The sequence below is a fragment of the Bradyrhizobium sp. 142 genome, from assembly GCF_023074015.1.
GTDB lineage: Bacteria > Pseudomonadota > Alphaproteobacteria > Rhizobiales > Xanthobacteraceae > Bradyrhizobium.
In genome coordinates, this window is record NZ_JADPKQ010000299.1 from 1 (window position 1) to 53544 (window position 53544).

Sequence of the window (53544 nt, forward strand, 5' to 3'; positions counted from 1 at the left end):
GGCTCACCTGATCCCGGCTAACCCCGGTCTTGAACATGCGATTCGCCATGCCGAATCGTACACTGCTTCGAGCTAACGGCCAGATTCTTGCCCAGTCTCAGTAGCGCAATCCGGGCTACGGGCGCCGCCGTCACACCTCCAGCGTAACCGTCACCGGCACGTGGTCCGACGGCCGCTCCCAGCTCCGCGCGTCGCGCAGAATCCTGAAATCGCTGACCGCGTCTTTCAGCGCGCGCGAGACCCAGATGTGGTCGAGCCTGCGGCCGCGGTCGCCGACGGTCCAGTCGGCGGAGCGATAGCTCCACCACGTGTAGATCTTTTCCGACATCGGAATGCGCTCGCGCGCGACGTCGATCCATTCGCCGGCCTTCAGCGCCGCCTGCAGCTTCTCGGTTTCGATCGGGGTGTGCGACACCACATTCAGCAGCTGCTTGTGCGACCACACGTCGTTCTCGTGCGGGGCGACGTTGAGATCGCCGACCAGGATGTGGCGGTCGTCTTCGCGCGGATGCAGCGGCTCGCAGGCCTTCATCTCGTCGAGGAAGCGAAGCTTGTGGTCGAACTTCTCGTTCAGCGCGGGGTCAGGAACGTCGCCGCCGGCGGGGACGTAGAAATTATGCAGCACCAGCGGCTTTGGGATATTGGCCTTTTCGCCGAACGACACCGAAACGTGGCGCGAATCGACCTTGTCGCAGAAGGTGCGGATGTCCTTCGATTCGAACGGAATCTTCGAGACGATGGCGACGCCGTGATAACCCTTCTGCCCGTTCAGCGCGACATGCTCATAGCCGAGCCGCTTGAAGCGCTTCAGCGGAAAGGCATCGTCGATGCACTTGGTTTCCTGAAGGCACAGCACGTCGGGCCGCGCGCTCTTGAGAAATTTCGCGACGAGCTCGATGCGCAGCCGCACCGAGTTGATGTTCCAGGTTGTCAGGGAAAAACGCATGAGAATTGCGTCTTAGCAAGCTCTCGTAGGGTGGGCAAAGGCGCAAAGCACCGTGCCCACGTCTTTTCGAGCTCAGGATGCGAATGGTGGGCACGCTGCTGCTTTGCCCGCCCTACGGCGTCTCGGCCTAACCCGGTGACGGGCCGTAATTGGTGAAGTCGATCTTGAACATGCCGGGATCGAGCTTCTTGCCCGCATCGAGATTGTAGACCGCAATCGTGGTGTCATAGCCCTGCGGGTCGGTGACGGTCCATTGCTTGAGTTGGCCGTCCTTGGCGCCGAACATCAGCATCAGGCGGCTGGTGCCGACCAGCGCCTGCTTCTCCTCGATGGTGACGCTGACGAAGACGTCGTCCGCGGTGACGTTGACGACGTTGGTGTCCTTCATCAGGTCTATCCGGTCCGACAGCAGGAAGCGCAGCGGCGTCTGCGACAGCGGATAGACGTCTTGCGTCGCCAGCTTGCGGTCGCGGACCACGAGCGACGATCCGTCGGCGACGATGTCGATCGGGCTCGGCGGATCATATTCGAAGCGCACCTTGCCCGGCTTCTGGATGTAGAAGTCGCCTTGCGTCTTGCTGCCGTCGGGGCCGACCTGGACGAAATTCCCGACCAGCGTCGAGAGCGACGACAGATAGGCGCTGACTTTGGCCGCCTGCGCCTTCTGGTTGGCATCGAAGGTCTGGAAGATGCTGCTCGGCACGTTGCGGCGCGGATCCGGAATCACCGGATTCGGTGGCGCTTGGGTCGCGCCGGTGATCGACGGCCCACCCGAAGGCGGAACACCGTCACGGGCCTTTGGCGCCGGCTTTGGCACGGGTACGTTCTGTGCAAAAGACGCGGCGGTCACCATCGCGGCGGTGACGAGAAGCACGCCCGCCACGCGCGCGCTTCGCGCAGCGATGGAGGCAGCGAATCGAATGTCCGGATGTCTGATCAACGCGTCGTCCTGTGTGGCTGGGCGTCGTTTTAGCGTGATTTCAGGCAAAAGCAGATATCGTTTTTGCGTGAGAATGCATTTTGAGGGGGGCCGCCTCACATATGGCTGTCTTCTTCCTCGACCAGGATCTCGCGCTTGCCGGCGTGATTGGCGGGTCCGACAATGCCTTCCAGTTCCATGCGCTCCATCAGCGAGGCGGCGCGGTTGTAGCCGATTTGCAGGCGGCGCTGGATGTAGCTGGTCGAAGCCTTGCGGTCGCGCTTGACGATTGCCACGGCTTGCGAAAACAGGTCGCCGCCGCCGTCCGCACCCATGCCGGTGGCGTCGAACACTGCGCCGTCCTCGTCCTCGGTGGGCTCCTCGGCGGTGACCGCTTCGAGATATTCGGGCTGTCCCTGCGTCTTGAGGTGGCGCACCACCTTCTCGACTTCCTCGTCCGATGCAAAAGGTCCGTGCACGCGGCTGATGCGGCCGCCGCCGGCCATGTAGAGCATGTCGCCCTGACCGAGCAGTTGCTCGGCGCCCATTTCACCCAGAATGGTGCGGCTGTCGATCTTTGAGGTGACCTGGAAGGCGATGCGGGTCGGGAAGTTCGCCTTGATCGTGCCGGTGATGACATCGACCGATGGACGCTGCGTGGCGAGGATCACGTGCAGGCCCGCGGCGCGCGCCATCTGTGCGAGGCGCTGCACAGCACCTTCGATATCCTTGCCGGCGACCATCATCAGGTCGGCCATTTCGTCGACGATGATGACGATGTAGGGCAGCGGCTCCAGCGAAAGCTTCTCTTCCTCGTAGATCGCCTTGCCGGTCTCCTTGTCGAAGCCGGTATGCACCGTGCGCGTCGGCTCCTCTCCCTTTGCCTTCACTTCGAGCAGGCGCGCATTGTAACCGTCGATGTTGCGCACGCCGAGCTTGGCCATGTTCTTGTAGCGCTCTTCCATCTCGCGCACGGCCCATTTCAGCGCGACCACCGCCTTCTTCGGATCGGTCACGACCGGCGTCAGTAGATGGGGAATGCCGTCATAGACAGAGAGTTCGAGCATCTTGGGATCGACCATGATCAGCCGGCACTGGTCCGGGCGCAGCCGGTAGACCAGGCTGAGGATCATGGTGTTGATGGCGACCGACTTGCCCGAGCCGGTGGTGCCGGCGATCAGCATGTGAGGCGTGCGCGCAAGATCGATGATGACGGGATCGCCGCCGATGGTCTTGCCGAGGCAGAGCGGCAGCTTTGCAACCGTCTCTGTCGTCTCCTTGGCGACCAGCAGCTCGCGCAGATAGACCTTCTCGCGATGCGCGTTCGGCAGCTCGATGCCGATGGCGTTGCGGCCGGGCACGACGGCGACGCGCGCCGAGAGCGCGCTCATCGAACGGGCGATGTCGTCGGCAAGTCCAATCACGCGCGACGACTTGATACCGGGCGCCGGCTCCAGTTCGTACAGCGTGACCACCGGACCGGGATTGGACTTCACGATCTCGCCGCGCACACCAAAGTCCTGCAGCACGCCTTCGAGCGCGCGCGAATTGGCTTCCAGCTCGGCCTTGCTGAGCGGCTGGCGATCGCCGGCCTTGGGTGCGGCCAGCACGGACACGGACGGAAGCTCGAACTTGTCGGAGGATTTCTTGGGCGCAGCCTTCGGCGCGCTCTTCTTGCGCGGCGCGCGCGCGGCCGGCGCTTCCTCTTCCTCCTCGTCGTCTTCCCCGTCCTGCGCGTCCTCGTAATCCTCATCCTCGGACCGCGGCGAGATCGGCGGGGCGGCACGGCCGCCGCCGAGATTCGGCTCCTGGCGATCGAAGGCAATCGCGCGGGGCTTCGGCGTGCTCGAGACCAGCGAGCGATAAGCGGTGCCGAGCAGCCAGATCAGCCGCGCCTTCGTGCTCATCAGTGCATGGAACAGCCAACCCAGCGACACCGAGCCGCGATCGCTGCCTTCGTCTTCGACGAGCGGCGTATCGTCATCCTCGATCTCCGAAAGCTCGTTGTCGTGCTCGCGCGCGCCAAAACCGCAGGCGATCAGGAAGGTCGCGGACATCGCGACGAACAGAATCAATCCGAGTACGATGCGATAGATCGTGCCGGCCGGTCCGAAAATCACCGCGGGCGCGCGCACCAACGCGTCGCCGACCACGCCGCCAATTCCGGTCGGCAGCGGCCAGGCGCCGCCATGCGGCCAGCAGCTCGCAAATCCTGCTGAGATCACCGTGCAGAGAATCCAGCAGCCAAGCCGCAGCGCCTCGCGGTCGAACGGGCGATGGGTCAGCATGCGCCAGCCCCAGACCGCGACGGTCAGGATCAGCATGATCGCGCCGAGCCCGAGGATCTGCATCGCAAGGTCGGCGCCGATCGCGCCGGCATAGCCGAGAATGTTGCGGATCGGCCGCGAGGTCGCGTGGCTGAGACTGGGATCCTGCACCGACCAGGTCATCAGTGCGGCCGAAGCCACGCCCGAGAACGCGATCAGCCCGAGACCGGCGAGCTCGCGCACGCGCTTCGTCAGCGCCTCGCGGATCGAAGGCGGCAGATGGCCGACCAGAGGAATGACACGTTCGATTGTCGACATGCTCATGGGCCCCGCCTAACCCAGAGTCTCGACCAGGCGGTGCAGCGCTGCCGCCGTGGTCTCACCATCCTGCACCAGGGCGAGGCGAATGTAGCCGGCACCGGGATTGAAACCGTCGGGCTGGAGCCGCGCCAGATAGCTGCCGGGCACCACGCGCACGCCTGCTTCCGTGAAGAGTTTCAGACACACAGACACGTCGTCTCCGAGCTCGGACGTATTGAGCCAGACGCAGAAGCCGCCATCGGGCCGGCGATAGCCGTAACGATTGCCAATGATCTGGTCGGCGAGATCGAACTTGATCCGGTAGAGCCTGCGGTTCTCCTCGACATGCGCCTCGTCGCCGTAGGCGACGGTCGCGACATGCTGGAGCGGCACCGGCACCTGCGGCGCCGCGACGTTGCGCAGTTCGAGAAACATGCTGATGAATTTCTTGTCCCCGGCGGCGAAGCCGACGCGCATGCCCGGCAGGTTCGAGCGCTTCGAGAGCGACTGGAACGCAACCACGCGGGTGAAGTCGGGGCCGGCGCATTCCAGCGCGCTGCCCGGTGCTTCGCGGGTGTAGATCTCCGAATAGCACTCGTCGCTCAGGATCACGAAGCCGTAGCGATCGGCGAGCTGCTTGAGGCGAAGAAAATAGTCGCGCGAGGCGACCGAGCCCTGCGGGTTGGCGGGCGAGGCCAGATAGAACGCCACCGTGCGCGCCAGCGTCGCCTCGTCGATGGCATCGAGATCGGGCAGGAAACCGTTCTCGACCGTGGTCGGCAGATAGACCGGCTCGCAAGCGGCTGCGCGGGCCCCGGCGCCATAGACCGGATAGAACGGATTCGGCATCAGGATCGCGGGCTTGCCGGGACGCGGCCCGACATAGCGCGCCGCCGTGATCGCGGCAAAGAACAGTCCCTCGCGGCTGCCATTGAGAACGAGAACCTCGCTCTCGGGATCGAGCGGTCGCGGCAGCTTGAAGCGCGATGACAGCCAGGCGCCCGCTGCTTTGCGGAACGGGTCGGTGCCCTTATTCGCCGGGTAACGGCCGAATTCGGCGATGTGCTTGGCCAGCACAGGGCCGACGAAGTCAGGCACAGGATGCTGGGGCTCGCCGACTGCAAGCGTAATCAAGGGCTTGCCTGGCTGTTGGGGTGCCAGCAGCTCGTTCAGCCGGGCGAAGGGCGAGCGTTCGCTGTCGGAGCTTCCACCGCCCTGCGGCGCACGGGATGAAGCGGTCATAGCCATTCGTTGGGCGCCAGCACTCTTGGAACTGCCGTCGCATGGATTGCGCCGGCGGGAAGTGGTTCATTTCACCATAGATAGGGCGAGGTTAAGACGCGATTAACCATCGGTGGGCGCACCCGTCCAGGCAGGAATAGTCGGGCCTGATAACAACGATGCAAGGCTACCGGGCGGGACTGCTTCTTCCACCTCTCTCGTTTACGGGAGAGGTCGCGCCGAAGGCGCGGGTGCGGGTTCTCTCCTCTGGGCGAGTCTTCGTCGTCGAGACACCCTCTCCCCTGCCCTCCCCCGCAGGCGGGGGAGGGAGCGCACAGTCATGGCGGCCTAGTGCGCCGGCAGCTTCTCGAATGTCGGCATGCCCGCGGGAATCGCGTGGAATTCCTGCTTGTCGCAGGTGTAGATCGCCATCTGTGGGTGGAATTGCGTCGGCTCGTCCAGCGTGCCCACTTTCAGGATCGCGGCGGGAAGACCGGGAACCTTGGTCACCAGATGCGTGCCGCACTCGGCGCAGAATTCGCGCGTGACGGCTCGTTCGAGATCCTTGCGCGTGAACTGCTTGGGCTGCCCGGTGATGTAGCTGAAGCCCGCCGCCGGCATCGCGATAAAAGTGTTGGGGGCGCCGCCCGAGATGTACTGGCACTCGCGGCAATGACACTGCGCCTGCATCATCGGGTCGCCCTCGGCCATGTAACGCACTTCGCCGCAATAGCATCCGCCTTCCAAACGCATGACGACCTCCCGATTGTTATTCGTTGTGGTCGATATTTCTGCGCTGGCGATGCCGAATGGCAATCTTTTTCTTTGGCCCGCGTGATCAAAAAGAAAGGGGCTCCAACTTGCGCTGGAGCCCCTCAACGGTCGGGGCATTGCCGGGTATGTGCCCAAACCGTAGTTCTGGACGCGATCCCCGAGAGGATCGCGCCCGGGGAGAACACTTACATGTTGTAGGCGCGCTCGGTGTGCTCGGTGATGTCGAGGCCTTCACGCTCGGTCTCGACATTGGCGCGCAGGCCAACGATCACATCGACGACCTTGTAGAGGATCGCCGAACCGATGCCCGACCACACCAGCGTGGTGCAGACGCCCCAGAGCTGGGAGATCATCTGCGCCGCGAAGTCGTAATCGGCAACCTTCGGCGGGATCGCGGTGTAGTCGATGATGCCGGCGCCGCCGAGGGCCGGGTTGACCAGGATGCCGGTGCCGAGGGCGCCGATGATGCCGCCGACACAGTGCACGCCGAACACATCGAGGGAATCATCGTAGCCGAGCGCGTTCTTCACGACGGTGCAGAAGAACAGGCAGACGACGCCGACGACGAGGCCGAGCACGATCGCACCCATCACGCCGGCGAAGCCAGCCGCAGGTGTGACCGCCACGAGGCCCGCGACAGCGCCGGAGATGATGCCGAGCACGGAGGGATGACCCTTCACGATCCACTCCGCGAACATCCACGACAGCGCGGCGGCTGCGGTGGCGACGAAGGAGTTGGTCATGGCGAGGGCTGCGCCGCCGTTGGCCTCTAAGTTGGAGCCGGCATTGAAGCCGAACCAGCCGACCCAGAGCAGCGAGGCGCCGATCATCGACATCGTCAGCGAGTGCGGGGCCATCAGCTCCTTGCCGTAGCCGACGCGCTTGCCGATCAGCAAAGCGCCGACCAGACCTGCAATGCCGGCGTTGATGTGCACCACGGTGCCGCCCGCAAAGTCGATCGCGCCCTTCTTGAAGATCCAGCCGGCGTCGGCGTTGATCTCGTCGAGCTTGGCCTGCGCCGCGGTCTTCGCCGCGCCATCAGCCGCTGCAGCAAGCGCCTTGGCCGCATCCTGAATCGCATCCGGGCCGGGCCAGTACCAGACCATGTGTGCGATCGGGAAGTAGATCAGGGTGACCCAGAGCGGAATGAACAGCGCGATGGCCGCGAACTTCATGCGCTCGGCAAAGGCACCGACGATGAGCGCGGGCGTGATCGCCGCGAAGGTCATCTGGAAGCAGATATAGATGAGCTCCGAGATGTTGGCGTCGACGCTGAACGTCGCTGCCTTCGAGTCGGTGGTGACGCCCATCATGAAGGCCTTGGAGAAGCCACCGATGAAGTCGGAGCCGCCGGTGAAGGCGAGGCTGTAGCCGTATACGGCCCAGATCACGGTGACGACGCAGACAGTGTAGAACACCTGCATCAGGACCGAGAGCATGTTCTTGGAGCGGACGAGGCCGCCGTAGAACAGCGCAAGACCCGGGATCGTCATCAACAGCACGAGCACTGTCGATGTCAGCATCCAGGCGTTGTCTCCCTTGTTGACCGTTGGCTCGGCATAGGCTGCGGTCGCAGCGAACAGGCCGACTGCGAGAGCCGCCAATCCCGCGCCATAGGGACGCTTAAACGTCATTTCATTTACTCCTGATTGAATTTTTGATTGAGCGCGAAATCAAAGCGCCGCGGCGTCGGCCTCGCCGGTGCGGATGCGAACCGCATGGTCGAGGTTGATGACGAAGATCTTGCCGTCGCCGATCTGTCCGGTTTTCGCAGCCGACGTGATGGCCTCGATGGTCTTGTCGACCTGGTCGGAAGCGACAGCGACCTCGATCTTGATCTTGGGCAGGAAGCTCACGGCATATTCGGCGCCGCGATAGATTTCCGTATGGCCCTTCTGACGGCCATATCCCTTGACTTCCGTCACCGTAAGCCCGTGAACGCCGATGGCGGTCAGGGCGTCACGGACTTCTTCCAGCTTGAATGGCTTGATAATCGCCATAACAATTTTCATGGGTCCTATCCCCGCTTGGGCCCGGTCCGGACGTGGCCGGGCGTTTCTCGACTGGTTCGCCACGAGGGAGAAAGTTCACTACGCGGGCACAGCCAGGACCCCTAGAATCAAATGCCGTGCCAGATCGAGCGTCTTGCCTAACGGACTATGAAAACGGGTGTTTTCGCGTTTGGCGCGTGGTTCGCTGCAGTGCGCTATTACGTCGCGCTTAAAACGTGATCAAGCCTGCTCAAAATACGAGCAAGACAGGCTGCCGACACAATGTTGCTCATGCGCCGGGCAGTGCGAAGGTATTTTGGTAGAGCAGTCGCCTGCTGCAGGGCTTCACCGTGCTGCGAAATATCCAGCCCCTCCAACTCGTGCTCACGAGATACGCGCAAGGGCACGACCGGGCCGACCGGCTTCGGACCGTCAGGCGACCTCGCGTTCCGCAAGAACCCTGTCGATCAGCCCCCATTCGACCGCTTGGTTCGCGGTCATGAAGTGATCGCGGTCCAGAGTTCGTTCCACCTCCTGCTCGGGGCGCCCGCAATGCCTTGCGTAGAGACGGATGATGCGCCGCTTGGTTTCCTGCATTTCGGTTGCATGGATCAGGATGTCGGACGCCTGGCCTTGGAAGCCGCCGAGCGGTTGATGCACGTGGAGGCTCGCATTGGGCAGGGCAGCGCGGTGACCGGGCGCGCCGGCCATCAGCAGGAACGAGCCCATGGAGCGCGCGGTGCCCATACACAGCGTATGGACCGGCGCCTTGATGAATTGCATGGTGTCGTACATCGCGAGCCCACTGGTGATCACGCCGCCATAGGAATTGATGTAGAGATTGATCGGCTTGTTCGGATTCTCCGCCTCCAGGAACAGGAGCTGCGCGCAGACCAGTCCGGACATCGCATCATTGACCTCGCCGTTCAGGAAGATGATGCGCTCGCGCAGGAGCCGCGAATAGATGTCGAAGGATCGCTCGCCGCGGGTGGACTGTTCGACGACCATAGGGACGAGTTGCAGCATGTCGCGCATCGGCGACCTCCATTTCTGCGGGTGATGAAGTCTGCTCGCCGTTAGGCCGCGCGCATCAGGGAGCAATTGGTGTTGGCCGCCTGCGGCAGCTTTGCTCGATCGTCGCATGCTTGCTGGATGATGCGAACGCGGGTGCCGCCAACTCCGTTCGGCTCGATCCGGAAGGTGACGTGGCTTTCACGAAACGGCGGTTCGGGCTCGCGGAGACGGTAGCGCACCTCTTCGCCCGCGATCGATGATTCAGGTTCGGCGCCTGCAAGGTCGGAGCCCGGCAACCAGCGCTCGCGCAGGGCCGGAACGGTCACGGCGCGCCAGACCGTCGCCGGCGGTGCATCGAGGTCATATTGGAGCACCAAGGCTGGGGCGGAGTGATCAGGCTTCATTGCATCGCTCATTGATCCATCTCCTTCAAGAGACCGGCGAGCGCCTCCATGCGCTTCGGCCAATAGGCGCGGTAGCGCGCAAGCCACGTCCCGATGGTGGCGATCCCGTCCGGGTCGACCTCATAATTCACAAAGCGGCCCTGCCGCTCTTCGCGCACCAGACCCGCTGCACGTAGCACCGCGAGATGCTGCGACATCGCCGGTTGGCTGATCTCCAACCCGTCGCGCAAAGCGCTGGCATTCAGGCTTCCGCCAGCGAGCTTTTCAAAGACCTTTCGGCGCGTCGGGTCGGCTAGCGCCTTGAAGATGTCGGCTTCGATCATAACGAGACATAAGCATATACTTATGTGTTGTGCAAGCCCGAAGCGACCTGCGGCCGTCCAGCGCTTCGAGCAAGCCGCTGCGCTACTGCAACGCCTCTCCGTGCTGCGAAATATCCAGCCCCTCCAGTTCGTGCTCACGGGATACGCGCAGCGGCACGAACAGACCGACCAGCTTGAGTAGGACGAAACTCACCCCTGCCGACCAGACGAAGGTGACGGCGACTCCGTAGAGCTGGAGCAGCAACTGCTGCGGGTGGCCCTCGATCAGGCCGGCAGTGCCGCCGATGGCGCTGGTTGCGAACACACCGGCGAGCAGCGTGCCGGTCAGTCCGCCGATGCCGTGAACCCCGAACACGTCGAGCGAATCGTCATAGTCGAAGCGGTGCTTCAGCCAGGTGCAGGCCCAGTAGCAGACGAGGCCCGCGATCATGCCGATGACGATGCCGTGCCACGGTGCCACGAAGCCTGAGGCCGGCGTGATGGTGCCGAGCCCGGCCACCGCGCCGGAGATCATGCCGAGCACGGACGGCTTGCGCCGCGTCGACCATTCGATCGCGCCCCAGGTCAGCGCGCCGGAGCAGGCAGCAAGATGGGTCGCGATGATCGCCATCACCGCGCGCGAATTGGCCGCGCCCGCCGAGCCGCCGTTGAAGCCGAACCAGCCGACCCACAACAAGCCAGTGCCCATCACCGCGAGCGAAAGATCGAACGGCGAGAGATTTTCGGTGCCGTAGCCATGGCGGCGTCCCATCACCTTGGCGGCGACAAGGCCGCCGGTGCCGGCCGACAGATGCACCACGAGGCCGCCGGCGAAATCCAGCACGCCCATGCTGGCGAGGAAGCCGCCGCCCCACACCCAATGCGCCAGCGGAATGTAGACGAAGATGAACCAGGCGACCGAGAACACGAGATAGGCGGAGAACCGCATGCGATCGGCGACGGAGCCCGCGACCAGCGCCACCGTGATGATGGCGAAAGTCATCTGGTACAGCATGAACAGCGATTCCGGGATCGTCTTTGCGGCCGGGTTGACGCTGTCCATGGTCATGCCGGCGAGGAACCAGCGGTCGAGCGTGCCGATCCAGGGGCCATCGCCGACGAAGCACAGCGAATAGCCGAACGCGACCCAGAGAATGGAGATCATCGTCACTGCGGCAAGGCTCTGTGCCATGGTCGCGAGCACGTTCTTCTTGCGCACCATGCCGGAATAGAACAGCGCCAGCCCCGGGATCGTCATCATCAGCACCAGCGCGGTGGCGACGATCATCCAGGCGGTGTCGGCGGTGTTGATCTCGGAGCCCGCGGCCTGCGCCGGCGATGCAAAGATGAACGCAAGTCCGATCGGCGCAGCCATAGCGGCCGCGCGGCGCAACAATCCCGCCATGTCATTTCCCCCAGCCTATTGATTGCGTCGCACGCTGCGGCGTCGGTACGCGGTGCGATCGAAGAAGGTGTATCAGAGCGTTTTCGAGCGAAGTGATACCGGTTCGCGTAAAGAAAACGCGTCAAAACTAAATCTAGAGCGCGTCGCTGTCGGTTTCGCCGGTGCGGATGCGCAGTGCGTGGTCGATCGGCGTGACGAAGATCTTGCCGTCGCCGATCTGCCCGGTGCGCGCGGTCGCGGTGATGACGCTGACGGCCTTCTCGGCCACATCGGAGGCGACCGCGATCTCGATCCGCAGCTTGGGGAGAAAGTTCACGACGTATTCGGCGCCGCGATAGATCTCGGTGTGGCCCTTCTGGCGGCCATAGCCCTTCACTTCGGTCACGGTCATGCCGTGGACGCCGATCGCCGTCAGCGCCTGACGGACCTCATCCAGCTTGAAGGGTTTGATGATCGCGACGACGAGCTTCATGGTCAGGCCTATTCTTGGGATGCGCCGCGCCGGATGTCCCCGGCGCTGCGTCAATCTGGCATCTTTCTGGGCAAATGGCATAAGAAACTTGCAGATTGAAGCAGAAAAACGCTTGGGCCTTATCGCTGGCCGCCTCTGTACAGGGCAGCCGTTCATCCTCCACAATGCGTTTTTGGCATGGATGCGGTGAACCCGCGCCCGCCGAGCGGTACATAAGTATTTTGGGGGCGTTCATGGCGAGTTGGTTCTACGCATCCGAGGGCAAGCAGCAGGGGCCCTATCCGGACGGGCAATTCCGCGACCTCGTCGCCCAAGGTATCGTGCGCCCGGATACGCTGGTGTGGTCCGAAGGCATGGCGGGCTGGCAGAAAGCCGCCGAAATCCCCGGCCTGATCGGCGGCGGTCCGCCGATGGTCCCGGCTGGCGGTCCGCCGACGATGGGCGCGGGTGGCTATGGCGGCGGCGGTTCGCTGTCGATCAACTTCGGCATCCTCGAATTCACCTGGCGCAGCATCGTGATGATGATCGGCATAGCCTTCATCATCCCGGCGCCGTGGGTGTTTGTCTGGTACACGAAATGGATCGTGTCCTGCGTCAAGGTTCCGGGACGGCCCAACCTCAGCTTCACCGGCAACGCTATGGCGCTGGTACCCTGGTTTTTCGGCTTCATCGTTCTGATGATTGTCGTCGGCTTCACCGGCAGCCAGTTGCTCGGCAACCTGCTGTTGATCGCCCAGATCGTTCTCTACTGGCTCCTGATCAAATGGATGGTTGCAAACCTGGCCTCCAACGGGCAGCCGCTCGGCCTCAGCTTCACCGGCTCGGTCTGGGCCTATATTGGCTGGAATCTGCTGTTCGCGATTTCCATCATCACCATCATCGGTTGGGCCTGGGTCGCCGCGGCACAGCTTCGCTGGTTCTACCGCAACATCGAGGGCACCCGGCGCGAGATCGTCTTCCAGGGCAGCGGCCTTGGGATTCTCTGGCGCGGAATCGTCGCCGCAATCCTATTCAGCCTCATCATCCCGATCCCGTGGGTGTATCGCTGGATCATGAACTGGTTCGCGTCGCAAACCGAGCTCGCCCCGCGCGGCTCGCTCTGAGCGGGATGAATATTGGTTAATCGATGCGGGCGCGGCATTCGGTTCACCTCTCCCCGCTGGGGAGAGGTGAACCGCGGACAATCGAACGAACCTAATTTCATCATGTATTAGGCGATCAGCTCTTCCGCTCGCGCACGGAGCCTTCCTGCGCGACGGAGGCCACCAGCGTGCCGTCTGGCTTGAAGATCAGGCCGCGGGTCAATCCGCGGCCGCCCTGCGCGCTCGGTGAATCCTGCACGTAGAGCAGCCATTCGTCGGCGCGGAACGGGCGGTGAAACCACATCGCGTGGTCGAGGCTCGCCGGCATCATGCGCTTGTCGAACAGGGTGCGGCCGTAGCGCGCCATCACCGCATCCAGCAGCGAGAAGTCCGACGCATAGGCCAGCGCGCACATGTGCAGCGCCGGATCGTCCGGCAGCGTGGCTGCGGTCTTGATCCAGACGTGAATGCGGCCGTCGTCGATCTTCTGACCGAAATAGCGGCCGAGCTCGACCGGGCGCAGCTCGATCGGCCGGTCGGATTCATAATAGCGGCGGATGAACTCGGGCATCTCGCGGAACATCGGCTGCTTCGCCACCTCCTCCGCCGTGAGTTTTTCCGGCGGCGGCACGTCGGGCATCTTCTCCTGATGGTCGAAGGCGCCCTCCTCCTCGGCGTGAAACGAGACCATGATGGAGAAGATCGCGTTGCCGTGCTGGATCGCGGTGACGCGGCGCGTCGAATAGCTCTTGCCGTCGCGCAGCCGCTCGACCTGGTAGATGATCGGAATCTGCGGATCGCCCGGCAGGATGAAATAACAGTGCAGCGAATGCGGCAGCCGGCCCTCGACGGTGCGGCAGGCCGCGACCATGGCCTGTCCGATCACCTGCCCGCCGAACACCCGCTGCCAGCTCGTCTTCGGGCTGTTGCCGCGGAACAAATTCACCTCGAGCTGTTCGAGGTCGAGGATTGCGATGAGATCGATCAGGCTTTTGGACATGGATTGAACTTTCTTGCCGTCAGTCCGGGTTCGATGCTCCGGAATGACACGTTGGGCCGTTCCGCCCTTGTTTCACCGCACTGTTTCGCCCACCTCAAGTCTGCTAGCAAGACCAGGATTTAGCCGGGAATTTTTGCAGGAAACTGGGGATGTCGGTACAGGGTAGCATTGTCATTGGTGGCGGGGCGTTTGCCGGCCTTGCCCTGGCCCTGGCGCTGCGCCAGGGGCTTGGCCCCGAAATTCCCGTCGTTGTCGCCGATCCCGCGCTTGCGACACGGCCGAGCCGCGACCCGCGCGCCACCGCGATCGTGGCGGCCTGCCGACGCCTGTTCGAGGCCATCGGCGCCTGGGACGACGTCAAGGGCGAGGCGCAGCCGATCCTCGACATGGTCGTCACTGATTCCAAGCTGGAAGATGCCACGCGTCCGGTTTTCCTGAACTTTGCCGGCGATGTCGCGCCCGGCGAATCCTTCGCGCATATGGTCGAGAACCGCCGCCTGATCGATGCGCTGGTGGCGCGCGCCGAGGCCGAGGGCATCGATCTTCGCGCCACCACGGTGGCGTCCTACGATTCGCGCGCCGACGGCATCGACGTGACGCTCGGCGACGGCAGCGCGATTGCGGCAAGCCTGCTGATCGCCGCCGATGGCGCGAGGTCAAGACTGCGCGAACGCGCCGGCATTGCCACCCATGGCTGGGAATACGATCAATCCGGCATCGTCGTCACCGTCGGCCATGAGCGCGATCATGAGGGACGGGCCGAAGAGCACTTTCTGCCCGCAGGTCCGTTCGCGATCCTGCCGTTGTCCGGCAAGCGATCGTCGCTGGTGTGGACCGAGCGCCGCACGGAAGCGGCGCGCATCGTCGCCCTCAGCGACGAGGAATTCCACGGCGAGCTGGAGCGGCGTTTCGGCCTGCATCTCGGCGAGGTCAAGGCACTCGACAAGCCGCGTGCGTTTCCGCTGTCCTATTTCGTGGCGCGCTCCTTCATCGCAGAGCGGCTGGCACTGGTCGGCGATGCCGCGCATGTCATCCATCCCATTGCCGGTCAGGGACTCAACATGGGTCTGAAGGATGTCGCCGCATTGGCCGAGGTCGTGGTCGATGCCGCGCGGCTCGGCATGGATATCGGCGGAGGCGACGTGCTCGAGCGCTACCAGCGCTGGCGCCGCTTTGACACCATGGCGATGGGCGTTGCCACCAACTCGCTGAACTTCCTGTTCTCGAACCGGTCGACGCTGCTGCGCGCGGTGCGCGACATCGGCCTCGGCCTCGTCGATCGCGCCCCGCCGCTGAAGAATCTGTTCATCCGCCAGGCCGCCGGGCTCACCGGCGAGGTGCCCAAACTGTTGAAGGGCGAGGCGTTGTAGCGCGCGACCACGCTGCACTCTCCGCTCGTCGTCCCGGACGAGCGCGCCCAAAGCGCGCGCCGATCCGGGACCCATAACCACAGGGAAAAGTTTGGCGAAGACTCGTGGTTACCCGCTTCGCGCCACAACTACTCCATGGGGTAATGGGTCCTAGCCTTCGCCAGGACGACACCGAAGATGTTGCGCGGCTGTCGCGCAAACATCGCTCTATCTCAATCGATCTTCCGCGCCTCTTCCGGCAGCATGATTGGAATGCCGTCGCGAATGGGATAAGCGAGTTTGGCCGAGCGCGAGATCAATTCCTGCTTCGCGGAATCGAACTCGAGCGGTCCCTTGGTCAGCGGGCAGACCAGGATCTCAAGCAGTTTGGGATCGACGCTGTTTTCGGGGCGTTCGGTGGGCGCGTTCATTGTGGTCTCCGGCGATCGGGTTGCCTCTAGCACAAAAAATCCCGGCCGCCCATCGCGCTTTAGGCCGATGCCATCCGCAGGATCTCGTCGAGCAAGCCCTGGAGCCGTGCGGCCGGAACCGGCGCGCCCGACAGCGCGAAGCCGAGAAACGTCCAGTACAGGATCTGCGCGCGGGCCTGCGCGACGGCGGGCGTCAGTCCGCGTTTCCTGAACAGCACCTCGATATAATCGAGCCGGCGGCGGTCGATGGCACGGACCGCTGCCTGTGTCGCCGTGTCGAACGCCGCCCAGTTGCGTACCGCGCGCTCCAGATCGAGCCGCGCGCCAAAAGTCCTGCGCAACAGCGCTTTCAGCGGATCGTCGCTGTCGGCCTCGACGTCGGCGATGATCTGATCGGCCGCGACCTCGCGCCAGCGCTTCAGCACCGCCGTGTGGAACGCACAGAGATCGGCAAAATGCCAATAGAAGCTGCCGCGGGAGACGCCCATCGCCTTCGCCAGCGGATCGGCCTTCAGCGCAGTGAAGCCGCTTTTCGCCAGTGCCTTGAGGCCCTGGTTGATCCAATGGTCGGCGGAGAGCTGTTCGGTCATGTCGGGTTCCAGGCGTTGTCCATACAGTACTGTATTGACAGCTGGGGGCAAGTGAGTGCATATCCATACATCACTGTATGGATGGAGACTGTCCCATGCGCGACCTCCTGCTGCAATGTTCCGGCGCCGCCGCGATCGTGCTGGCGCTGGTCCACGGCATGCTCGGCGAAACCAAAGTGTTCCCCCGCGCCTCGATCGAGCCGCCGCGGCTGCGCACGCTGATCCGGCTGGTCTGGCAGGCCGGCACGGTGGCGTGGATCGGCGGCGGCGTGCTGCTGCTCGCCGCGCCCTGGATGGAATCCAACCTCGCCCGGCACTGGATCATCGTCACGCTCGCGATCGTGTTTGGTTTTGCCGCGCTGGCCAATGCCTGGGCAACGCGCGGCCGTCATTTCGGCTGGCTCGGCATGAGCGCGGTCGTGGCGCTCGCGGTTGCCGGCTACTAGCGGACGTAACCCAAGAGACGAGCCAGCTGGCCAGCGATGAGGCGTAAGGCCGCAGCAACGCGTCAGGGGCGCTCTGCGTACGGCGAGGACTGATGTTTTCACCGATGTTAGAGCTTATCTAAAACATCCGCGCCCGAACTGGATTGACTTGATCACCTCCTTTGCTTCCTTCGCAGTCGGTTCGCGCTAAGCGTGGCGCGCACGACAGAGGAGGAGAGTTTCGTGAAGGTCATTCGTGTTGTTGCCATTGCACTGACGATCGGGATTGGCATGGGGTCGACGGCGATGGCCGACGGCTTCAAGGATTGCACCAAGCTCGACAAGGCCTCGTGGAAGCCGGCGAGCGAAGCCGAAGCCAAGGCGAAGGCGCTGGGCTACGAGGTGCGGCGCTCCAAGATCGAAGGCTCGTGCTATGAGGTCTATGGTGTCAAGGAAGGCAAGGTCTATGAGCTGTTCTACAGCCCTGAAGATCTCAGCCTGAAGCGCACGGTTGCCAAGTGAATTGCGCCAAATGAACTGCGCCAAGGCGAATCGGGTTTGATGGTCGAAGCAGTTCCAGAAGCGCGCGGGGAGCCCAATCGGGCCCCCGCCGATCGAACCGCTTCGCGGATGGTCGAAGTCTGGGACCTCTCGCTGCGCCTCTGGCACTGGATCCTCGCCGTTTGCGTCCTGGTCGCGTGGTTCACGCCCACCGTCTATGACGGGCTCCACCGTATTGTCGGCTATCTCGTGATCGGGCTTCTGGCCTTCCGCCTGATCTGGGGCTTTATGGGAAGCCGCTATTCGCGCTTTCGCATGGTCGGGGTCAGGCTTCGCGCGGCGCCAAGCTACCTATGGAATCTGCGCCGCGGCATCACCGGCCGCTATATCGGGCTCAATCCCGCCGGCACCTTGATGCTGGTGGCGCTGCTCTTGTCACTGATCGTCTCGGCGGTCACAGGCGCGATGTCGGTGACGGTGACATTCTTCGGCGTCTGGTGGATCGAGGACACCCACGCCTATGCGTCGGACGCCGTCATCGTCCTGGTGGTGCTGCACGTCCTGGGCGTCGTGCTGATGGCTGTTCTCCAGCGCGAGAACCTGATCCGCGCGATGATCACCGGACGCAAACGCATCCGCGGGCACCTCTAAGCAGGCGCGGGTTAGTTCGAACCGATGGAGCCTCGGCTCGCCCAATCCGTAGTGTCACGGGAATTAAGCCCTCGCCCGCACAGGCTACCGCTAAACGTCGCCATCTTTCGAGGTCGGGTTTACGTTTCGATAAGTACACTACCTGACATTGCACAAAATTAACGCAATGACAGTCCAATCGGATCAATCGTCGAGGATATTGACGAGGGAGCGATTTCGATGTTCCGCGTTTTTACCTGTCTCACGGCACAGCATGATTGGCGGCTAGTCGTGCTCGCTGGTCTGGTTTGCTTCGCTGCGAGCATTGTGGCCATCAGCATCTTTCATCGCGCGATCGCGTCGCGAGCCTGGACGCGGCTGACCTGGATCGCAATCGCCGGCGCCTCGATCGGATATGGAATTTGGGCAACGCATTTTGTTGCAATGCTCGCCTACGAGCCCGGCGTCTCAACCGGTTACGGTATCGTTCTGACAGCTCTGTCGCTCGTCGCGGCTATGATACTGACCTCCGGTGGTTTTGGCGTTGCAGTCAGTAATTCCGGTCGGTGGCGCGCGGCTGCCGGCGGCGGCATCATCGGCGCCGGCATTGCGAGCATGCATTATCTCGGCATGTGGGCCCTCGAAGTGCCGGGTCGCGTGAGCTGGTCGCCGGGGCTGGTGCTCATCTCGATCGTCCTCGGCATGGTCCTGGGCTACGCTGCACTTGCCGTCGCCCTGAGTCGCAAGAACAAGTGGGGGGCCCTGGCCGCGGCGCTTCTGCTGACGCTCGCAATCGTGTCGCATCATTTCACGGCTATGGGGGCCGTGCAGATCGTTCCAGACCCGACGCTGAACAGCGACGCCTTGTCGCTTTCTCCCGCCTTCCTCGCCGTGGCAATTGCGGGCGTGGCTCTGTCAGTACTCGGGATGAGTTTTGTCGGCGTGCTGGCGGATCGCCGCCTTGCGGCCAGAACCAGCAGGTTCGAGGAAATCATCAGCGAACTTTCGCTCGCCAGGCAGCAGGTCGAAGATTCGCAAAAGGAAATCCAGGATCAGAAAATCAGGCTGGACACGGCCATCAACAACATGGTCGAGGGCTTGTGCATGTTCGATGCAGAGAAGCGACTTGTCGTCTGCAACGAGCGTTATGCGCTACTCTATCGGCTGCCGCCGGAGCTGCTGCGAACGGGGACGCCGCACGCCGACATCATCAGGCATCGTGTTGTGAACGGCATCCTCAAGGGCGACGCCAACGAGGGCGCTGCCAAGCAATTCATCTCGAAATTGGCCGCGTTGCCGTTCGACGCAGTCTCGAGCAGGATCGACGAATTTGCGGATGGCCGTCTGATCTGCGTCACGCGGCAGCCCATGGTCGGCGGCGGGTGGGTGGCCACGCATCTGGATGTCACGGAGCAACGCCAGTCCGAGGCCAAGATCACTCATATGGCGCAACACGATGCGTTGACCGACCTGCCAAATCGCGTGCTGCTCAGAGAGCGGATGGAGCATGCCATTGCAGTGACGCGCAACGGCGGCCTTGATCTGGCCGTGCTCATGCTCGACCTCGATCGCTTCAAGGAGGTCAACGACACGCTTGGACATTCGGCGGGCGATTCCCTGTTGCGCGCCGTCGCGGCGCGCTTGTGCGAATGCACCACGGAAACGGCACTGATCGCTCGACTGGGCGGCGACGAGTTCGCGGTGATCGACTACGTGACCAACCCGGCCGTGGAGGCCGCAACCCTCGCCGAGAAGATCAGAAAGGCGCTTTGCGAACCCTTCGATCTCGGCGATCACCGGGTCACGGTGGGTACCAGCATCGGCATTGCCATCGCGCCGCGCGATGGCAACGATTCCGACGTGATCATGAAGAGCGCGGACCTCGCCCTTTACTCGGCCAAAAGCGGTGGACGTGGCGCGTTCCGCTTCTTCGAGCCGGAGCTCGACGAGATCATGCATGCGCGACGCAACCTGGAGCGCGACATGCGGGATGCGCTCGCAGGCCATCAATTCGAGCTCTACTACCAGCCATTCGTCGATGCCGCGACCGGTAAGACCACGGGCTTCGAGGCCTTGCTACGCTGGCATCACCCGCAGCGTGGTCTGGTCATGCCCGGCGAATTCATCCCGCTTGCGGAGGAGACCGGCCTGATCGTGCCGCTCGGAGAATGGGTCTTGAGGACTGCCTGTGCGGAAGCCGCAAAATGGCCTGTCGATCTCAGCATCGCGATCAACCTGTCTCCCGCTCAATTCAGGAGCAAGGAGCTTGTGCCGGTCATTGTCGGCGCGCTGGCGAGTTCGGGCGTTGCGCCGCACCGGCTCGAGCTCGAGGTTACCGAGACGGTGATCATGCATGACAGCGAAGCCGTATTCGCAGCCCTCGGTCAACTGCGCCAGCTTGGCGTGCGGATCGCCCTGGACGATTTCGGTACCGGCTATTCGTCACTGAGCTTTTTGCAAAGATTCCCGTTCGACAAGATCAAGATCGACCGCAGCTTCGTCAGCGAGCTGACCAGCGCGAAGGCAGAGGCGCGCCATCTCGCGCGAGCCGTGGTTCGTTTCGCAGTCAGCTTGAGCAAGACGACGACTGCCGAAGGCGCCGAAACCAAGGAGCAGCTGGACATCTTGCGTGAAGAGGGGTGCGCCGAAACGCAAGGGTATTATTTCAGCCGGCCGGTGCCTGCATCCAGCATCGCGAAAATGCTGTCGCGAGATGCTGGAGCAGCCATCTGTGCGGCGTGAGCGTTCGGGCCGTCACTGCAACGGTGGATCGCCTGAGGTGCGCTTCTTGGCGAGATCCATCTCGGTCACTGCGATCAGAATCTCGGCGCGGGTCTTCAAATCGGGCGCCTCCAGCATGGCCTGCTTCTCGGCCGGACCGTAGGGCGACATCATTGCCAGCGCGTTGACGAGCGCCTCGTTGGGCGCGCTCTCGACGCCTTCCCAGTCGACCTTGAGGTTGTTGGCCTTCAAGAAATCCGTCAGCGCCACCAGCAGCGCCTCGCGGTTGACCTCGTCCTCACCCAGGCGCGCGGTAAAATCATCGGCGAAGGCGAAGAAGTCCACCTTGCATTGCCGGTAGGCGGTCAGAACCTCGAGCTCCTCGACTATCCTGAACCGCGCGACGCCGGTGAGCTCGAGGATGTAGCGGCCGTCACCGGATTCGGCGAGCTGAGTGATGCGGCCGACACAGCCGACGCGAAACAGCGCCGGCTTGTCGGAATTCTTCGGCGAATGCGCGATGTCCGGCTGGATCATGCCGATCAGGCGATGGCCGTCGCGCAAGGAATCGTCGACCATCGCAAGATAGCGCGGCTCGAAGATGTTGAGCGGCATCTGGCCGCGCGGCAGCAGCAGCGCGCCCGGCAGCGGAAACACCGGAATGATCTCCGGAAGGTCGGCGGGCCCGCGATATTCGATGTTGATCGGCATCTGCCCGGTCCCTCGCTGGACTTGCCAGCTTGCGCCTTACGAAAACAGGATCGTCGACAAGCGCTTGCGTCCCTCGATGGTCGCGTCATCGGCGCCGCCCCAGGCCTCGAAGAACTGCACGAGCTGCTTGCGGGCGCCGTCGTCGTTCCATTTGCGGTCGCGCTTGATGATCGCGAGCAACTGCTCGGTCGCCGCCGCCCGGTTACCCTGCGCGTTGAGCGCGGTCGCAAGATCGAATCGCGCCTGATGATCGAGCGGGTTTGCGGCGACTTTCTGTTCCAGCTCGACCACCGGGCCCAGCGATTCGGCCTGCTCGGCGAGGTCGATCGCGGCCTGCACCGCCTTCACCGCGGCATCGTTACGTTTGGACTCCGGCACCATGCCGAGCGTCTGCTTGGCCTGCTCGATCGCGCCCGAGACGACGTAGCACTTGGCAAGCCCGGCGAGCGCGGCGATGTTGGTCGAATCGTGCGAGAGCACCTCGGCATAGATCTGCGCCGCGGCTTCCGCATCGCCCTCGGCGAGCACGGCCTCGGCATCTTGCAGGATTTCGGCGACATTCAGCTCGCCCGGCGCGGTCACGCCCTTGGTCAGCTTTTCGATGAAGGCGTTGACCTGGCTCTCCGGCACCGCGCCCATGAAGCCGTCGGCCGGCTGGCCGTTAACGAAGGCGATCACGGCCGGGATCGACTGAATGCCCATCTGGCCCGGAATCGCCGGATGCTGGTCGATGTTCATCTTGACCAGCTTGACCTTGCCCTTCGCCGCGCGGACCGCATTCTCCAGCACGGGGGTGAGCTGCTTGCAGGGGCCGCACCATTCGGCCCAGAAGTCGAGCAGAACCGGCTGGCGCTTCGATTCCTCGATCACGTCCTTCACGAAGGTCTGGGTGGTGGTGTCCTTGATCAGGTCGGCCGAAGCCGGGCCCGCCGCTCCGTTACCCTGGTCGATGATCGTCACGGGATCCCCTCGTCTGATGTCTGGAATGGCGGCTCTTTAGCACGCCGCCGATCCATATGCTTCGCTGTTGGCCCCTAAAATTGGGCCGGGGCGGCCGAATTTCAATCCATGCCGGCCGATTCGGAGGTTCCGGCGCATTTTCGGCCGGTTTGGCCGGAATCGGGGTCCATATGGGGCTCCGAATGCGCATCTATGCCGCGGGTAGCTGTTGCATTCGCCGTCCGCTTTTGGCATACGACAGCCGTTGCCGGGCGCGTCATGCGGTCGACACAGGATGCGGGTGTAGCTCAGTGGTAGAGCACGACCTTGCCAAGGTCGGGGTCGAGGGTTCGAGCCCCTTCGCCCGCTCCAATTTTTCCCAAAGCAACCAGCCTGACAGGTGCGGATCGTGGTTTTCCACGCCGCTCGTGGCTGTATTGGGTCTGCAATGAAGATTCTAGTCACCGGCAGCGCTGGACATCTTGGGGAGGCCATTCTCCGGACGCTCCGGGGGTGCGGCTCGCCCGCGCATGGGGTTGATTTACAGACATCGCCCTTCACCGATGCCGTCGGCTCGATCGTCGATCCCGACTTCGTGCGGCGGCAGATGGACGGTGTCACCGCGATCATCCACACCGCGACGCTGCACAAGCCGCATGTGGGGACACACACCAAACAGCAATTCGTCGACACCAACGTCACCGGCACCCTCAACCTGCTCGAGGCAGCCGTGGCCGCCGGGGTGCGCAGCTTTGTCTTCACCAGCACAACCAGCGCATTCGGCTCGCAGCTGCGGCCGGAGGCGGGACAGGCTGCGGTGTGGGTCACCGAGGAGCTGCCGCCGGTGCCTAAAAACATTTACGGCACGACCAAGCTGATGGCGGAGAATCTGTGCGAGTTGTTCTTTCGCGAGCGCGGCCTGCCCGTCGTTATTCTGCGAACATCGCGCTTCTTCCCGGAAGACGACGACGATCCGGCGATGCGGTCTGTCTACGTGCTGGAGAATGCGCAGGCCAATGAGCTGCTGTATCGCCGGCTGGATATCGCGGACGCGGTGAGCGCGCATCTTGCCGCCGTCGAGCGCGCGCCGGCGATCGGCTTCGCCCGTTACATCGTCTCCGCCACCAGCCCGTTCGAGCCGCGCCATCTCGCGGCGCTTGCCCGCGATGCCACCGGTGTCGTGCGCGAGCTCTATCCGGATTGCGCAGAGCTCTATGCGGCGCGCGGCTGGCGGCTCTTCCCGCAGATCGATCGCGTCTACGTCAACGATCGCGCGCGGCGCGAATTGGGCTGGCGCCCCGAATTCGATTTTGCCCATGTCCTGAGCAGCCTTCGCACCGAACAGGATTTTCGCAGCGCGCTGGGGCGCGCGGTCGGCTCAAAGGGATATCATGAGACGACATTCGACGACGGACCTTACCCCGTCGCCTCGTGATCGCCGCTTTTGCCGTTTCGCTCGATGCGTCAAATGTATGCCTGGTGTCACCGGGCACAGCTCGGTCTGAGCCTTTCTGCTGTGCATGGGGTTGTTTTCGCGACTTTTGTTTGGCGCGGCGCCGGTGCTGCCTGCAAATCAGCCGCGCGGCGTGCTGATTCCGCGTTGCGGCGAGATCGTCGTCATCGCGCGTTCGCCTCGAGCGAAAATCCGGCTCAATTCATATTGAGCGCAACCGCAGTGCGCGCGACGCGCTTCTCAGCGGTTGCGGATGTGGTAACCTTTCTGCGTCTGCCCTCTCGACAGACGCCAAACCTCGCCTTTCGATGAATAAAACAAAATAACGTGCAGCCCAGATGGCTGCCTTAGGGGAGTGACGCGATGACGTTCCATCGATCCGTCTTTCAATCCGTCTTTCAATCCGTCCTGGCGCTTGCAGCGGTTGCCCTTCTTGCGGGGACAAGCGTCGGTCATGCGCAGCAGCAGGACAAGAACAAGCCGCTGAAGAAATACGAATCCGGCACCAAGGAGTTCTGGACACATCCGCCGGATGACTGGTTCCTCGGCGACGAGACCGAGGCGCAGAAGGGCCTGGCGCCGCCGTCGGGGCCGCCCACCGGCGCATCGGAGGCCGAGCTCGCCGCGATGATGAAGAAGATCAAGCTGCCGGCCGGCTTCAAGATCGAAGTCTACGCGCCCGGCGTTCTCGCCGCGCGGCAGATGGCCTGGGGTGACAAGGGCACGCTGTTCGTCGGCTCATTCGGCCTCGGCAACGTCTATGCGATCACGGACAACAACGGCAAGAAAGAGGTCAAGACCATCCTCAAGGGGCTGAACATGCCCACTGGTCTGGCCTTCAAGGACGGCGCGCTCTACGTCATCGCGGTCGACAAGCTGATCCGCTACGACAATGCGGAAGCCAATCTGGACAAGCTCGGCGAGGGCAAGGTCGTCTATGACGACATGCCGTCCTATGCCGCGCATGGCTGGAAATACATCGCCGTCGACAAGGAAGGCTGGTTCTACATTCCGTTCGGACCGCCCTTCAACATCGGCATTCCCCCGACCAGCGTGTCGCAGATCCGGCGCGTCGATCCCAAGACCGGCAACGCTGAAATCTGGGCGCTCGGGGTGCGCAACTCGGTCGGCGGTGACGTCGATCCGCGCACCGGCAAGCTCTGGTTCACCGAGAACGCGCGTGATTGGGTCAGCGACGATCTGCCTAGCGACAAGCTGAACATGATCAGCAAGATTGGTGAGCACTTCGGCTATCCCTATTGTCACCAGGGCGACCTGCCGGATCCGAAATTCGCGATGGGTCACAAGTGCTCCGAGTTCACGCCTCCCGTGCTGAACCTCGGCGCCCATGTCGCTCCGCTCGGCATGAAGTTCTATACCGGCGATCAATTTCCGCCTGAGTACAAGAACAACATCCTGATCGCCGAGCACGGCTCGTGGAATCGTCACAAGTATCAGGGCGCACGCATCATGCGGGTGATCGTCGGTCCCGACGGCAAGAACGCCAAGCAGGAGGTGTTCGCCTCCGGCTGGCTCGAGGGCGACCAGGGCTATCTCGGCCGTCCCGACGACATCATCCTCGCCAAGGACGGCTCGATCCTCGTTGCCGACGACTGGGCCGGCGCGATCTACCGCATCAGCTACAGCAAGAAGTAACGTTCGAAGATACGGGGCTGCGGTGGCCGAGAGGTGCCGCAGCCTCTCTCATCTCGATCTCGCAAAGCTGTCGTTTCCGGATTGCGCGCCGCTTGCGCGCAAGTCCGGAACCCAAAGCCACGATTGCGGATTATGGATTTCGGGCCCGTGCCCTGCACGTCCCGGAATAATAAGCTGGGACTCATCAATCATGCGCCGGCAGTTTCTCTCGCACGCAATCAGCGTGGTTGCGTTCCTCACGCTCGGCTCTCTCGCGGCAAGCGCCGCTGACGTCGCCGCCGGCAAAGCCAAAGCCGAAATCTGCGCCGGTTGCCACGGCGACAACGGCATCTCGCAGATGGAGAACATCCCCTCGCTCGCCGGCCAGCCCGATCAATACCTGCAATGGCAGCTGGTGTTCTTCCGCGCCGGCTCACGCAAGAACGAGCAGATGCAGCCGATCGTGGAACAGATCAACAACGAGGACATCCGCAATCTCGGCGCCTATTTCGCCTCGTTGATGCCGCCGAAGAGTCCGGATGACAACGATCCCGATCTGTCGAAGAAGGGTGCGCAAGCCGCCGCCGGCCGCCGCTGCGCTTCATGCCACACCGACAGCTATGCCGGCATCAAGGCGGTGGCGCGCCTCGCCGGCCAGCGCGAGGAATATCTCGTCAAAGCGCTGCACGACTACAAGACAAGCCAACGTGTCGGCGGCGCCGGCGCCGCTATGGCCGAAATCGCCTACTCCCTCAGCGAAGAAGAGATCACCGCGCTGGCGCACTATCTGGCGCATCTGCAGTAGCAAAGGCCGCAAGCGGCAAACACCGCTGTCGTCCCGGATCTGCGCTTTCGCTTGTCCGGGACGACAGCGGAGTGCGAAGCTACCTACCCCGCCCGCTGCTTCTCATACGCCTTCAGATGCGTGTACGCGATGCGCAGCTTCGGCACCGGTACCTTCGCAGCGTCGCCGCGCGCGATGAGATCGCCGATGACGTGATCGGCCTCGACCGGAAGGCCTGCCTGGACGTCGCGGAACATCGACGCCGTCATCGGTGAGCCCTCGGTGGTGAGCAGGCCTTTGACACGCTCGAAGAACGGGCCACCCGGCGGATAACCCGACGCCGCGGCGATCGCGCTGGTCTCGTCTAACATGCCGAGCAGGAAATCCCTGCCGCCGGGCGCGGCCAGGATGTTGCCGACCGAGGTGCGCATCAGGCTGGTCGATGCGGCGAGTGAAGCGAGGAAGACCCACTTCTCCCACATGTCCTGCATGATGTTCCGGCTGGCTGCGGCGCCATTGATGCCGCTCTTGAAGGCCTCGTCGATCGCCTTGACCCGGTCCGACAGCTTGCCGTCGCGCTCGCCGTAATTGATCGATTGCATTGGCTGGAGCTGCACCACCTCGCGCTTCTCGTTCAGCGTCGCGGCGATGGCGCAAAGCCCGCCGAGCACGCGTTCGGCGCCGAACTTCTGGTCGAGCGTGTCGAGATGCTTCATGCCGTTGAGCATCGGGATGATCGCCGTGTTCGGGCCGACCGCCGCCGCAAATGATTTGATGGCGTCGTCGAGGTCGAACGCCTTGCAGCTCAAGAGCACGACGTCGAACTTGTCCTTGAGCTTATCCGCCTCGACCCGCGGCGGATCCTTTAGCGTCACGTCGCCGTTCGGGCTCTTGATGACGAGGCCGGCGCTCGCAAGCTCGGCGGCGCGTCTTGGCCGGACCAGAAAGGTGACGTCGCGGCCGGCCTGCAAAAGCCTGCCACCAAAATAGCCGCCGATGGCGCCGGCGCCGACCACGAGGATACGCATGGGATCTTCCTTGTTGTTGCTTCTTTACCGTCGTCCTGGCGAAAGCCAGGACCCATTACCCCGACTGCTCGCTATCGGACAAGTTGGAGCTCCAGCTCGTGACATCAATAACCTTCGGTGGCTATGGGTCCTGGCTTTCGCCAGGACGACGCTGGGAAATAGCTCGCTTTATGAGGCCGGCGGCAATCACTTTCCCGACACCATTTCCTCGACCTCGCGCAGCTGCTCCTTGCCGAAGAACATCTCGTTGCCGACGAAGAAGGTCGGCGAGCCGAACGCACCGCGGGCCACCGCCTCCTCGGTATTCTTGATCAGCTTTGCTTTCACCTCGGGCTCCTGGGCGCGGGCGAACAACTTTTGGGCATCGAGGCCGGAGGAGGCGAGCGCCGTCGCTGCGACTTCCGGATCGTCCATCTTTTTCGGCTCGCGCCACATGTGATGGAAGGCGGCGTCGACATATTTTTCGAACACGCCCTCGAGCTGCGCCGCAATCGCCGCGCGCATCAGGTTCAGCGTGTTGACGGGGAAGAACGGATTAAAGACATAGGGCTGGACGTGAAACCGCTTGATAAAGCGCTCGGTCTCGACCGCCTGGAACTCGCGCTTGTTCTTGACGCCGGCCAGCGTCTCGGCCGGCGACTTGTTGTTGGTCGCCTTGAAGATGCCGCCGAGCAGGATCGGCACATATTCGAATTTGACGCCGATCCGCTGCTCGATCGCCGGGACCGCCAGATGGCTGAGATAGGCGTTCGGGCTGCCGAAATCGAACAGGAATTGCGGGGCTGTGCGGGTCAAATTCGTCCTCCCTGACGTCGCTTTCCTGCCATTGTGGCGCAGGGCGCAGCACGGGTCCACCGTTTAATGATGGTCATAATACCTTCGTGGCCCGGTCAGATCAGGCGCCGGACCGCGCGCTTGCGCCACACCAGGAGGTAATAGCCCATCTGCAAAATGAACATGGCGCAGAACACGATCGGATAGGCGGCCCATACGCCCTGGATACCGACGGCCCGGCTCAGGATCATCGCGGATGGCAGCTCGATCGCGACGATGGCGAAAATCGAAAGCAGCATCGGCGTCAAGGCGGCGCCCGCGGCGCGCATCGCCCCCGAGAACACCGTGGCCATGCCGAACGGCACCGAGCTCCACAGGGCGATGAGAAGTAATTCCCTGGCGAGATCGAGCACGGCGCCATCGGTGATGAAGATGCCAAGCACAGCGCGCGGCGCGAGATAGATCGACGCGACCAGGCCACCGGTCAGGATCAGGTTGAACGCGAGGCCGGCTCGCACGATGCGCTCAAGCCCGGTCCGGTCGCCGCCGCCGATGGCCTGGGCGCCGAGGATCGAGACTGCGATCGAAATCGATATCGCCGTGAATTGCGTGTAGCCCATCACCTGGTTGACCGCGCCATAGGCGGCCGTGGCGTCGGAGCCAAAGCCGTTGACGAGGCCGAGCAGCACCAGCTCGGCGATCGCCATCACCACCATGCCGATCGCGCTCGGCAACCCGATGCCGAGGATTTTGCCGAGTACGGCGCCGTTGAGCCTGAGATGGCGCAGCAGCGTGGCGTCCGGCGCAAGCGCGTGCTTCTTTCGCAGCAGATAGGCGGCCAGCGCGATCAGCGTCAGGACGTTGGCAATTGCCGATGCCCAGGCCGGGCTGGTGATGCCGGCCGCCGGCAATCCGGCCGTGCCGCGGATCAGGGCCGGTGTGAGGATCAGGCCGATTGCGGTCGACATTGCCAGCGCCAACAACGGCGTGAGTGCATCGCCGACGCCGCGAATCATCGCCGTCATCAGCAGGAAGACGAAGCCGAGCGGCATCGTGAGCAACATGATGCGGGCATAGGCGCTGGCTTGCTCGAGAATGTCCGCGGGCGTGGCCAGCGCCATCATCAATTGGCGGCTGAAAACACCGCCGATCAGCGCGATCGAAATGGCGAGCAGCAGGCCGACCGCGAGCGTCGTGCCCGCGACGATCTTGATTCGCTCGTGCGCGCCGGCGCCAAATGCCTGGCCGATCAGCACGGTCGCGCCGGTGCTCAGGCCCATGACGAAGGCGAACAGAAAGAAAAACACCGGGAAGAACGTCGAGACCGCCGCCAGCGCATCCACGCCGATCATCTGGCCGAGATAGACATTGCTGACCGTGCCGAACAGGGATTGCAGTGCGTTGCTCAGCATCAGCGGCGCGAGAAAGCGGAGGAATGTTTTCCAGAGCGGCTTGGCATCGGACATAGATCATTACCTTTCAACAGGTCGCACGAAGCCGCTGCCGCGCAACGCGCGGCTCGGCCGTCGATGGGATTGATGGAAAGCGGTGCGCCTAGGCGCGGTCGCTGTAGGCGAGCTTGACGATGTGGTCGCGGATGTCGGCGGGCCAGTCGGCAATCAGTCCGCTGAAGCGGCGCTGGTCGTCCGCGAACAGCGCGCGCGAGGCTTCCTCGAACTGCGGCAGGTTGCCCGCCATGGTCGACATGAAGTGGTAGGCCGCATCGCGCGCCTGCCGCGCGCGGTCCTTGTCGCCGCTGGCGCGCCGCGCCTCGTCGACGAGCTTTCGCAGCGCGACCGACGCGCCGCCGGGCTGGGCGCCGAGCCACTCCCAGTGGCGCGGCAATAGCGTCACCTCGCGGGCGACCACGCCGAGCTTCGGCCGCCCCCGGCCGCGCGGCTCGCTCGGTGGTGTGGTCTCTTCAATTGCGAGCGGGACAAGCTTCGCCAGCCGCGCCAGCACCTCGCGATCCCCGCCGCGCAGATCGAAGTCGATCGACCGGCCGGTGCCGTCCTCAAAGATAATGATGGGCTCGTCCGGCCGTGGTGCCATCCGCTTGACGACCAGCGCGACCTCTCCTGCCGGTCCGGACGCCAGGCGGCGCTGTCCTTGGAAGGCGGTGAAAGTCCTTTGCATCGAAATCATTGCCATATTGATGAACGTTGGCCAATAATATCCGGGTAAATTATCAAGGTCAATATACCCGGGTGAAATTATTCGTCCGGATGGCTCGACATTGCCCGCCCGGGCTGGCACGAACGCACGGCCGATCGATCAAGCTGGGGACCGCGATGCTGACCGTTCATCACCTCAACAATTCACGCTCACAGCGGGTGCTTTGGCTGCTCGAGGAGCTAGGGGTGCCCTACGAGATCGTGCGCTATCAGCGCCAGCCCGACATGCGTGCGCCGAAGGAGCTGCGCGCCATCCACCCGCTCGGCAAATCGCCCGTCATCACCGACAACGGCAACACTATCGCCGAGTCCGGCGCGATCATCGAATATCTCATCGCGACCTACGGCAATGGTCGGCTGATCCCGCCGCCGAACACGCCCGAGCGGCTGCGCTTCACCTACTGGCTGCACTATGCCGAAGGCTCGGCGATGCAGCCGCTGCTGCTGAAGTTGTTGTTCACGCTGATGCCGAAGCGGGCGCCGGCCTTGCTGCGGCCCCTGGTGCGCAAGGTCTCGAACCAGGCATTGACCGCGCTGGTCAATCCGCAGATCAAGCAGCACATGGATTATTGGGAAGGCGAACTCGGAAAAACCGAGTGGTTCGCCGGCAACGAGTTCACCGCGGCCGATATCCAGATGAGCTTCCCGCTCGAGGCCGCCCAGGCACGCGGCGGGCTCGAGCAAGGACATCCCAGGGCGATGGCGTTCCTCGAACGCATCCATGCGCGGCCGGCGTACAGCCGCGCGCTGGAAAAGGGCGGGCCGTACCAAGTGGGGCGGTAGTTAACTCTTCCGCTGGTCCGCGTGCAGCACGCGGCTCGTCGGGGCAGAGTTACTGTCCCGCTGCTTCCGCACCCCGCGTACGCGGATCGGGCGCGCCGAGCGGCCCATCAGCGGTCACGAGAATCGAATTGGCGGAAGTCTGTCCCATCGGCTCGACGATGATATGGTCCATCGCCTTCAGCTCGAACAGGACATCGTCGGGAAAGCCGCGCTCGATACGCACCTCGTCCGGCAGCCATTGGTGATGCAGCCGCGGCGCGGCAACGGCGGCGGCCACGTCCATCCTGTAGTCGAGCACATTGACGATCACCTGGAGCACGGTGGAGATGATGCGGCTGCCGCCGGGCGAGCCCGTCACCAGAACCGGCTTACCGTCCTTCAGCACGATGGTCGGCGACATCGAGGACAGCGGCCGCTTGCCGGGCCCTGGCAGATTGGGTTCGAAGCCGACGAGACCATAGGCATTGGAGGCGCCAACCGCCGCGGTGAAATCGTCGAGCTCGTTGTTGAGCAGCACGCCGGTGCCCTCGGCGACGAGGCCGACGCCATAGCTGAAATTGAGCGTATAGGTGTTGCTGACGGCGTTGCCGCTGCTGTCGACGACGGAGAAATGCGTGGTGTTGCTGCCTTCGCGCGGCGATGCTCCGGCGGAGACGAGTTTGATCGACGGCGTGGCGCGGCTGGTAGAAATGGTCGCGCGCAGCCTGGCCGCGTAGTCCTTCGCAATCAGGGTATCGATCGGCGCGTTGACGAAGGCGGGATCGCCGAGATAGCGCGCGCGGTCGGCATAGGCGCGCTTCATGGCTTCGATGAGGAGGTGCAGCGACGCCGGCGACCCCTGTTTCAGCTCCGCGAGCTGAAAGCCTTCGAGGATATTGAGGGTCTCTGCCAGCACCACGCCGCCGGACGAGGGCAGCGGCATCGAGACGATGTCATAGCCGCGATAGGTGCCGCGCACGGGTGCGCGGATCACCGCCTGATAGGCTTTCAGATCAGCTGATGTCATGATGCCGCCGGCGTCGGAGACGGCCTTGGCGAGCTTGTCTGCGACCGGCCCCTCATAGAAGCCGCGCGATCCCTGCGCCGCAATGGCCGATAGCGTTTCGGCAAGATCGCCCTGCACCGGCCGGTCGCCTTCGCGAAGCGGCGTGCCATCGGGCCGCGAGAAGATTTTGGCCGAGGAAGGCCAGCGCGCGAGCCGCCGGTGCCAGGCCGGCAACGTATCGGCGATATCGTCGCCGAGAACGAATCCGTCGCGGGCGAGCGCGATCGCGGGCTCCAGCAACTGCGCCAGCGTGAACTGGCCCGAGCCGTATCTCTCCAGCGCCAGCGCGAGTCCCGCGACGCTGCCGGGCACGCCGATGCCGAGCGCAGAATCGCGCGACTTCGTGGCATCGGGCTTGCCGTCAGGTCCGAGGAAGATTTGCGTCGTCGTTGCCGCCGGCGCGGTCTCGCGGTAGTCGATCGCGATGTCCTCGTTGCGCGCGGCCGAATGGATCACCATGAAGCCGCCGCCGCCGATATTGCCGGCGCGCGGATAGGTCACGGCCATCGCAAAGCCGGTCGCGACCGCGGCATCGACCGCATTGCCGCCGCGTCGCAGGATATCGGCGCCCACTTGCGCAGATATCTTCTCCTGCGCGACCACCATGCCGTGCTCGGCGGCAACCGCGCGCACCGTGTCGAGCGCCGGTGGAACATAGGCCCGCCGTGCGTCCTGCGCGGTGGCTGGCGCCAGACCAAGCGCCACAGCAGCAATGAATGCGAAAAACGTCCGCCGTGTCGAGAATGACGACATCATCAAACTTCCGCAAAGGCTTCCGGCTAATTCACACGCGTCGCTATAATGCTATACGGTTTGCGCCAACAGAGGCAAAACTGTTCGTGATGGGAATTGAATGATGACGACGATCGCCTCGGATGCGCGCCTGGCCGGCACGGAGCTAATCTATCCGCCGCGCGCCGCCGTCATCAGCTGGATCTTCTTTGATTGGGCTGCGCAGCCCTATTTCACGCTGATCACGACTTTCGTATTCGCGCCCTATTTCGCGACCAGCATCGCGCCAGATCCCGCCACGGGACAATCGTTGTGGGGATTTGCCGCCGCCGCGGCCGGCATGGTCATCGCGCTGCTGTCACCGGTGCTTGGCGCCATTGCCGACGCGTCGGGCCGGCGCAAGCCGTGGATCGCGACATTCGGCGCGATCCTGGTGCTCGGAGCCAGTTCGATGTGGATCGGCAAGCCCGGCGACCCCGGCATCATTCCGCCGCTGCTCACCGCCTTTGCGCTCGCCAGCGTCGGTGCGGAGTTCGCGACCGTCTTCAACAACGCGATGATGCCGACCCTGGTGCCGCCGGAGCGGATCGGGCGGCTTTCGGGCACCGGCTGGGCGACCGGCTATATCGGCGGCATCATCAGCTTGATCATCGTGCTCGGCTTTCTCGCCGCCAATCCCGAGACCGGGCGTACGCTGCTTGGATTCACACCGTTGTTCGGGCTCGATCCCGCGAGCCACCAGGGCGACCGCATCACCGGACCGTTGACGGGATTGTGGTTCATCATTTTCGTGACGCCGATGTTCCTGTTCACGCCGGACTACCCGGCCAAACGCCCGGTGCGCGAAGCACTGCGCCAGGGCCTGTCCGACTTGAAGCGATCGCTCGGTGAATTACCGAAGCAGAAATCGCTCGCGGCGTTTCTCCTCGCCAACATGATCTACACCGACGGGCTGGTGTCGCTGTTCGCTTTCGGCGGCATCTATGCCGCCGGCACTTTTGGCTGGCACACGATCCAGATCGGCACCTTCGGCATCATGCTGGCGGCCGCGGGCACCTTTGGTGCATGGCTTGGCGGCAAGCTCGACGATCTGCTTGGGCCGAAGCGCGTGATCATGGGCAGCATGCTGATCCTGCTGCTGTCGCTCGCGGCGATCCTGCTGGTCGACAAGGATTCGATTTTCTTCATCAAGGTCGCTCCTCCCGTACCGGGCGGCGCGCTGTTCGCCGGCGCGGCAGAACGCGCCTACCTCGTGCTGGGCTGCCTGATCGGCGCCGCCGGCGGCCCGCTCCAGGCAGCCTCGCGCACGCTGCTGATCCGCCTCGCGCCGAAAGATCGCATCGCGCAATATTTCGGCTTGTTCGCGCTGACCGGAAAGGTGACGTCCTTCATCGGCCCCCTGCTGATCGGTGCGATCACGGCCATCACCGCGAGTCAGAAGGCCGGCATGGCCGTGCTGGTGGTGTTCTTCGTCGCGGGGCTGGGGTTGTTGATGCGGGTAAGGGAGTCCTAACTCCTGCCGTCGTCCCGTAGCCCGGATGGAGCACAGCGCAATCCGGGGCCTGTTGCTGCAGAGACGCTGACCCGGATTTCGCTTCCGCTCCATCCGGGCTACGCTCGCGGTGAGGCTTAATGCCGGAAGTGCCGCGTGCCCGTGAACACCATGGCGATGCCGTGCTCGTCGGCGGCCTTGATCACCTCGTCGTCGCGCATCGAGCCACCGGGCTGCACCACCGCGGTGGCGCCGGCCTCGATGCAGGCGAGCATGCCGTCGGCGAACGGGAAGAACGCATCCGACGCCACGACCGAGCCCTTGGTGAGCGGTTCGGCGAGCTTCAGCTCATTGGCCGCATCCTGCGCCTTGCGCGCCGCGATCCGGGCTGAATCCACCCGGCTCATCTGGCCTGCGCCGATGCCGACGGTGGCGAGATCCTTGGCGTAGATGATAGTATTGGACTTGACGTGCTTGGCCACACGGAACGCGAATTTGAGGTCGCGCATCTCCGCGTCCGTCGGCGCACGCTTGGTCACGATTTTGAAAGTCATGTCATCGACCACGGCGTTGTCGCGGCTCTGCACGAGCAGACCGCCCGCAACCGTCTTGGCGGTCAGGCCCGGCGCGCGCGGATCGGGCAGGCTGCCTGCGAGCAGCAGGCGCAAATTCTTGCGCGCGCCGATGATGGCGATGGCTTCCTCGCTGGCATCGGGCGCGATGATCACCTCGGTGAAGATTTTCGTGATCTCGCGCGCGGTGTCGGCATCGAGCGCGCGGTTCATCGCGATGATGCCGCCGAAGGCGGAGGTGGAGTCGCAGGCCAGCGCCTTGCGGTAGGCGCTGACGAGGTCCGAGCCTTCCGCGACGCCGCAGGGATTGGCGTGCTTGACGATGACGCAGGCCGCGGTGCGCTTGGCGTCGAACTCGCCGATGCACTCATAGGCCGCGTCGGTGTCGTTGATGTTGTTGTAGGAAAGCTCCTTGCCCTGCAACTGACGCGCGGTCGAGACACCCGGGCGCTGGTCGGGCGTCGCATAGAACGCCGCGGTCTGGTGCGGGTTCTCGCCGTAGCGCAACGACTGGATCAGCTTGCCGCCGAAGGCGCGGAAGTCGGGCGCATCGATCTCAAGCTGACGCGCGAACCAGTTCGAGATCGCGGCATCATAGGCCCCCGTGCGCGCGTAAGCCTTGGCGGCAAGCCGCCGGCGCAGGCCGAGTGTGGTCGCGCCCTTGTTGGCGGCAAGCTCGTCGAGCACGGCCTGATAATCCTGCGCCTCGACCACGACGGCGACGTCGTCATGGTTCTTCGCGGCGGCGCGGATCATCGCGGGGCCGCCGATGTCGATGTTCTCGATGCATTCCTCGAAGCCGGCGCCTTTGTCGACGGTCGCCTCGAACGGGTAGAGGTTGACGACGAGCAGATCGATCGGCGCGATGTCGTGCGTCTTCATCGCCTGCGTATGCTCGGCATTGTCGCGGATCGCGAGCAGGCCGCCATGCACCTTCGGATGCAGCGTCTTGACGCGGCCGTCCATCATTTCAGGGAAGCCGGTCAGCTCGGAGACGTCCTTCACCTTGAGGCCGGCCGCGGCGATCGCCTTGGCGGTGCCGCCGGTCGAAACCAGCTCGACGCCACGGGCGGCAAGCGCCTTTGCGAATTCGATCAGGCCGGTTTTGTCGGAAACGGAGAGAAGAGCGCGGGTGACGCGGCGGGGATGGTCAGTCATGAGCAAGATCCTGTCTTAAGGAGTGTCTATGCCCAGGCGCGCGGCTTCTATGTCCCGCGCTTCCCGATGGTGCTCCATCCAAGGTCGCCAGTCGCGCGAGCGAGCGCTCGATAGCAGCTTTCGGCGCTGTTCTCAACGGCTAGATATGGCGATCCGCACCGGTTTACAGCGGAAGTTCCGGCTCGCGCCGCGCGTTGCGGCGGGCATTGGTGATCGCGGGCGAAGCGGTGGAGCGGACAAAGCTCCAGCGGATCGAGGGCGCCTGCCGGGCGTCCTGGCGGATCACGATCTGCGCGGTGCGGCGCGGCCCGTCATTGCCGGCCAGGAACACGCTGTCCTCGAGGTCGACCTTGTCGTCGAGCGCCTCGAAGGTCCAGACGTCGCGGTTGGGCAGCACCAGCATGACGCCGCGGGCATCCGACAGCCGGCTCGCCTTCACCGCCGGATGCAAATGAAAGCGCACGGCAAAATCGGCGTCGCCGCCCTTGAAACGTCTACCTTGCGGCGGCGACAGCGTGTCCTCGCCGTCGATCCGCGCACCGTCATTGGCGATCATCAGCACGCGGCGATGGATCGCACCGAACTTGGCCATGTAGCCGTCATGCGAGGCCGTGAGCAGCGTACCGTTCTGCACGATCTCGCGATAGCTTTCGACCTCGACGGGCCCGCTGATGACAGGCGCGCCGCGCAGCAGCCGTTTCATTGCCGACATTTCGACGAACTGGCAGGACGAGGTTTCGTGATAGGTCAGCGTCGAATGCGCGGGCGTGCCGCGTGCGAACGGCCGCCAATTGTCGCGGCCCGTCGTCGGCATGCCGCAATTGGTGACGATGCGGCTGATGCCGGAGGACAATTCGAACGACAGGCAGCCGGCATGAGCGTCGTGGCTCACGCCTGCCGGCGGCGGCGGGCCGGTATCGATGATCAGCGTGGTCTGCCCGGCGTCGAGGCGCTGGAAGCCGGTATGCGGCATGTTCGCCATCGGTGCGCCGTGGGTATCGTCGTAGGCGAGCAGCGTGGCGAGCAGGTCCGAAGGCGTCGCGCTCATGCCGTTGAACAGCGCGAAATTGCCGTCGCCGTGCCGGAAGAAGCGCAGCATCGGCATCATGCGGTCGACCGCGTTGAGAAGCGCCGGCGGCGGCGCGATGTTGCGCGCGGCAAAGGTCTGCCGCAGCGGCAACAGATCGATCAGGAGTTCGATCAGAGCGCCCGGGTTGCGCGAGATGTGGCCGCCGTCGGGTAGGATCTGCCGCTGCAGCTCGTCCGAGAGTTTTTTCGAGGCGCTGCGGATGTGCTTCGCCTGGTTGGCAAGGCAGAGCGCCGTGTAGCACAGCGCGATCAGCACCTGGAGTTTCGGCACCCCGTCCGCAATATTGAGCATGGTGTAGCGAAGGAAGCGGATCTCGCGCGCCAGCGCCCGCAGATAGCGGCGGTAGAATTTGTTGTCGGTCTCGTTGAGCACCAGCGGCGCTTGCGACAACAGCGAAATCACGCGCCGCGCCAGCACGTCGGCGCGCCGCGCGACGGGGCGGCGCTTGTTGGCGGGGTTACTGATCCAGTCCTCGACCAGCGAACGCGCATTCGCCCGCGTCAGCGCGGTGTCGGCGGCGCGCAAATGGCGCAGCCAGCCGAAGCCGAGCAGCGCGACCTCCCAGTCCTCCGACGGCGGCTCGAGATCGAAGATCGAGCGGCCGTGGCAGTTGACGATCTTGCCGGCGAAGACGAAGCGGCCGGCATAGATCTCGGCGGCGCGGGTCGCGTCCGCGGTGCGCAAGTCGTGCGGCGCGATGATCAGCCGGTCGGTACGGCCGGGCCATACCCGCGACAGTGCCACGGAGCCGCCGCTCGCGCGCGCGAGCATGTTCCGCGCGAAGCGGTTCATCACCAGCGTCGAGATACGTCTGCGTTGAGCGACCGACACGCCTTGCCTTGTAGGGGGAGAGGATTCCGACGAATCCTTTTAATCCCAAAATCCGGCGCCTGACACCACCTTGAAAGGCCGCGAATCAGCGTCGCGACCGTAAAAACCGGTGCAAAATCAGGATTTAACTAGCCGCGCGGCGTAAAACCCGTCGAGCCCGCCGAGCTTTGGATCGGCGTTCGGCAGATGGCTGGGCAGGGTGCGCAGGTCGCCGTCGGCAGTGATGATCTCGCCGAGGCCGAAGACCTCGGACGCTTCGATCGGCACGCGCCGAAGCGCAGGTTCTGCGGCGAGCAGCGTGGCTATGGCCTGCTCGCCCTCCTCCGGTTCCAGCGAACAGGTGCAATAGACCAGCGTGCCGCCCGGCTTGAGCAGCGAAACGGATTTTCGCAGCAGCCGCTGCTGGAGCACGGTCAGCGCGGCGATGTCGGATTCCTGCCGGAGCCATGCCACGTCGGGGTGACGGCGAATCGTGCCGGTCGACGTGCAGGGCGCATCGATCAGGATACCGTCAAAACCGTCCGTCGGGCCGGCCCATTCCGCGGCGTCGGCGACGACAGTCTCGGCCTGGAGCGACAAGCGCGCCAGGTTTTCGCGCAGCCGCGCCACCCGGGCTGGCGAGCGGTCGATCGCGGTGACACGCGCGCCGGCTTGCGCCAGTTGCGCGGTCTTTCCGCCGGGCGCGGCGCAGAGATCGGCGATGGATTTGCCGGCGATGTCGCCGAACAGCCGGGCCGGCAGCGCGGCGGCGGCATCCTGCACCCACCATTGCCCTTCGGCGAAGCCGGGCAGCATGGTCACCGCGCCGTGCAGCACCGTGCGCACCGATCCGGTCGGCAGCACCTCGCCATGCAGCCGGCTCGCCCATTGCGCGGCGTCCGACTTCACGGTGAGATCGAGCGAAGGCTCGTGGCCGAGCGCGAGCGCCATGTCCCTTGCGACCGTCTCGCCGTAATGCGCGCTCCAGCGCGCGAGCAGCCAGGGCGGCAGGTCCAGCGACTGCGCGGCAACCTCCTCCACCAGCGCCTTGCCCTCGCGCGCGCAGCGGCGCAGCACGGCGTTGACAAGGCCGGCATAACGCGCGGCGCGGCGGTCGGATTGCACGAGGCGAACGGAAAGGTCGACGGCGGCGTGATCGGGCACGTCCATCCAGAGAATCTGGGCGGCGCCGATCAGAAGCGCGCTCTGCGCGCGCGGTGCCTCGGATGGAATGCCCTTATCGAGCAGCCGCGAGAGCACGTGGCCGAGCGTGCCGAGCCGGCGCAGGATGGTCGCGACCAGGCGTCGCATCAGGGCGCGGTCGCGGTCGGCGAGCGTCTTCAGTCCGGGATGGGCGCCGGCGCCATCGAGCTGATCGTCGAGCGTGCGGCGCTTGTGCAGCACGCCGTCGACGATGTCGGCAGCGATCCGCCGCGCTGCCAGACCAGGCACTTCGGATGGAGGGGCGAAACGTTGAGATGGCATGCGGGCTTAAGGTTCTTAGCGAGCGGCAGTTCCGCCGAAGGGGCGCATGCCTTAACCAACAGAACTGTGGCACGCGAATATGCCAAATGTAAGAATGAGCTCTCGCGTTTACAGCCCCGCATGACCATTTTCTGCAATGCCTTATTGGACGTCGCGCGCGTTGCGGTCTTGCGCTAGGAACCCAGATCATGAGTGACCAGCCCTCCGCTCCACATCGCAAGCCGCTGTCGCCGGCCGCCCAGCGCGCGCTGGCTGAAGCCGAAGCGCGCCGGCACGCCGCTGCGGCCCAGGCCGACATGGCGCCGAAGGAGTTGCATGGGCCAAAGGGACCCGAGCCCACCCGTTACGGCGATTGGGAGCGCAAAGGCATCGCCTCGGACTTTTGAAGCTCTGGTTCGAGGACTCTCTTGCCGGCCCGGCCGACTCAGCCCTAGCGTTCGCGGATGTCGCGCTTCGACCCCAGCCATCCATTTCGGCATTCGTACAGCGGCTCGCCTTTTCGCCGCCGGTTCTCAGGGCTGTTGCCGTGGATGTTCATTGTGGGCATCGTGGTGGCCATTGTGCTCACCTTCCGTCACGGGACCAACTGGCCAGTTCCGCATGGGGCCGACGGCCGGCCGCATGATGCCGAGATCATCCTCCAGCAGGCAGGTAGTCCCGACATTCGCCAGACGGTCGACGTCATCCGCACTTTCGACGGCGACACCTTCCTCGCGCGCGTGCATCAACGCGACGGCCGCGAGCTCGTCGCGCGTGTTCGCCTGCGCGGCATCGATGCACCGGAGATGAAAGCCTCCTGCCAGGAAGAACTCGACAAGGCTGAAGCCGCCGCCGCCGCGCTCCGCGATCTGCTCGGCGAGGGCGGCGTCACGATCTCCAATCTCGGACCCGACAAATACGGACGCGTTCTTGCCGATGTCGCGACCAAACGCACTGCCAGTGTCTCGGCTGTGTTGCTCGCAGGTGGCTATGCGCGCAGCTACAATGGCGGTCATCGCGACGGCTGGTGCGCGCGGGGTTGGCGCTTCTGGCAATAAAAGAGCCGCGTCGTTCGACGCGGCTCTTGCTGTTCTGATCTGATTTCCGGCAATCAGCGCGCCACGACCACCGTCGTGCCGACGGAGACGCGGCTGTAGAGATCGCTGATGTCGTCGTTGAGCATGCGGATGCAGCCGTAGGAAACGAAGCCGCCAACCGAGCCCGGCACGTTGGTACCGTGGATGGCATATTCGCCGCCGGCCAGCGTCATGGCGGCGACGCCCATCGGATTGCGCGGCGATCCGCCCGGAATGACGTCGGGTATGCTCGGCTTGTCGCGCTTCACCTCGGCGGGCGGCGACCAGGCCGGATTGCGGTACTTGCCGTCGATGCGGGTGGTGCCAGCCCACTGCTTGCCGGATTTGCCGACGCCAACGGGATAACGGACGGCGTGACCGTTATCGAGGATGAGATAAAGCCGTCGCTCGCTGGTTTTGACCACGATCGTACCCGGCGAATAGTCAGCCAAGTGTGTGCCCACCATTTCCGGCCGCGCCTGCGCCGCCGTCGAGATAAAGACCCCTGCTCCGATGGTGGCGGCCAGCGCCACCGCGATCCGCATCGACATCAATGTCTCCCCTTGCCCGAACGGGTCGTCCAAAATTACGCAGCACCCGGCAATTGCCCGCTCGCCCCGAACATTCTTAACCGCGTCCATTAACCGGATGGTTTCCACGCGCGGCCGCCGAGGGCCGGTCAGCAGGGGGAACAAAGGAAATGTTCGAAATAAAGTAAATAACCTGAAAACAACACTCGGCGGGAAAGATGCGGGTGACGGCGGGACGCGCCCTGACAAGCGTGTGAGGTATGAACGGTGGCTATTTCAGAGGGCGTCAGCGCCCGTGCAGCCTCCTGTCCCGGACGCGGCGCGGCACGCAAGTGACGCGCCGCTGAGCCGGGACCATCTTCCCACGGGCATAATGACGTAGGCATGTGCCTCGGCTGCGCAGCGTCCGTAGCACGAGGCCGGAGCCTTACGCCGATGCCTGCTTCTTGTTCTGCCGGTTCTTGACAAGATCGTCGACCACGCCGGGATCGGCCAGCGTCGAGGTGTCTCCCAGGCTGCCCGGCTCGTCTTCGGCGATCTTGCGCAGGATCCGGCGCATGATCTTGCCGGAACGGGTTTTCGGCAGGCCAGGTGCGAACTGGAGCTGGTCGGGCGAGGCGATCGGGCCGATCTCCTTGCGCACCCAGGTGACGAGCTCCTTGCGCAGCTCCTCGGTCGGCTCGACGCCGGCCATCAGGGTCACATAGGCGTAGATGCCCTGGCCCTTGATGTCGTGCGGGAAGCCGACCACGGCCGCTTCCGAGACCTTCTCGTGCGCCACCAGCGCGCTCTCGACTTCCGCGGTGCCCATGCGGTGGCCGGAGACGTTGATGACGTCGTCGACGCGCCCGGTGATCCAGTAATAGCCGTCGGCATCGCGCCGGCAGCCGTCGCCGGTGAAATACTTGCCCTTGTAGGTCGAGAAATAGGTCTGCTCGAAGCGGTCGTGGTCGCCATAGACGGTGCGCATCTGGCCCGGCCATGACCGCGTCAGGCAGAGATTGCCTGACGTCTCGCCGTCCAGCACCTTGCCGTCGGCATCGACGATTTCAGGCGCAACGCCGAAGAACGGCTGCGTCGCCGAGCCCGGCTTGAGCCTGGTCGCGCCCGGCAGCGGCGTGATCAGGATGCCGCCGGTCTCGGTCTGCCACCAGGTATCGACGATCGGGCAGCGGTCGTCGCCGACGACGCGGTGATACCACTCCCAGGCTTCCGGATTGATCGGCTCGCCGACCGAGCCGAGCAGGCGCAAGCTGGCGCGCGAGGTCTTCTTCACGGGGTCGTCGCCCGACTGCATCAGCGCTCGGATCGCTGTCGGCGCGGTGTAGAAGATGTTGACCTTGTGCTTGTCGATAACGTTCCAGAACCTGGAATTGTCCGGGTAGTTCGGCACGCCCTCGAACATCAGCGTGGTCGCGCCGTTGGCCAGGGGCCCGTAGAGAATGTAGCTGTGGCCGGTGACCCAGCCGACGTCGGCAGTGCACCAGTAGATGTCGCCGTCGTGATAGTCGAAGACGTATTGGTGCGTCATCGCGGCGAACACGAGATAGCCGGCCGATGTGTGCAGCACGCCCTTGGGCTGGCCAGTCGAGCCCGACGTATAGAGGATGAACAGCGGGTCCTCGGCGTGCATGTGCTCGGCCGGGCATTCGGTCGTCACCATCGCCGCCGCCTCGTGATACCAGAGGTCGCGCGTCGGGTTCATGTCGATCTTGCCGCCGGTGCGCTTGACCACGACGACCCAGTCGACGCCATCGGCCTTGGTGAGCGCCGCGTCGACATTGGCCTTCAGCGGCACCTTCTTGCCACCACGCAGGCCTTCGTCCGCGGTGATGACCACCTTGGACTGGCAGTCGTTGATGCGCTGGGCGAGACTGTCGGGCGAGAAGCCGGCGAACACCACGGAGTGGATCGCGCCGATCCGCGCGCAGGCCAGCATCGCGTAGGCGACTTCCGGAATCATCGGCAGATAGATGGTGACGCGGTCACCCTTCTTGACGTTGCGGGTGCGCAGGATGTTGGCCATCCGGCAGACCTCGTCGTGCAGCTCCTTGTAGGTGATGTGCCGGGATTGCGAGGGATCGTCACCTTCCCAGATGATTGCGGTCTGATTGGCGCGGCTGTGAAGATGCCGGTCGATGCAGTTATGGGCGACGTTGAGGACTCCGTCCTCGAACCATTTGATCGAGATGTTGCCGGGTGCAAACGAGACGTTCTCGATCTTGGTCGGCGCCTTCATCCAGTCGATACGCTTGGCCTGTTCGGCCCAGAATCCGTTCGGGTCCGAGAGCGAGCGGGCGTACATCTCCTGGTACTTGGCATGGTCGATCCAGGCGCGCTTCGCCCACTCCGCAGGGACGTCGTAGATCTTCTCGGACATGTTTTCTTTTCCCTCCACATACGGCAAGCCGAACGCAAGCGACGGGCAAGCCGATTTGATCTTGAACTGATTATGCGTCGGGCTAACCGGACCCGACAAGGACCACAAGCTGGACCTTCGGCGGTCCGCCGGCCATGCGAAGGATCAAGCTGGCCAATTGTGACTGTCGCAGATCTGAAACAGGCTGGAGCCTGCCTTTCGGTTCTTTACCCAATCCCCGGAATGGCCTCCGCAGGGGCTCCTTTGCATCCGCGAGCGGTATTTAGAAACCGCCTCTCACCGATTCGGGACTCGCAATACGGTTCGGAACACCCTAAATGGCCAACCCGGGCCCACAGAGGCCCATTGGAACAAGAATCAGAACAGCGGCATTGACCGGTAACAGGCAGGGCTAAGGCATAACACTATGATGGATCAGCAGAATCTCGGGACGATACGGCCCGCTTCAGCCGATCCTGCCGATATTGCACTGGCCAAAGCCCTCGGACAATGGCCGAAACCGGCCACTTTCAGGCGTCCCAGCCCGAAAAAGGCCTTCGACACGGCGCCTGCGGTGACTGTCGAGGCGCTGGCCAAGGAACTGGGCCTGCGGCTCGGCGACCAGAACGAGCTGACGATCCGGCGCATCAAGCGCGGCAAGGGCTACTCCTTCGTCCGCCCCAACGGCGCCCATATCCGCGACGCCCGCACCATCCGCCGGCTACATTCGATGGCGGTGCCGCCGGCCTATCGCCAAGTGCGCTATTCGGCCGATCCGAGCTCGCATCTCCAGGCAGTCGGGCGCGATGCCGCGGGCCGGCTGCAATATCGCTATCATGCCGATTGGGAAAAGGTCCGCGAGCAGCGCAAGGCGCACCGACTGGAAAAGCTCGTCGGCGCCTTGCCAAAAATCCGGCGCAAGGTCTCGATGTTCCTGTCGGGCGATGAACCGACGCGCGAGTTCGCCCTCTCGGCCGTAATCGAGCTGATCGCTCGCACCGCGATCCGCCCGGGCAACGAGTCCTATGCCCGTCTCAATGGCACCCGCGGCGCCACCACGCTGCTGAAGTCCAACGTCTCGCTGGAAGACGACTGTTTCGTCCTGACGTTCAAGGCGAAGGGCGGCAAGGCAGTGCGGAAGGAATGCGACGCGGCCAAGCTGGTGCGCGCGATCGGCATTCTGCAGGGCGTGCCGGGCAAGCGCATGTTCCAGTATCGCGATGCCTCCGGCACCGTGCGGGCCGTGAACACCACGCAGGTGAACGCGTTCCTGCGCGAAATCGCCGGCATCAAGATTTCGCTGAAGGATTTCCGCACCCTGATGGCCTCTGCGGTCGTGGTGGAATCGCTGTCGCGGATCACGCCGGCGATTAGTCAGCGCGGCCGCAAGAAGCAGGTGCTGGACGCGATCCGGGCCGCCGCCGATCAGCTCTCAAACACGGCGGCGATCTGCCGCAAGAGCTATGTGCACGACACCATCGTCACCGCCTTCGAGGACGGGATCCTCGAACGCTTCGCCGCGACCATGAAGGGCCAGCGCTCACAAGCCAGACGCGAGCAGCTTCTGGCGCAGGTGGTTACGACAGCGGCGGTCTGACCCCGCGCTTCGCTAGCTAGGCCTCGTCGGCCAAACCCTTGTCGGGACCCGGATCGCTGCCCGCAGCTGCAATCGTGAGGCGCTCCAGATAGTGCGCCCACCCCTTGGCGTGGGCGGCCGCCTGTTCTTCGGTCGGCAAGCCGCTATGGGTCATGCGGAGCAGCGTGCCGCCGTCGCGTTCGATCAGATCGATCTCAATCAGGCTCGAGCCCGGCGGCACCTCCTGGCCGGCCTCCCATCCGAATGTGTAGGCCAGACGATGCACCGGCACGACCTCGCGGAAGGCGCCGCGAGCGATGCCGCCGCGCGGGCCGATGCCCTTGAGCAGATAGAGCCCGCCGGGATGCGGCTCGGTGGTCGCATCGGACCCCATCCAGCTCAGGATTTTCTCGGGATCAGTCAAATAGGCGAAGACGGTGGCACGCGGAGCCGCAATCTGGGTCTCGCGTCGCACTACGAACGGTTCGGTCATCGGCGATCATCCCTAGGCTCACACTGGCACATGGCGGCGCCAAAGCGGCTCGTCAAGGATTGCCCGTGACAAAGCGGGCCTGTCTTCGCCATCATCGGGGCCATGCAACTCTCCCCGACCCTCGCCTGGCTTGTCGACGCCGCCTCCGATGCCGCCGGGGCCGACCGTCTGCTCGCGGAACTCGGCGCCCACCTGGTCGCCGACGGCGTTCCGCTTGCGGCCGGCGCCCTGACGCTGGAGGTGCCACACCCGCTGATCGCGAAGCGGACCTGGTTGTGGCGCGCGGCGAGCGGCCAGGTGATCGAAGCGCTGGGCTTTGCCCCCGGCGGACTGGCGCCCGACCCGCCCAACGATGCCGGTCGCCGCTGGCTGCGGGGCACCGCGCGTGGCGAGGTGCACGAAGACGTCGTTGGCCGCCATGATGGGCCGCTGCTCGGTTGGATCGGGCCGCGTCCGTTCACCCCACGCGAAATCGATCAACTGCGCCAGGCGGCGCGCTTTGCCGCGACGCCGCTCGCTCTGCTCGCCGCGCGCGCCACGTTGCGGGCGACGCTGGATGCCTATCTTGGCAAACGCAGCGCTGCGCGGGTACTGGCGGCGCCGTTGCGGCGCGACCTCGGCGAGACCATCCAGGCTGCGCTACTCTATGCCGACCTGCGCGGCTTCACGACATTATCGGAGACCAATCCGCCCGCCGATGTCATCGCGGCGCTCGACGCCTGGTTCGACCGCATCGCCGGTGCGGTTCACGCCTTCGGCGGCGAGGTGCTGAAATTCATCGGCGACGGCGTGCTGGCGATCTTCCCGGTGGTCGACGCGGAGCGGCGACGTGCCTGCGATTCAGCCTTGCGTGCGGCAGGCGCGGCCAAAGCCGGAATGGCCCATCTCAATGAAGAGCGTCGCAGCCAGGGGTTGCCGCCCCTGGCGTTCGGCGCAGCGCTTCATCTCGGCGAGATGTTGTGGGGCAATATCGGTGCCGCCGATCGGCTGGATTTCACGGCGATCGGCCCCGCCGTCAACCTTGCCAGCCGGCTCGAAGGATTGTGCAAGCCGCTTGGCCAAACCGTGCTGGTGTCGGGGACGCTTGCTGCCGAGACGGACATCCCCTTGGTCACGCTCGGGATGCATTCACTACGCGGCATCGCCGCGCCATGCGAGGTCTTTGCGCTGCCGGACAGTTGAGCACGGACCCGTAGCCCGGATTTCGCTTAAGCGAAATCCGGGATCGTGCCACACGAAGACTTTCCCGGATTGCGCTTCGCTCCATCCGGGCTACAGCAGCTTCAATTAAAGCCCGCCCATCTTGCAGACGAGCTTCCACTCCTCCGCCGTCACCGGCTGCACCGACAGGCGCGAATATTTCACCAGTGCCATGTCGGCGAGCTTCTTTTCGGCCTTGACCGCGGCCATCGTCACCGGCGTCTTCAAGGGCTTATCCGCCTTGATGTCGACGCAGACGAATTTTCCGGTCTTGTCGGTCGGGTCCGGATAGGCCTCCTTGATGACTTCCGCGATGCCGACGATCTCCTTGCCCTCGTTGGAATGATAGAAGAACGCCCTGTCGCCCTTCTTCATGTTCACGAGATTCTGGCGCGCGGTGAAATTGCGCACGCCGGTCCAGGCCTCGCCCTTGGCGCCCTTGGCCACCTGCTGGTCCCAGGACCACACCGACGGTTCGGATTTTACCAACCAGTAGTTCATCGTGCGCCCTATCCGTTCGTCATGGCCGGGCTTGCCCCGACCATCCACGTCTCTGCTTCCGTGTTCAATATCAAGACGTGGATGCCCGCGACAAGCGCGGGCATGACGGAAGATGTCATTCCTCTGCCTTGAAGGGGCGCGTCAATAGCCCGTCGATCGCAGCATCGATCGTACTCCTGCCGCTCAGGATCGACGCTACCGCTTCTGATACCGGCATCTCGATGTTTTGCGAAGCTGCGAGCTCGATCAGCACGGGTGCGGTGAACTCGCCCTCGGCAAGCTTGCCGGCGGGCGCCTGCTCGCCGTGGCCGAGTGCGAGGCCGAGCGCGAAATTGCGCGACTGCGGGCTCGAACAGGTCAGGATCAGATCGCCGAGCCCCGAGAGACCGGCAAGCGTCTCGCTGCGCGCGCCGAGCGCGCGGCCCAGCCGTGAAAGTTCGGCAAAGCCGCGAGTCGTGAGCGCGGCCTGGGCGGAGGCCCCGAGCTTGCGCCCGACCGCGATGCCGACCGCGATCGCCAGCACATTCTTGGCCGCGCCGCCGATCTCGACGCCGCGGATATCGGTGGAGTGATAGGGCCGAAACGTCGGCGAACCCAGTGCCTGCACCAGCGCGCTCGCCAAGACCTCATCTTTCGCCGCAAGCGTCACCGCGGTGGGCAGGCCACGCGCGACGTCGTCGGCGAAGCTCGGGCCTGACAGGATCGCGGGACGGGCATGGGGCGCGGCCTCCGCAATCACCTCGGTCATGAATTTGTGCGTGCCGTGCTCAATGCCCTTGGCGCAGGCCACGACCGGCGTCGGCTTTGTCAGATGCGAGGCCAGCATGTTGACCGTGCCGCGCAGATGCTGCGCCGGGGCGGCGACCAGCAGCATGTCCGCGCGTGCGGCGACAGCAAGATCGCTCGTGACGACGGTCTCCGGCGCAAGCCGCACGCCGGGCAGCCGCGGGTTTTCCCGGCTCGCTGCAATTCGCGTCGCGTGGTCCGCATTGCGTGCCCAGAGCGTCACGTTCCGCCCGGCGCGCGCCGCCACCGTCGCCAGCGCCGTACCCCACGCGCCCGCACCGATCACCGCGACGGATTGGAAGGTATCCATCGCTAGAACCCCGCGCGGGTGTTGCCGTAGCCCACTGGTGCCGTGGCGTTGGCGTCGAGCAGCCAGCGCGCGCGGGGCTGCGCGTCCATCGTGTCGGTCATGCCGAGCGCGAGACGTTCGGCGCCCGCCCAAGCGATCATCGCGCCATTATCGGTGCAGAGTGCGGGCGGCGGCATGATCAGTTGCGTCCTTGCCTGCCTGGCAACGTCATGCAAGGCGCCGCGGATCGCCTGATTGGCGGCGACGCCTCCAGCGGCAACCAACGCATGCGGTGGGCCGAACTGTTCACGGAAAAGTCTCAGGCCGACGCTCAGCCGGTCGGCCGTCGAGTCCAGCACCGCGGCCTGGAAGCTGGCGCAGAGGTCGCTGACATCCTGCGGCGTGATCTCCGTGATCCGGCTCGCTTCGTTGCGCACGGCGGTCTTCAATCCCGACAGCGAGAAATTGGCATCGGGGCGTCCCTGCATCGGCCGCGGCAACGCAAAGCGCGCGGCATCGCCGCTCGCCGCCGCGCGCTCGACCTGCGGGCCGCCCGGATAGGGAAGGCCGAGCATCTTTGCGACCTTGTCAAAGGCCTCGCCGATCGCGTCGTCGACGGTGGTGCCGAGCCGCACATATTGGCCGACGCCGGTGACCGCGACGATCTGGGTGTGGCCCCCGGAAGCGAGAAACAGACAGTAGGGAAATTCGATACCGTCGGTCAGGCGCGGCGTCAGCGCATGGGCTTCCAGATGGTTCACCGCGACCAGGGGGGTGTCATGCACCATCGCGATCGCCTTGGCGGTGGTGAGCCCGACGATCACGCCGCCGATCAGCCCGGGACCTGCGGCAGCCGCGACGCAGCTCAGCTGGGCGAAGCCGATGCCGGCCTCGCGCATGGCCCGGTCGATAATGCCGTCGAGCAGGTCAACATGGGCACGCGCGGCGATCTCCGGCACGACGCCGCCGAAACGGGCATGCTCCTCGACCTGCGACCACACGATATTGGACAGAATCTTGCCGCTGCCGTCGGTTGCGCGCTCGATCACCGCCGCGGCGGTCTCGTCGCAGGTGGTTTCGATGCCGAGTACCAGCATTGGCGAATTGCTGTCCAATTTGCGCCCTTGCGCTGATCCGTAAAGCAGAGTTCTGGTACGTCCGGTAGCATTCCGGGGGCGCCCTGCGCAATTGCCGCGCGCAGCCGTCCTTGTGGGAAGCGTCACGACGATGCGCCGGGGAACACGAGCGATGTCCATTCTTGTCACACGGCCGCAATCCGACAATGAGGCGACGGCGGAAGGTTTGCGTGCACGGGGCCATTCGGTGCTGTTTGCGCCGGTGCTCAAGTTCGAGCCGGTCGCTTTCCATGATGAAAGCGAAGCCGATTACGAGGGCATTATCGTCACCTCGGCCAACGCGATCCGCGCCGTCGCGCCGCAACTGCAGAACCGCGAGCTGTTACGGCTGCCGCTGTTCGCGGTGGGCGAACACACCGCTGCTGTCGCGCGCGATGCCGGTTTCGCCAGGGTGATCATCGCCGGCGGCGATGCCGCGGCATTGCGCGACAAGGTGGTGCAGAGCGCCCGTGACAAGGTCGTGAAGAAAAGAAGCACGCTACTCTATCTGGCAGGCGCGGACTTGTCGCGCGATCTCGGCGGCGAGCTCGGTGCCGAAGGATTCAATGTGATCACGCAGACCACCTATCGCATGACCCCGGTCAAGCACTTGCCGCGCGAGGTCTGCGAGGGGCTTGCCGCCCACGGAATCAGGGCGGTGCTGCATTACTCCCGCCGCAGCGCGCGGGCCTTCCTGGAGGCGGCACAAGACGAGGGTGTCGAAATTTCGGCGCTGGCGATACCGCAATGCTGCCTGTCCGAGACGGTCGCGGGCGTGTTGCGCGAGGCCGGTGCGTCGCAGGTTCTGGTGGCGGCGACGCCGGATGAAAATGCCTTGTTTGACGCCTTGGAGCGTGCTTTGCGGACCCGTTTGGCGTAAGAGGACGGGCCGAATCCGGCGAAATCGGGTCCGCCCGAAGATCCGTGCAGGGCATGTAAGTTTGAGGAACCGTCACGATGGCCGACGACAAGCCTGAAGATGCAGGATTGGCCCGCGAGTCCGGCCGCGCCAAGCGCACCCCGCCCACCATCGACCTCGAGGCGACCGAAGTCTCCACCCAGCCGCAGGACGCGGCGGGCGAGCCGGAGGCTCAGCCAGCGCCTGAACACGCCGAGCCTGAACCGGCAAGATCCGAGAAGGCTGAAGCCGAGCCCGAGCGCAGCGAGGCGCAGGCCGCCATCGCGTCCACACCAGTGTCGCCCTGGGTCGTTGCGCCAATCTCCGGCGCGGTGGCAGCAGCGATCGTGATCGCGGTCGGCTGGATGCTGGGCTGGCCTGCGGTGCAGGCGCCGCCCGCCGCTCCGCAAGTGACGAGCGCGACTGTCGATGCCCTGAGCGGGCGCGTCGCAATTGTCGAAGCCAAGGCCGGCAAGCCCGCGGCCGATCCCGCCACGGTCGCGCGGATCGACGCGCTGGAAAAGTCCCTTGGCGCCTTGCGCAGCGACATCGCCAATCTGCGGACGCAGTCCGACAAGACCGCGAGCGCGTTGAACGAGGTGAAGTCGGCGCCGCGGGACGGGGCCACGTCTCCCGATCTCGCCGCGCTTAATGATCGCATCACCCAGCTCGAGCGCGCCAGCAAGTCCGAGCGGGCCGAGCTCGCGCAACAGGGTGAGAAGATCGCGAGCGCGCCGACGATGGATGACAAGCCGCTGCGCCACGTCGTGGCGGCAGCCCTGCTCGATGTCGCCGTTCGCCATGGCGATCCCTATGCACCGCAGCTCGCCGCGGCGCGGTCGCTTGCGGCCGATCCCGGCATGCTGAAGCCGCTCGAGGTATTTGCGTCGTCAGGCATCCCGACACCAGTGGCGCTGAGCCGCGAGCTCCTCAACATCGTGCCAAAATTGTCGCCGCCGGCGGAGACGCCAGCCAGCGGTGCCGGCATCGTCGAGCGCCTTCAGGCCGGCGCGTCAAAGCTGGTTCGTATCGAGCGCACCGACGGCGTCGGCAACGATCGCGGCGCTATCGTCGCACGAGTTACGGCGGCGGCGCTCCGCAACGATTTCGTCGAAGCGCGGCGCGAGCTGAAGGCGCTGCCTGAGGCCGATCTCGCCCCGGCGCAAGCCTGGCTGGACAAGGCCAATGCGCGCGATGCCGCGCTCGCCGCGTCCCGCAAATTCGCCGACGATGCCATGGCGGATCTCGCCAAGCCTGCTCAATAAGATTCGCGCAACAATCCGCGCGTATAGGGATCGCCATGCTTCGCATCGTCCTGTTCCTCGTTCTGATCGCGCTGGCGGCGGCCGGCGCGGCCTGGGTTGCCGACCAGCCCGGCGATCTCGTCCTGACCGCGGGCGGTTTCCGCGCCTCAACGACGCTTCCCAGGTTCGTGTTTTTGCTTGGCCTCTTTGCCGCGGCGGTCGTGCTGGTCTGGAGCATCCTGACGACGATCTGGCGTACGCCGGGGCGCCTGCGTCGCCGCCGCCACGAAAAGCGTCACGCGCGCGGCCGCCATGCCATCACCCACGGCCTGCTGGCGATCGGCCATGGCGACACCGCGCTCGCCCGCCGGCACGCGGAGGCGGCGCGGCGCCATGCGCCGAACGACCCGCTCGCGCTACTCCTGCATGCGCAATCGGCCCAGCTCGAGGGCAATCGCGACGAGGCGCAGCGTGCCTTCCGCGCCATGGCCGAGCGCGAGGATACGCGGCTGCTCGGACTGCGCGGCCTGTTCATCGAGGCGCAGCGCGCCGACGATGCGGTCGGCGCCGTGATGATCGCGGAGGAAGCGATCAAGCTGTCGCCGTCCTCGACCTGGGCCTCGCATGCGGTGCTCGGCTTCCGCTGCGCGCGGGGCGACTGGAGTGGCGCCCTCGGGATTCTCGATTCGAACCTGTCCGCGGGCCTGATCGACAAGCAGGCCTATCGCCGGCAGCGCGGCGTGCTGCTCACGGCGCGTGCGCTGGAATTGGAAACCATGGACCGCGACGTCGCGCGCGAAAGCGTGATGGAGGCCGTCAAGCTCGCGCCGACGCTGGTGCCGGCTGCGGTGCTCGCCGCGAAATTCGAGAGCGAGGCGCACCAAGTGCGCCGCGCCATGAAGCTGGTCGAGGCGGCCTGGCTCGCCAACCCGCATCCCGATCTTGCCGACGCCTATGCGCATGTGAAGCTCGGCGATGCCGCGCGCCAGCGCGTGCAGCGCGTCGAGACGCTTGCGGCCAAAATCCCCAGTGACAAGCCCGGCTACGTCGAAGGCCAGCTCGCGATCGCGCGTGCCGCGATCGATGCCTCGGAATTCGCCCGCGCCCGCGAGGCGCTCGCGCCTTACGTCAACGATCCGACCCAGCGTGTCGCCCTGCTGATGGCCGAGATCGAGCGCACCGAGCATGGCGATGGCGGCCGTGCCCGCGCCTGGACCTTGCGTGCGGTCCGCGCCCGCCACGATCCGGCCTGGACCGCGGACGGCTATGTCAGCGACCGCTGGCGCCCGGTGTCCCCGGTCACCGGCCGGCTCGACGCGTTCCAGTGGCAGACGCCGGTTGCCAGCCTGCCCTCCGACAGAAGCACCATGATCGAGTCCTCGGCCTTCGAGGAAGCGATGCTCGCGGCCCCGCCACCGAAGCGAGTGACGGTCGTGAGCGGGAGCAAGGTGGAACCGGTCGCAGCTGCGCCGGCGATCGCCGAGCAGGACAATTCACCCCTGGAGGCCAAAGAGGAGACGGTGGTCACCGCCGAGCCGGCCAAACCGGCCGCCGAGCCCGCCGAATCATCGCCGCCAGCAGCAACGCCGGTGTTCCGGACCCGTGCCGATCTCGGCAAACCAGCACCCGTGCCGATCCCCGCCGTCATCCCGATTGTCCGCGCCCCGGATGATCCCGGCATCGATGACGAGGGTCCAAGAGATGAATTTACGGAACAAATCGGCACGCCCAAGGTCCAGGCCGGCGGGTGGCGGGGATTCTGGTCCCGCTGGGGCGCGTGAGCCGCATTTTGGGCCCCGCTTGTCCTTGCCAATTCGGGCCGTGCCCGATATCAGGAGCGCGCGTATCGGGGCCGGCATTGCCCAGGCCCGGCAGGGTTCGCCGCAATAGCTCAGTTGGTAGAGCACGTCATTCGTAATGACGGGGTCGGGGGTTCGAATCCCTCTTGCGGCACCAGCGCTCAAGTGTCCAGACCGGAGACATAGGTAACAGCTCGTACCTAAGACATGGGTGACAACCTCGTGCCGATCGGGTTGTCGGGCTGTTGCAAGGTCATTTACTCCAAAGTCGATCCCGTTGATCCCGGGTG

The 53544-nt window shown here is 64.6% G+C and carries 49 protein-coding genes, 2 tRNA genes and 1 riboswitch; of the genes, 20 read left to right on the forward strand and 31 right to left on the reverse strand.

The genetic code is table 11. The annotated features are described in order from the left end of the window. Nucleotides 1–130 precede the first annotated feature (130 nt). The 12 genes from xth to IVA82_RS26755 all read right to left on the reverse strand — a co-directional run bounded on the left by xth (nt 131) and on the right by IVA82_RS26755 (nt 12015). Nucleotides 131–946 carry an exodeoxyribonuclease III gene (xth, locus tag IVA82_RS26700; RefSeq protein ID WP_247381038.1) on the reverse strand — a complete coding sequence of 272 codons (816 nt, stop codon included), beginning with the start codon at nt 944–946 and terminating at the stop codon, nt 131–133. Nucleotides 947–1073: 127 nt separating this feature from the next. Continuing rightward, nucleotides 1074–1829 (reverse strand): outer membrane lipoprotein carrier protein LolA, encoded by a 756-nt coding sequence (locus IVA82_RS26705; protein WP_247381044.1) that lies wholly within the window; start codon nt 1827–1829, stop codon nt 1074–1076. Nucleotides 1830–1981: 152 nt separating this feature from the next. Further along, nucleotides 1982–4456 (reverse strand): DNA translocase FtsK, encoded by a 2475-nt coding sequence (locus IVA82_RS26710; protein ID WP_247381036.1) that lies wholly within the window; start codon nt 4454–4456, stop codon nt 1982–1984. 9 nt (nt 4457–4465) lie between these two features. Continuing rightward, entirely contained in the window at nt 4466–5680 is a 1215-nt protein-coding gene (locus tag IVA82_RS26715) for an aminotransferase class I/II-fold pyridoxal phosphate-dependent enzyme (protein WP_247381034.1), read from the reverse strand. A 321-nt stretch (nt 5681–6001) separates the two neighbouring features. Further along, nucleotides 6002–6406, reverse strand: a complete 405-nt coding sequence (locus tag IVA82_RS26720; protein ID WP_346658667.1) for a GFA family protein — start codon at nt 6404–6406, stop codon at nt 6002–6004. Nucleotides 6407–6612: 206 nt separating this feature from the next. Then, on the reverse strand, nt 6613–8061 hold the full coding sequence (locus IVA82_RS26725) for an ammonium transporter (RefSeq protein ID WP_247381030.1): 1449 nt from the start codon (nt 8059–8061) through the stop codon (nt 6613–6615). 39 nt (nt 8062–8100) lie between these two features. Beyond that, complete coding sequence (locus IVA82_RS26730; RefSeq protein WP_213735856.1) at nt 8101–8439, reverse strand: P-II family nitrogen regulator; 339 nt, start codon at nt 8437–8439, stop codon at nt 8101–8103. 411 nt (nt 8440–8850) lie between these two features. Next, entirely contained in the window at nt 8851–9453 is a 603-nt protein-coding gene (locus IVA82_RS26735; protein WP_247381028.1) for an ATP-dependent Clp protease proteolytic subunit, read from the reverse strand. A gap of 41 nt (nt 9454–9494) precedes the next feature. Next, entirely contained in the window at nt 9495–9848 is a 354-nt protein-coding gene (locus IVA82_RS26740; RefSeq protein ID WP_247381026.1) for an SRPBCC domain-containing protein, read from the reverse strand. Next, entirely contained in the window at nt 9845–10159 is a 315-nt protein-coding gene (locus tag IVA82_RS26745; RefSeq protein WP_148744173.1) for a metalloregulator ArsR/SmtB family transcription factor, read from the reverse strand. The genes IVA82_RS26740 and IVA82_RS26745 overlap by 4 nt, the downstream gene beginning before the upstream one ends. 82 nt (nt 10160–10241) lie before the next feature. Next, nucleotides 10242–11543: an ammonium transporter gene (locus IVA82_RS26750; RefSeq protein ID WP_247381023.1), complete on the reverse strand. Its 1302-nt coding sequence runs from the start codon at nt 11541–11543 to the stop codon at nt 10242–10244. A gap of 133 nt (nt 11544–11676) precedes the next feature. Further along, complete coding sequence (locus tag IVA82_RS26755; RefSeq protein WP_247381020.1) at nt 11677–12015, reverse strand: P-II family nitrogen regulator; 339 nt, start codon at nt 12013–12015, stop codon at nt 11677–11679. 233 nt (nt 12016–12248) lie between these two features. Here IVA82_RS26755 and IVA82_RS26760 point away from each other — a divergent pair, with 233 nt between their 5' ends. Next, the gene (locus tag IVA82_RS26760) at nt 12249–13118 is read left to right on the forward strand and encodes a DUF4339 domain-containing protein (protein ID WP_247381017.1); all 870 of its coding nucleotides are present in this window, start codon (nt 12249–12251) and stop codon (nt 13116–13118) included. 115 nt (nt 13119–13233) lie between these two features. Here IVA82_RS26760 and tesB read toward each other — a convergent pair whose 3' ends face one another. After that, entirely contained in the window at nt 13234–14097 is an 864-nt protein-coding gene (gene tesB, locus IVA82_RS26765) for an acyl-CoA thioesterase II (RefSeq protein ID WP_247381014.1), read from the reverse strand. A 149-nt stretch (nt 14098–14246) separates the two neighbouring features. Between tesB and IVA82_RS26770 the strand changes: the two genes are divergently transcribed. Further along, the gene (locus IVA82_RS26770) at nt 14247–15467 is read left to right on the forward strand and encodes a ubiquinone biosynthesis hydroxylase (RefSeq protein WP_247381012.1); all 1221 of its coding nucleotides are present in this window, start codon (nt 14247–14249) and stop codon (nt 15465–15467) included. 212 nt (nt 15468–15679) lie between these two features. Here IVA82_RS26770 and IVA82_RS26775 read toward each other — a convergent pair whose 3' ends face one another. Further along, nucleotides 15680–15877: a Trm112 family protein gene (locus IVA82_RS26775; RefSeq protein ID WP_092232493.1), complete on the reverse strand. Its 198-nt coding sequence runs from the start codon at nt 15875–15877 to the stop codon at nt 15680–15682. Between the two features lie 59 nt (nt 15878–15936). Further along, entirely contained in the window at nt 15937–16467 is a 531-nt protein-coding gene (locus IVA82_RS26780; RefSeq protein WP_247381010.1) for a TetR/AcrR family transcriptional regulator, read from the reverse strand. Nucleotides 16468–16562: 95 nt separating this feature from the next. On the opposite strand from IVA82_RS26780, the gene IVA82_RS26785 reads away from it, so the two are divergent. The 4 genes from IVA82_RS26785 to IVA82_RS26800 all read left to right on the forward strand — a co-directional run bounded on the left by IVA82_RS26785 (nt 16563) and on the right by IVA82_RS26800 (nt 20765). After that, the gene (locus IVA82_RS26785) at nt 16563–16913 is read left to right on the forward strand and encodes a hypothetical protein (protein ID WP_247381008.1); all 351 of its coding nucleotides are present in this window, start codon (nt 16563–16565) and stop codon (nt 16911–16913) included. A 222-nt stretch (nt 16914–17135) separates the two neighbouring features. After that, nucleotides 17136–17414, forward strand: a complete 279-nt coding sequence (locus IVA82_RS26790; protein ID WP_187436352.1) for a PepSY domain-containing protein — start codon at nt 17136–17138, stop codon at nt 17412–17414. Between the two features lie 36 nt (nt 17415–17450). Then, nucleotides 17451–18044 carry a cytochrome b/b6 domain-containing protein gene (locus tag IVA82_RS26795; protein WP_247381006.1) on the forward strand — a complete coding sequence of 198 codons (594 nt, stop codon included), beginning with the start codon at nt 17451–17453 and terminating at the stop codon, nt 18042–18044. A gap of 219 nt (nt 18045–18263) precedes the next feature. Further along, complete coding sequence (locus tag IVA82_RS26800; RefSeq protein ID WP_247381004.1) at nt 18264–20765, forward strand: EAL domain-containing protein; 2502 nt, start codon at nt 18264–18266, stop codon at nt 20763–20765. A gap of 12 nt (nt 20766–20777) precedes the next feature. Here IVA82_RS26800 and IVA82_RS26805 read toward each other — a convergent pair whose 3' ends face one another. Further along, on the reverse strand, nt 20778–21455 hold the full coding sequence (locus tag IVA82_RS26805; RefSeq protein WP_148743892.1) for an LON peptidase substrate-binding domain-containing protein: 678 nt from the start codon (nt 21453–21455) through the stop codon (nt 20778–20780). A gap of 36 nt (nt 21456–21491) precedes the next feature. Further along, nucleotides 21492–22415, reverse strand: a complete 924-nt coding sequence (trxA, locus tag IVA82_RS26810; protein WP_247381002.1) for a thioredoxin — start codon at nt 22413–22415, stop codon at nt 21492–21494. A gap of 276 nt (nt 22416–22691) precedes the next feature. On the opposite strand from trxA, the gene IVA82_RS26815 reads away from it, so the two are divergent. The 4 genes from IVA82_RS26815 to IVA82_RS26830 all read left to right on the forward strand — a co-directional run bounded on the left by IVA82_RS26815 (nt 22692) and on the right by IVA82_RS26830 (nt 26287). Continuing rightward, nucleotides 22692–22766: transfer RNA gene (locus IVA82_RS26815), tRNA-Gly, on the forward strand. A gap of 76 nt (nt 22767–22842) precedes the next feature. After that, complete coding sequence (locus tag IVA82_RS26820) at nt 22843–23829, forward strand: NAD(P)-dependent oxidoreductase (protein WP_247381000.1); 987 nt, start codon at nt 22843–22845, stop codon at nt 23827–23829. A 381-nt stretch (nt 23830–24210) separates the two neighbouring features. Next, nucleotides 24211–25503: a PQQ-dependent sugar dehydrogenase gene (locus IVA82_RS26825; RefSeq protein WP_247380998.1), complete on the forward strand. Its 1293-nt coding sequence runs from the start codon at nt 24211–24213 to the stop codon at nt 25501–25503. A 190-nt stretch (nt 25504–25693) separates the two neighbouring features. Then, complete coding sequence (locus IVA82_RS26830) at nt 25694–26287, forward strand: c-type cytochrome (protein ID WP_247380996.1); 594 nt, start codon at nt 25694–25696, stop codon at nt 26285–26287. 83 nt (nt 26288–26370) lie between these two features. On the opposite strand, the gene panE is transcribed toward IVA82_RS26830, so the two are convergent. The 4 genes from panE to IVA82_RS26850 all read right to left on the reverse strand — a co-directional run bounded on the left by panE (nt 26371) and on the right by IVA82_RS26850 (nt 30219). Then, entirely contained in the window at nt 26371–27294 is a 924-nt protein-coding gene (gene panE / locus IVA82_RS26835) for a 2-dehydropantoate 2-reductase (RefSeq protein ID WP_247380993.1), read from the reverse strand. A 186-nt stretch (nt 27295–27480) separates the two neighbouring features. After that, complete coding sequence (locus IVA82_RS26840) at nt 27481–28089, reverse strand: 2-hydroxychromene-2-carboxylate isomerase (protein ID WP_247380991.1); 609 nt, start codon at nt 28087–28089, stop codon at nt 27481–27483. 95 nt (nt 28090–28184) lie between these two features. Further along, the gene (locus IVA82_RS26845; RefSeq protein WP_247380989.1) at nt 28185–29534 is read right to left on the reverse strand and encodes an MATE family efflux transporter; all 1350 of its coding nucleotides are present in this window, start codon (nt 29532–29534) and stop codon (nt 28185–28187) included. An 88-nt stretch (nt 29535–29622) separates the two neighbouring features. Beyond that, entirely contained in the window at nt 29623–30219 is a 597-nt protein-coding gene (locus IVA82_RS26850) for a DUF2239 family protein (RefSeq protein ID WP_247380985.1), read from the reverse strand. A 140-nt stretch (nt 30220–30359) separates the two neighbouring features. On the opposite strand from IVA82_RS26850, the gene IVA82_RS26855 reads away from it, so the two are divergent. Beyond that, nucleotides 30360–31025 carry a glutathione S-transferase gene (locus IVA82_RS26855; RefSeq protein ID WP_247380982.1) on the forward strand — a complete coding sequence of 222 codons (666 nt, stop codon included), beginning with the start codon at nt 30360–30362 and terminating at the stop codon, nt 31023–31025. Nucleotides 31026–31074: 49 nt separating this feature from the next. Here IVA82_RS26855 and ggt read toward each other — a convergent pair whose 3' ends face one another. Further along, the gene (ggt, locus tag IVA82_RS26860; RefSeq protein ID WP_247380979.1) at nt 31075–32826 is read right to left on the reverse strand and encodes a gamma-glutamyltransferase; all 1752 of its coding nucleotides are present in this window, start codon (nt 32824–32826) and stop codon (nt 31075–31077) included. A 100-nt stretch (nt 32827–32926) separates the two neighbouring features. Here ggt and IVA82_RS26865 point away from each other — a divergent pair, with 100 nt between their 5' ends. Continuing rightward, a complete protein-coding gene (locus tag IVA82_RS26865; RefSeq protein ID WP_247380965.1) occupies nt 32927–34315 on the forward strand; it encodes an MFS transporter in 1389 nt (462 codons plus the stop codon). 116 nt (nt 34316–34431) lie between these two features. On the opposite strand, the gene purH is transcribed toward IVA82_RS26865, so the two are convergent. The 3 genes from purH to IVA82_RS26880 all read right to left on the reverse strand — a co-directional run bounded on the left by purH (nt 34432) and on the right by IVA82_RS26880 (nt 39409). After that, nucleotides 34432–36024, reverse strand: coding sequence for a bifunctional phosphoribosylaminoimidazolecarboxamide formyltransferase/IMP cyclohydrolase (gene purH, locus IVA82_RS26870; RefSeq protein ID WP_247493635.1), 1593 nt, complete (start codon nt 36022–36024; stop codon nt 34432–34434). Nucleotides 36025–36047: 23 nt separating this feature from the next. Beyond that, nucleotides 36048–36129: riboswitch (ZMP/ZTP riboswitch) on the reverse strand. A gap of 58 nt (nt 36130–36187) precedes the next feature. Then, a complete protein-coding gene (locus IVA82_RS26875) occupies nt 36188–37906 on the reverse strand; it encodes a heparinase II/III family protein (protein WP_247381042.1) in 1719 nt (572 codons plus the stop codon). Nucleotides 37907–38062: 156 nt separating this feature from the next. Next, on the reverse strand, nt 38063–39409 hold the full coding sequence (locus IVA82_RS26880) for a transcription antitermination factor NusB (RefSeq protein ID WP_247380961.1): 1347 nt from the start codon (nt 39407–39409) through the stop codon (nt 38063–38065). Nucleotides 39410–39597: 188 nt separating this feature from the next. On the opposite strand from IVA82_RS26880, the gene IVA82_RS26885 reads away from it, so the two are divergent. Together IVA82_RS26885 and IVA82_RS26890 are read left to right on the forward strand one after the other, a co-directional pair. Further along, nucleotides 39598–39795 carry a DUF1674 domain-containing protein gene (locus IVA82_RS26885; protein ID WP_247380960.1) on the forward strand — a complete coding sequence of 66 codons (198 nt, stop codon included), beginning with the start codon at nt 39598–39600 and terminating at the stop codon, nt 39793–39795. Between the two features lie 57 nt (nt 39796–39852). After that, entirely contained in the window at nt 39853–40446 is a 594-nt protein-coding gene (locus IVA82_RS26890; RefSeq protein WP_247380957.1) for a thermonuclease family protein, read from the forward strand. A gap of 53 nt (nt 40447–40499) precedes the next feature. On the opposite strand, the gene IVA82_RS26895 is transcribed toward IVA82_RS26890, so the two are convergent. Together IVA82_RS26895 and acs are read right to left on the reverse strand one after the other, a co-directional pair. Beyond that, entirely contained in the window at nt 40500–41015 is a 516-nt protein-coding gene (locus tag IVA82_RS26895) for a L,D-transpeptidase (protein WP_247381040.1), read from the reverse strand. A 406-nt stretch (nt 41016–41421) separates the two neighbouring features. Further along, nucleotides 41422–43374, reverse strand: coding sequence for an acetate--CoA ligase (acs, locus tag IVA82_RS26900; protein WP_247493636.1), 1953 nt, complete (start codon nt 43372–43374; stop codon nt 41422–41424). Between the two features lie 406 nt (nt 43375–43780). Between acs and IVA82_RS26905 the strand changes: the two genes are divergently transcribed. Beyond that, nucleotides 43781–44950 carry a DNA topoisomerase IB gene (locus IVA82_RS26905; protein WP_247391520.1) on the forward strand — a complete coding sequence of 390 codons (1170 nt, stop codon included), beginning with the start codon at nt 43781–43783 and terminating at the stop codon, nt 44948–44950. A 16-nt stretch (nt 44951–44966) separates the two neighbouring features. Here IVA82_RS26905 and IVA82_RS26910 read toward each other — a convergent pair whose 3' ends face one another. After that, nucleotides 44967–45422: an SRPBCC family protein gene (locus tag IVA82_RS26910; RefSeq protein WP_148743912.1), complete on the reverse strand. Its 456-nt coding sequence runs from the start codon at nt 45420–45422 to the stop codon at nt 44967–44969. Nucleotides 45423–45524: 102 nt separating this feature from the next. Here IVA82_RS26910 and IVA82_RS26915 point away from each other — a divergent pair, with 102 nt between their 5' ends. Next, nucleotides 45525–46604, forward strand: coding sequence for an adenylate/guanylate cyclase domain-containing protein (locus IVA82_RS26915; RefSeq protein ID WP_247391522.1), 1080 nt, complete (start codon nt 45525–45527; stop codon nt 46602–46604). Between the two features lie 105 nt (nt 46605–46709). Here IVA82_RS26915 and IVA82_RS26920 read toward each other — a convergent pair whose 3' ends face one another. The 3 genes from IVA82_RS26920 to tsaD all read right to left on the reverse strand — a co-directional run bounded on the left by IVA82_RS26920 (nt 46710) and on the right by tsaD (nt 49295). Then, nucleotides 46710–47123 carry an EVE domain-containing protein gene (locus IVA82_RS26920; RefSeq protein ID WP_247391524.1) on the reverse strand — a complete coding sequence of 138 codons (414 nt, stop codon included), beginning with the start codon at nt 47121–47123 and terminating at the stop codon, nt 46710–46712. Nucleotides 47124–47238: 115 nt separating this feature from the next. Then, entirely contained in the window at nt 47239–48219 is a 981-nt protein-coding gene (locus IVA82_RS26925) for an NAD(P)H-dependent glycerol-3-phosphate dehydrogenase (RefSeq protein WP_247391533.1), read from the reverse strand. A gap of 2 nt (nt 48220–48221) precedes the next feature. Then, on the reverse strand, nt 48222–49295 hold the full coding sequence (gene tsaD, locus IVA82_RS26930; RefSeq protein ID WP_247391534.1) for a tRNA (adenosine(37)-N6)-threonylcarbamoyltransferase complex transferase subunit TsaD: 1074 nt from the start codon (nt 49293–49295) through the stop codon (nt 48222–48224). Between the two features lie 151 nt (nt 49296–49446). On the opposite strand from tsaD, the gene IVA82_RS26935 reads away from it, so the two are divergent. The 4 genes from IVA82_RS26935 to IVA82_RS26950 all read left to right on the forward strand — a co-directional run bounded on the left by IVA82_RS26935 (nt 49447) and on the right by IVA82_RS26950 (nt 53411). Beyond that, complete coding sequence (locus tag IVA82_RS26935; protein ID WP_247391538.1) at nt 49447–50193, forward strand: uroporphyrinogen-III synthase; 747 nt, start codon at nt 49447–49449, stop codon at nt 50191–50193. Between the two features lie 77 nt (nt 50194–50270). After that, entirely contained in the window at nt 50271–51476 is a 1206-nt protein-coding gene (locus IVA82_RS26940; RefSeq protein WP_247391535.1) for a hypothetical protein, read from the forward strand. Between the two features lie 35 nt (nt 51477–51511). Next, complete coding sequence (locus tag IVA82_RS26945; RefSeq protein ID WP_247391536.1) at nt 51512–53236, forward strand: heme biosynthesis HemY N-terminal domain-containing protein; 1725 nt, start codon at nt 51512–51514, stop codon at nt 53234–53236. Nucleotides 53237–53335: 99 nt separating this feature from the next. After that, a tRNA-Thr gene (locus IVA82_RS26950) sits at nt 53336–53411 on the forward strand. The last annotated feature ends 133 nt before the right edge of the window (nt 53412–53544 follow it).

Excerpts from the sequence above, each read along its gene's own strand:
- IVA82_RS26885 (WP_247380960.1), top strand. The coding sequence starts at position 39,598 with ATGAGTGACCAGCCCTCCGCTCCACATCGCAAGCCGCTGTCGCCGGCC.
- IVA82_RS26845 (WP_247380989.1), bottom strand. The coding sequence starts at position 29,534 with ATGTCCGATGCCAAGCCGCTCTGGAAAACATTCCTCCGCTTTCTCGCG.
- purH (WP_247493635.1), bottom strand. The coding sequence starts at position 36,024 with ATGACTGACCATCCCCGCCGCGTCACCCGCGCTCTTCTCTCCGTTTCC.
- IVA82_RS26820 (WP_247381000.1), top strand. The coding sequence starts at position 22,843 with ATGAAGATTCTAGTCACCGGCAGCGCTGGACATCTTGGGGAGGCCATT.
- IVA82_RS26745 (WP_148744173.1), bottom strand. The coding sequence starts at position 10,159 with ATGATCGAAGCCGACATCTTCAAGGCGCTAGCCGACCCGACGCGCCGA.
- IVA82_RS26780 (WP_247381010.1), bottom strand. The coding sequence starts at position 16,467 with ATGACCGAACAGCTCTCCGCCGACCATTGGATCAACCAGGGCCTCAAG.
- IVA82_RS26875 (WP_247381042.1), bottom strand. The coding sequence starts at position 37,906 with ATGAACCGCTTCGCGCGGAACATGCTCGCGCGCGCGAGCGGCGGCTCC.
- IVA82_RS26800 (WP_247381004.1), top strand. The coding sequence starts at position 18,264 with ATGTTCCGCGTTTTTACCTGTCTCACGGCACAGCATGATTGGCGGCTA.
- IVA82_RS26905 (WP_247391520.1), top strand. The coding sequence starts at position 43,781 with ATGATGGATCAGCAGAATCTCGGGACGATACGGCCCGCTTCAGCCGAT.
- ggt (WP_247380979.1), bottom strand. The coding sequence starts at position 32,826 with ATGATGTCGTCATTCTCGACACGGCGGACGTTTTTCGCATTCATTGCT.
- xth (WP_247381038.1), bottom strand. The coding sequence starts at position 946 with ATGCGTTTTTCCCTGACAACCTGGAACATCAACTCGGTGCGGCTGCGC.
- IVA82_RS26755 (WP_247381020.1), bottom strand. The coding sequence starts at position 12,015 with ATGAAGCTCGTCGTCGCGATCATCAAACCCTTCAAGCTGGATGAGGTC.
- IVA82_RS26725 (WP_247381030.1), bottom strand. The coding sequence starts at position 8,061 with ATGACGTTTAAGCGTCCCTATGGCGCGGGATTGGCGGCTCTCGCAGTC.
- IVA82_RS26910 (WP_148743912.1), bottom strand. The coding sequence starts at position 45,422 with ATGACCGAACCGTTCGTAGTGCGACGCGAGACCCAGATTGCGGCTCCG.
- IVA82_RS26715 (WP_247381034.1), bottom strand. The coding sequence starts at position 5,680 with ATGGCTATGACCGCTTCATCCCGTGCGCCGCAGGGCGGTGGAAGCTCC.
- IVA82_RS26865 (WP_247380965.1), top strand. The coding sequence starts at position 32,927 with ATGACGACGATCGCCTCGGATGCGCGCCTGGCCGGCACGGAGCTAATC.
- IVA82_RS26740 (WP_247381026.1), bottom strand. The coding sequence starts at position 9,848 with ATGAGCGATGCAATGAAGCCTGATCACTCCGCCCCAGCCTTGGTGCTC.
- panE (WP_247380993.1), bottom strand. The coding sequence starts at position 27,294 with ATGCGTATCCTCGTGGTCGGCGCCGGCGCCATCGGCGGCTATTTTGGT.
- tsaD (WP_247391534.1), bottom strand. The coding sequence starts at position 49,295 with ATGCTGGTACTCGGCATCGAAACCACCTGCGACGAGACCGCCGCGGCG.
- IVA82_RS26935 (WP_247391538.1), top strand. The coding sequence starts at position 49,447 with ATGTCCATTCTTGTCACACGGCCGCAATCCGACAATGAGGCGACGGCG.
- IVA82_RS26760 (WP_247381017.1), top strand. The coding sequence starts at position 12,249 with ATGGCGAGTTGGTTCTACGCATCCGAGGGCAAGCAGCAGGGGCCCTAT.
- IVA82_RS26915 (WP_247391522.1), top strand. The coding sequence starts at position 45,525 with ATGCAACTCTCCCCGACCCTCGCCTGGCTTGTCGACGCCGCCTCCGAT.
- IVA82_RS26720 (WP_346658667.1), bottom strand. The coding sequence starts at position 6,406 with ATGCGTTTGGAAGGCGGATGCTATTGCGGCGAAGTGCGTTACATGGCC.
- IVA82_RS26880 (WP_247380961.1), bottom strand. The coding sequence starts at position 39,409 with ATGCCATCTCAACGTTTCGCCCCTCCATCCGAAGTGCCTGGTCTGGCA.
- IVA82_RS26925 (WP_247391533.1), bottom strand. The coding sequence starts at position 48,219 with ATGGATACCTTCCAATCCGTCGCGGTGATCGGTGCGGGCGCGTGGGGT.
- IVA82_RS26825 (WP_247380998.1), top strand. The coding sequence starts at position 24,211 with ATGACGTTCCATCGATCCGTCTTTCAATCCGTCTTTCAATCCGTCCTG.
- IVA82_RS26890 (WP_247380957.1), top strand. The coding sequence starts at position 39,853 with ATGTCGCGCTTCGACCCCAGCCATCCATTTCGGCATTCGTACAGCGGC.
- IVA82_RS26940 (WP_247391535.1), top strand. The coding sequence starts at position 50,271 with ATGGCCGACGACAAGCCTGAAGATGCAGGATTGGCCCGCGAGTCCGGC.
- IVA82_RS26710 (WP_247381036.1), bottom strand. The coding sequence starts at position 4,456 with ATGAGCATGTCGACAATCGAACGTGTCATTCCTCTGGTCGGCCATCTG.
- IVA82_RS26850 (WP_247380985.1), bottom strand. The coding sequence starts at position 30,219 with ATGGCAATGATTTCGATGCAAAGGACTTTCACCGCCTTCCAAGGACAG.
- IVA82_RS26775 (WP_092232493.1), bottom strand. The coding sequence starts at position 15,877 with ATGAACGCGCCCACCGAACGCCCCGAAAACAGCGTCGATCCCAAACTG.
- IVA82_RS26830 (WP_247380996.1), top strand. The coding sequence starts at position 25,694 with ATGCGCCGGCAGTTTCTCTCGCACGCAATCAGCGTGGTTGCGTTCCTC.
- IVA82_RS26735 (WP_247381028.1), bottom strand. The coding sequence starts at position 9,453 with ATGCGCGACATGCTGCAACTCGTCCCTATGGTCGTCGAACAGTCCACC.
- IVA82_RS26750 (WP_247381023.1), bottom strand. The coding sequence starts at position 11,543 with ATGGCGGGATTGTTGCGCCGCGCGGCCGCTATGGCTGCGCCGATCGGA.
- tesB (WP_247381014.1), bottom strand. The coding sequence starts at position 14,097 with ATGTCCAAAAGCCTGATCGATCTCATCGCAATCCTCGACCTCGAACAG.
- acs (WP_247493636.1), bottom strand. The coding sequence starts at position 43,374 with ATGTCCGAGAAGATCTACGACGTCCCTGCGGAGTGGGCGAAGCGCGCC.
- IVA82_RS26770 (WP_247381012.1), top strand. The coding sequence starts at position 14,247 with ATGTCGGTACAGGGTAGCATTGTCATTGGTGGCGGGGCGTTTGCCGGC.
- IVA82_RS26920 (WP_247391524.1), bottom strand. The coding sequence starts at position 47,123 with ATGAACTACTGGTTGGTAAAATCCGAACCGTCGGTGTGGTCCTGGGAC.
- IVA82_RS26855 (WP_247380982.1), top strand. The coding sequence starts at position 30,360 with ATGCTGACCGTTCATCACCTCAACAATTCACGCTCACAGCGGGTGCTT.
- IVA82_RS26805 (WP_148743892.1), bottom strand. The coding sequence starts at position 21,455 with ATGCCGATCAACATCGAATATCGCGGGCCCGCCGACCTTCCGGAGATC.
- IVA82_RS26945 (WP_247391536.1), top strand. The coding sequence starts at position 51,512 with ATGCTTCGCATCGTCCTGTTCCTCGTTCTGATCGCGCTGGCGGCGGCC.
- IVA82_RS26895 (WP_247381040.1), bottom strand. The coding sequence starts at position 41,015 with ATGTCGATGCGGATCGCGGTGGCGCTGGCCGCCACCATCGGAGCAGGG.
- IVA82_RS26730 (WP_213735856.1), bottom strand. The coding sequence starts at position 8,439 with ATGAAAATTGTTATGGCGATTATCAAGCCATTCAAGCTGGAAGAAGTC.
- IVA82_RS26785 (WP_247381008.1), top strand. The coding sequence starts at position 16,563 with ATGCGCGACCTCCTGCTGCAATGTTCCGGCGCCGCCGCGATCGTGCTG.